This is a genomic window from Pusillimonas sp. T2 (assembly GCF_002236805.1).
Taxonomy (GTDB): domain Bacteria; phylum Pseudomonadota; class Gammaproteobacteria; order Burkholderiales; family Burkholderiaceae_B; genus Neopusillimonas.
On record NZ_NIQA01000001.1, the window covers coordinates 345,778 to 403,448 of the forward strand.

The window sequence follows — 57,671 nt, forward strand, 5'->3', positions numbered from 1 at the left end:
CCAGCCAGCTACGTCGGCGCATTCGACGCCATCCGCAAACTCTTTGCCCAAGCCGATCTGTCCAAAGAGCGCGGCTACACACCGGGTACATTTAGCTTCAACAGCGGCGATGGTCGATGCCCGACATGCGGCGGCACTGGCTTCGAACATGTCGAAATGCAGTTCTTGTCCGATGTATACCTGCGCTGTCCCGACTGTGACGGCAAACGCTTCAGGCCCGAGATTCTTGAAGTGCGTGTGGAGCATCTCGGCCGGACAGCATCCATCGACGACGTGCTGAACATGACGGTGCGCGAAGCGCTTGATTTCTTTGCGGGCCTGCGTGACGTGCAATGGGGCCTGAGCCCGCTGGCCGATGTGGGTCTGGAATATGTCAAGCTGGGGCAGCCGGTGCCCACCCTCTCGGGCGGCGAGGCCCAACGCTTGAAACTTGCCGGGCACCTGGCCTCCGCGTCGCGCAGCGGTATATCGTCTGCCAAGGTCGCCAAGAAAGGCAGCCTGTTTTTATTCGACGAGCCGACCAGCGGCCTGCATTTCGACGATGTCGCCCGCCTGATGCGAGCATTTCGTAAACTGCTGGCGGCCGGGCATTCGTTGCTGATTATCGAGCACAACCTTGATGTGATTCGGGCGGCTGACTGGGTCATCGACCTGGGACCAGAAGGCGGTGATGCGGGTGGGCATATTGTGGCGGCCGGTACTCCGGCCGACCTAATGGCGCACCCCGTGTCACACACCGGAAAGGCGTTAACAGAATACGAGCAGTCTATCGTTGGCGCGGGCGCAACAACCGCCGCTGCGCCGCTGGCCGAGCCCGCCCCAGTCTACCGCGACGCACCCCGAACAATTGATATCCTGAACGCCCGGGAGCACAACCTGAAAGGCGTCAACGTTCAGATCCCGCGCGACACCTTTACCGTCATTACCGGGGTGTCGGGGTCCGGCAAGTCGACACTGGCCTTCGACATTCTGTTCAACGAGGGACAACGTCGCTATCTCGAGTCACTGAACGCCTACGCACGAGCCATTGTCCAGCCTGCCGGCAAGCCCGATGTCGACGCCATTTACGGTATCCCACCGACAGTTGCCATCGAACAGCGCACCAGCCGTGGCGGCCGCAAGTCAACCGTCGCCACCATGACCGAAATACATCACTTTTTACGCTTGCTTTACGTCAAGCTGGGTACGCAAATGTGCCCCGAGTGCAATGTGCCGGTGCAATCCCAAACAGCCGACCAGATCGCCGCGCAAATTTTGCGCGACAAAAAGGGGGAACACATCGGCATACTGGCACCCCTGGTGACCGCGCGCAAAGGCTACTACACCGACATGGCCAAATGGGCTGCTGGCAAAGGCTATACGCATCTGCGTGTCGATGGCGAGTTCACCCCCGTCAGCCCTTGGCCGCGCCTTGATCGGTACAAAGAGCACACCATCGAACTGCCCGTCGCCGACCTGGTCGTTGACCCGGCCAACGAAACAGAACTGCGCCAGGCCTTGCGCACCGGCCTGGAGTTCGGGCATGGCAGCCTGAGCGTGTTGTCGCCTTTAACTCGCCAGACGGGTTCGCTCGAACGCAGCATGCACCTGCTGTCCGAACACCCCGAACAGATCCATTTCTCGGTCAAGCGCGCCTGCCCTTGCTGCGGCACCAGCTTCCCCGAACCTGACCCCCGCATGTTTTCGTACAACTCAAAACACGGCTGGTGCACCAGTTGTTTTGGTACTGGCCTTCAGTTGCAAGGGTTTGACGACACCCAAACCGGTGAGGAAACTGCCTGGAACGCATGGTTCGAAGGCGAGGCGCAACCCTGCAAAGCCTGTCATGGCGAACGGCTCAACCCACAAGCGCGGGCGTTCCGGTGGCGTGACAAATCTATTACCCAGCTCACCGCACAATCTGTCGCCGAGGCGCAAACGTTTTTCAGCGGCCTCGTCAGTCGAGGGCGCGAAGCCGAGATTGCGCGCGACATCCTGACCGAAATCAAGGGACGCCTGAACTTCATGGAAACGGTCGGCCTGGGCTATCTGGCGCTCGACCGTTCCGCGCCAACATTGTCCGGCGGCGAAGCCCAGCGTATTCGTCTTGCTGCGCAGTTGGGGTCCAACCTGCAGGGCGTGTGCTACGTACTCGACGAACCCACTATCGGCCTGCATCCACGCGACAACGAAATTTTGCTCAATGCCTTGAGCAAACTCGAAGGCAATGGCAACACCTTGGTCGTTGTCGAGCACGATGAGGACACCATCCGTCGCGCCGCCCACGTCATTGACATGGGCCCTGGCGCCGGCGTGCGCGGCGGCCGGGTCGTAGCGCAAGGCACTGTTGAAGACCTGATGAACGACCCGCAGTCGCTGACGGGCCGTTATCTGAAGCACCCAGTACAGCACCCCGCACAACCCCGGCGCAACGTAAATAAGCACGACCGATGGATACGCCTGAAAGGCGCTCATTTGCATAATCTGCAAAACGTTGACGTCGATATCCCGATAGGCCGTCTGAGCATCATCACCGGCGTGTCAGGCTCCGGAAAATCGACCCTGGCGCGCGAGGTGTTACTCGACAATCTGGCTCGCGTCGTTGGCAAAAAAACCGCGCCCGAATGGCAGGGCTGCACGCAAATCTCCGGTTACGACGTCATTGACCGTGTGCTCGAGGTAGACCAGACACCTATTGGCAAGACACCGCGTTCGTGCCCAGCTACCTATGTGGGCTTTTGGGATGACATCCGCAAACTGTTTGCCAACACCCGCGATGCGCGACTGCGCGGCTGGGGTGCCGCTCGATTCTCCTTCAATACAGGCGAAGGTCGCTGCCCCATATGCGAAGGGCAAGGGCTGCGCACGATCGAAATGAGCTTCCTGCCCGACGTCAAAGTGCCCTGTGACGCCTGCAACGGTGAACGTTTTAACCGCGACACGCTGGACGTCAAATGGCAAGACAAAAGTGCAGGCGATCTGCTGAAAATGGACGTAGATGACGCCATTGAGCACTTCTCGGCGCACCCGAAAATCTTGCGGGCGCTCAAGCTTATGCAAGACGTGGGTCTGGGCTACCTGACACTGGGCCAGCCCTCGCCGACGCTTTCGGGCGGCGAAGCCCAGCGCATCAAGCTGGTAACCGAGCTGACCAAAGCCCGCCTGACTGACGGCGTCATCACCACTGGACGGGCTTCAAGCGCACCCCACACACTTTATGTGCTCGATGAACCGACTGTCGGACTTTCAATGGCCGACGTTGAAAAGCTGACGCACGTTCTTCATCGACTGGTCGATGCGGGCAACACCGTTGTCGTCATCGAGCACAACCTTGATGTGATTGCCGAGGCCGACTGGATCGTGGATATGGGGCCCGAAGGCGGTACCCATGGGGGCCGCCTGGTCATGGCAGGCGCACCCGAAGCACTGATGGCCGGCGCAGATAAATCGCACACCGGGCGTGTACTGAAGACGTTTATGGAAAGCGGCGCGTCAGCAACCACTGAATAGCTTCGCCAGCGGCGGCCATCCCCATGGTCGCCGTCACCATCACTGAGGAGCCATAGCCCGCGCATGACAGGCCCTGCGGGCCTGACGCCGCATCGTCGGTTTGCCACAAGGCGGGCAGTACGGCGGGCTGGTCGAACCAAACCGCACGCACACCCATTTTTGGAATGCGGCGCGGGGCTTTGCCGGCCGCAGCAGCCGCCCGAGGGTAGCCGTGCTGACGCCGCAACGTATTACGCAGCTTTGACAACAAGGCGTCGTTTTGCGTGACCGATAAATCTGAGGCGCGCAGAGACGTCGTGGCGGTTTTGCCGCCGGCGCCGCCGCATACCACCACAGCGATGTTGCGACGACGCGCTTCGAGGATCATGGCCAGCTTGGCCGAGACCTGATCGGTGCAATCGATGATGACATCGACATCGTCGGAAAAAACGGTCTGAATGTTGTCGGGGGACACGAAATCGTCGACCAGCACCTGCCGACAACCCGGGTTAATGCCTGTGACCCGGTCGGACATGGCTTGTACTTTGGACTGTCCCAAGGTGTCTGACAGCGCATGCAACTGACGATTGATATTCGACTCGGCAATGTGGTCGAGGTCGATCAGCGTTAACGCGCCTACGCCGCAGCGCGCCAGCGCCTCGGCACACCACGAGCCTACGCCCCCTAAACCCGCCACGGCCACGTGCGCTCGTTGAAAGACCGCCGGGGCATCGTCGCCATACAGGCGCGCCAAGCCGCCGAAGCGTCGTTCTGTATCAACAGGTTCTGGAATTTGCATCATGACATCATGGAACTGTGGGTCGGGTCGTATTACTATTAGACCATGCCCGATCCGCGGCACCCGAAGTTTCCGGCAAGTATCGTGACACAATCGCAGCCCTTTTCACCCCCCGGCCATATCCCCAACCCCCACGCTTTTCGGCGACTAACCGACGACGAACGACGCGCCTCGCTTGAAGACTACCTGAAGCACTGGCAAAAAGGCCACGATCTGTGGATTTTTGGCTATGGCTCTTTGGTCTGGCGCCCCGAGTTCGACTTCATCGAGCAACGGCTAGCGCTGGTTCGCGGCTATCATCGCTCGCTCTGCCTATGGTCACGCATTAACCGCGGCACGCCCGAACAACCGGGCCTGGTGTTTGGCCTTGAAAACGGGGGCTCGTGTCGCGGCATGGTGTATCGGGTAGCGGCAAAACACGTTCCCGACGTGCTCGACGAGCTCTGGAAACGTGAAATGCCCAGCGGTGCCTACGTCCCACGGCACTTAAGCTGCCATACGCAGCACGGCGCCGTAGGTGCCCTGGTATTTACCATGGACAAGACCAAAGACAGCTACGTCCGCGACCTGCAAACGCATCAGCTGGTCGACATTGTGCGACGAGCACACGGGACGTATGGGCCATGCATCGAATACGTCATTGAAACCAACCGTGCACTCAAAGACGCTGGTATTCACGATCGCAAGCTCGACGACCTGGTGCGCCACCTGAACGGTGCAGCGCCGTCCTGAGCCTAACCCCGCCTTTAAACGCTCCTTCATTTCTCTACGCCCACATGTCCATCGCCGATATCCGACAACAGTACCGTAAAGGCGTCTTGCTTGAAAACGCCATCGCCAGCAACCCGTTCGATCAGTTCAGCACCTGGTTTAACGACGCCCTGAAGGCCGAAGTCATCGAGCCCAACGCCATGACATTGGCTACCGTCCAGAATGGCCAACCCTCGGCACGCATTGTCCTGCTGAAAGGGTTTGACACCCGCGGCCCAGTCTTTTTCACTAACTACGAGTCTGACAAAGGACAACAGCTGCACGCATCGCCACGCGCTGCGTTGCTGTTTTTCTGGCCCGAGCTTGAACGCCAGGTGCGTTTCGAAGGCATCGTCGAAAAAGTACCGGCTGCAGAGTCCGACGAGTACTTTCATAGCCGCCCACTCGAATCGCGCATTGGCGCTTGGGCGTCACCGCAAAGTCGCCCGATCAGCCGCGATGCCCTCGAACAGCGCGTTGCAGACCTCACCGCCAAACTAGGCAGCGAGCCCGCGCGGCCCGAACACTGGGGCGGCTACCGGCTAACGCCGCATCGCGTCGAATTCTGGCAGGGCCGCCCTTCACGCCTTCACGACAGACTTTGCTTTACGCAGCAGCCCGACGGCCAATGGGCCTTACAGCGCCTGGCGCCTTAAGACGTGGCTGATACCGACTGTATTGTTCTGGGCGCCGGTGTCATTGGATTGGCGATTGCACGGTCTTTGGCGCGACAAGGACGCGACGTCCTGATCGTCGAATCAGAGGATCAGTTCGGCAGCGGCGTCAGCGCCCGAAACTCTGAAGTCATACATGCCGGCATTTATTACCCGACCAACAGCCTGAAGGCCAGGCTGTGCGTCGAGGGCAAAGCGCTGCTGTATGCGCACTGCCGCGAATACGGGGTAGCGCATCAGCAAACCGGGAAGCTCATTGTGGCCACGTCGGCCAACCAATTAGACAAGCTCAAAGCATTGGCGCGCCAAGCCGGGCAAAACGGGGTCCACGACCTGCAATGGCTATCGAGCGAACAGGCCACGGCGCTTGAACCCGAACTGCAGTGCCTGGCAGCGTTGTGGTCGCCGTCAACCGGCATTATCGACAGCCACGGCCTGATGCTGAGTTTGCTGGGCGATGCCCAGCGCCACGGTGCGCAAGCCGTATTCCGCACGCCTTTGCTGCACGGTGAGCGACTCGATTCAGGCCTATTGAAGTTGTCTTTTGGCGGCGAATCGCCAACCACCCTGACGGCACGCACTGTGATCAACGCGACAGGACTTCAAGCGCCTGACGTTGCATCTCGACTGCCCTGGCTGACCAATCTCGCCATACCCAAAGCGTGGTACTGCAAAGGCACCTACTTTGGATTACAGGGCCGCACGCCTTTTACCCATCTGATTTACCCTATGCCCGACACCGCCGGGTTAGGCATCCATTTAACACTTGATCTGGCCGGCCAGGCCCGCTTCGGCCCCGATACCGAATGGGTCGACACCATAGACTACAGCCTTGACCCGGATCGGAGCACCAGCTTTTATGCCGCCGTGCGACAATACTGGCCGGATTTGCCCGACGGTGCCCTGGTGCCGGCGTATACCGGAATACGGCCTAAAATAGGGCCCCCAAATGCGCCCGCCGCCGATTTTTTAATTGCCGGCCCAGAAATGCATGGCGTTGAAGGCTTGCTTCATTTGCTGGGCATAGAGTCGCCGGGCCTGACGGCAAGCTTGGCCATTGCGCACCACGCAAGCCAACAAATCGATCGAACACTTACCTGAAACACACACAATGAACGACTACATTCTGACTTTGTCTTGCCCAGACCGTATTGGTATCGTGCACAGCGTCACCGGCTGGTTGCTGTCCCTTCACGGCAATATTATCGATGCCCAGCAATTCGGCGACACCGAAGTCGAACGCTTCTTTTTGCGTGTGCATTTCAAACTACCCGAGCATCACGACGCCGGAGCCCTTGAGGCCCGTTTTGCGCCGATTGCAGAAAAATTCGAAATGCAGGCCCGTATTTACGATGCCAAACGCAAGGCCCGATTGCTTATTCTGGCCAGCAAGCAAGGCCATTGCCTTAACGACCTGCTGTTCCGCACCCATAGCGGTCAATTGAATGTCGACGTAGTGGGCGTCGTATCGAACCATAACGACCACGCCGGTATGGCCGCAGCCCACAACGTACCCTTCCATCACTTCCCGGTCACACCCGAAACCAAGGCCGCGCAGGAAGCAAAAATTCTGGATCTGGTCGAATCAGAAAAAATCGACTTGGTCGTACTGGCCCGCTACATGCAGATTTTGTCGCCCGAAATGTGCAGGGCCTTGTCTGGCCGGGCCATTAACATTCACCACAGTTTCTTGCCCAGCTTCAAGGGTGCACGCCCCTACCATCAGGCACATGCCCGTGGCGTGAAAATTATCGGCGCCACCGCCCACTACGTCACGTCCGACCTGGATGAAGGCCCAATCATCGAGCAAGACATCGAACGTGTCGACCACGCCATGAGCGCACAGCAATTAACCCAGGTCGGCAGCGATGTCGAATCCCTGGTGCTTGCCCGCGCGGTTCGCAGCCATGTCGAGCATCGCATTTTGCTCAATGGCAACCGCACGGTGGTGTTCCGCTAACCCAAAGCGATACAAAAAACCCCTAAGTCTTAAATAGATTTAGGGGTTTTTTGTTTAGATCGCCGACGGCCAAACCCGCCGGCTCAGGGTCACAAACGTATTAGAAGAACGCCTGCAAACCGGTTTGTGCACGGCCCAGAATCAGAGCGTGAACGTCGTGGGTACCTTCGTAGGTGTTGACGACCTCGAGGTTGACCAAGTGACGAGCAACGCCGAATTCGTCGGAGATACCGTTACCGCCCAGCATATCGCGCGCCAAACGGGCGATGTCGAGCGACTTGCCGCAAGAGTTACGCTTCATGATGGACGTGATTTCGACGGCAGCGGTGCCTTCGTCTTTCATGCGGCCCAAACGCAGGCAACCTTGCAATGCCAGCGTGATTTCGGTTTGCATGTCGGCCAGTTTCTTTTGAATCAGCTGGTTTTGTGCCAAGGGGCGGCCAAACTGCTTGCGGTCGAGTGTGTACTGGCGAGCGGTATGCCAGCAGAACTCGGCGGCGCCCAAAGCACCCCAGGCAATACCGTAACGAGCCGAGTTCAGGCAAGTGAACGGGCCGCGCAAACCGCTGACACCGGGCATCATTTGCTCGTCGCTGACTTCGACTTCGTCCATGACGATTTCGCCCGTAATAGAGGCACGCAAGCCGACCTTGCCGTGGATGGCAGGGGCTGACAGGCCTTTCATGCCTTTTTCAAGGATGAAGCCGCGGATCTTGCCGTCAAAATCGCCGCCAACGCACTTGGCCCATACAACGAAAACATCGGCGATAGGCGAGTTGGTGATCCACATTTTGGCGCCCGACAGCTTGTAGCCGCTGGCGGTTTTTACAGCACGCGTTTCCATGCCGCCAGGGTCGGAGCCGTGGTTGGGTTCGGTCAGGCCGAAGCAGCCGATCCATTCGCCGCTGGCCAGCTTGGGCAGGTACTTCTGTTTTTGCTCTTCGCTACCGAATTCGTTAATAGGCACCATAACCAGTGACGACTGCACGCTCATCATGGAGCGGTAGCCGGAGTCGACGCGTTCGACTTCGCGGGCGATAAGGCCGTAGCACACGTAGTTCAGGCCCGAACCGCCGTATTCGGTGGGAATAGTAGCGCCGAGCAGACCGAGCTCACCCATTTCGCGGAAGATGGCTGCATCGGTTTTTTCGTGACGGAAAGCCTCGAGAACGCGAGGGGCCAGTTTGTCTTGGGCGTACGCATAAGCGGCGTCGCGCACCATGCGCTCTTCTTCTGTAAGTTGCGAATCGAGCAACAGGGGGTCTTCCCAGTTGAATGAGGGGGCCGATGACATAATGAGGTGCTCCGTAGGGATATGTTTAGGTTTAAAGTATTTTTGCCGAAAAAACGGCCGCTGACAAGCGGACTGCGGCGAGTAGCAACAGGTTATGTGAGTTATAAGCACAATGCAATTGATAAAATTGCACAATGTCGTGACAAATGCGCACGTTGAATCTATTGCGGGGAAACAATGAGAAACGGTGTACCCAATCTTGGCGCGTTGCAAGCCTTCGAGGCCACAGCACGCCTCGGGTCGTTCTCGCGGGCGGCCGAAGAACTTGCATTAACCCATAGTGCCGTATTCCGCCAAGTAACGGGCCTTGAAGAACGCCTGGGCGTGGCACTGTTCAACCGCGTCCGGCGCCGCATCGCCCTGACCGACGCCGGTGCCGAGTACGCCGCGCGCGTGCGACACCACCTGGAGCAGCTAGAAAAAGACACCGTAGGTCTGATGTCACGCGCAGGCGTCGGGCACAGCCTGCATATTGCCGTACTACCGACCCTCGCCACCACATGGCTAATCCCGCGTTTGCCGCAGTTACGTGCGCGGCACCCCGATATTGCCGTCAGCCTGTCGGTACGGACACTGCCGTTTCAGTTTGCCGACCACCCCTTCGACGCGGCCATTTACCATGCAGAACAGCCCTGGCCAGGCACGCGGGGCATCAAACTGTTCGACGAAGAAGCCATGTTGCCTGTTTGTGTGCCACGGCTGTATGAAGCCGCCCGAAATAGCCCCGAAGGCCTGTCGTCTTTACCCCACCTGCATGTGATGTCACGCCCGGATGCCTGGCGTGACTGGTATCGCACGCAAGGCCTGGCCTACAGCCCCTCTATTGCGGCCGGGCCGCGTTACGAACTCTTTACCATGGTGCTCGCGGCAGTGAATGCGGGCCTGGGCGTAGGGCTGATTCCTCGATTTTTAGCGCGCGAGGCGCTGGCCAGCGGAGCACTGGCTGTTCCCTTTGAAGGGGCTTTGCCCATGCGACAGTCTTATTACTTCAGTTACCCTGCATATGTTGAACAAGGTGATGCCCTAAAAGCATTTGAACAATGGCTGACTGAACTCGTCACCGATAGGCCACCACAAACGAAGGACACCTGATGCGACTTGGGTCGGCACTCAAACACGGCTTTGCAGGTATGGCGCTGATTCTGGGCGCAGGCTGCACTGCTATTCATTCTGATGCACCGCCCCCAGACCCTGAAGCAGCAACCGGGCGCGGCAACCACGCCCTGGCAACGGCCTCGTCGTTCATGGCCTCTACCGCCAACCCATTGGCAACGCAGGCCGCCTTCGAGATTCTCAGTGCGGGCGGAAGCGCGGCCGACGCAGCCATCGCCGCACAGTGGGTGCTTACGCTGGTCGAGCCTCAGTCCTCGGGCATCGGCGGCGGTGGCTTCATACTTGCGTACGATAAACCGGGCCAACAACTCATCGTCTATGACGCGCGCGAAACTGCACCGTCACGCGCCGGAACATCACGTTTTCATGATGATGACGGCGTACTTGACTATGGTGAGGCCGTCAACAGCGGCTTGTCGGTCGGCGTACCGGGCTTGCTGCGCGGCCTTGCCTTAATGCATGAAGAACAAGGACGCCTGCCGTGGGCCCGTTTATTTGAACCCGCCATTCGACTGGCCGAATCTGGCTTTGCGGTATCACCGCGCCTGCATGCCCTGATAGCAAGCAGCCGAAGCCTGCATCAAAGCCATAGCGCCCGCACGTATTTTTACGCTCCAGACGGCAAACCCTGGCCTGTCGGGCATACCCTTAAAAACCCGGCGCTCGCCGCCCTGTACCGTCGGATTGCCGCCGAGGGGGTGGACGCGTTCTACCGTGGCGCTGTGGCCCAAGACATCGTCCAGGCCGTCCAGTCGCACGATCGGCCCGGCGATTTGTCTTTGACTGATTTGGCAACCTACCAGCCTATCAAGCGCCAGGCGCTATGCGCGCCCTATCTTGCCTACAGGCTTTGCGGCCCGCCACCGCCCAGCTCAGGCCCGCTTGCCGTGATGCAAATTTTGTCGATGCTTGAGCACACGCCTGTGTTAAGCCATCCGCCCGATAGCGCGCAGGCCGTCCATTATTTTGCCGAGGCGGGCAAGCTGGCTTATGCCGACCGCGATATCTACATTGCCGACCCAGCCTTCGTGCCGGTGCCTGTACAAGGCTTGCTGGACCCCAGCTATCTAGGTCAGCGCGCGGGGCTGATCAGCACAAACCAGGCCATGCCTAAAGCCATGCCGGGGCAACCGCCGGGCGCTGACCTGGCACGCTTTGGTACCGACAACAGCCCCGACACGCCCTCAACAACACATGTCTCGATTGTCGACGCCGAGGGTAACGCCGTATCAATGACGACCTCTGTCGAGTCGGCCTTTGGCAGCAAACTATTTGTTCGCGGGTTCTTGCTCAATAATCAGTTAACCGACTTTTCGTTGGCAGGCACCGACGATCTGGGCCGCCCTTTAGCCAACCGGGTCGAACCGGGGAAACGTCCCAAAAGCGCCATGTCGCCGATGATGGTGTTTAAAGATGATACGTTACACATGGCTATAGGAGCACCCGGGGGCACGGCCATCATCAATTATGTGGCCAAGACGTTGCTGGGTGTACTGGGGTATGGACTGGATATACAACAGGCGATTAACCTGCCTAACCGCGGCAGCCGCAACTATGGCACCGAAATTGAAGCAGACACGTCGTTGACTGGGGTTGTGGCCACGTTAAAAGCCATGGGGCACCGTGTTACCGAACGGGCCATGCCCAGCGGCCTGCAAGGCATTGTCATTACACCCGAAGGCCGCCTGCATGGCGGCGCAGACCCTCGTCGTGAGGGTCTGGCACTGGGGCAATAAGAACGTCAGGACTTGGGCGTCGCACCCAAGTCAAACAGGCTGGTCGCCTCGAGCTCGAGCACTTGTTCATCGCGCTGATTGAACATACTCCAGGTCCAGCGCAAAATGCCCAGGTCATCGCGCGACGAAGACACACGCACCGAGTCGACACGCATTTCGAGGCGCAACGCATCACCGGGACGCGTCGGGAGAATCCAGCGGACTTTCTCAACGCCTGGCGACGCAAAGCTTTCGGAATCGTGCAAAACGGCATCGACAGCCATGCGCATGGCCAAGCTACAGGTGAGCCAGCCGCTGCCAATAACACCGCCCCAGCGGCCGTCTTTAGACGCAGCCGGGTCGGTATGAAACCACTGTGGATCGTACTTTTTAGCAAAGTCGATCATTTCAGCTTCAGAAAGAACGACGGGCGGGTGGTGCAGCACCTGCCCCACTTGAAACTCACTGAATTTCATTTCACACAACCTGTATCTAGGAAGTTAGGAATTAGTAAGTTTCGAAGTGTAGCCGACCTTTGGCTTTAAGTTCAGCGTGGACCGATTCCCATTTCTGGCCGCTGGCCGTAACAATATCTTTAAAGGCGGCCAGCACCCCCTCTTCCATGCCTTTCAAGCCGCAAACATAAATGCAAGTTTTGCTGTCGTTCAACAGATCGAGCACATCGTCAGCACGTTCGCGGATGAGGTCTTGAACATACTGCTTGGGCTTATCGGCATCACGCGACAAGGCGAGATTGATATCGATGAAATCTTTGGGCAGGTTCATGAGCGGGCCAAAGTACGGCAGTTCGCGCTCGGTACGAGCACCAAAGAACAGCATGAGCGTACCGTCGTATTTGTTGTCTTTGGCCAGACGGCGGCAGCGTTCGGTCATGGCACGCATAGGCGCTGCACCTGTGCCCGTGCATATCATGATGAGATTGGCGTCGGGCAAATCGGGCATCAAGAAGCTGTTGCCGAAGGGGCCAATGACCTTGACGACGTCGTTTTTCTGCAGGTCGCACAAGTAGTTTGAACACACCCCGTTAACGGCATTGCCATCGTGGTCTGCTGTTACACGCTTAACGGTAATGGATAGATTGTTGTAACCCGGGCGCTCGCCATCGCGCGGACTGGCGATAGAGTACTGGCGCGCGTGGTAGGCACGCCCCTTAGCGTCTGTGCCGGGCGGGAAAATAGCGATAGACTGGCCTTCGAGCACCGGCATGGGGTGGTCGCCGAAATCGAGCACAATGTGGTGGATATCGCTTTCGGTATCACTGCCGGTAACACGGTAGTTGCCCACAACGGTCGCCGACACCGGGTTCTTGTGGGTGTACAAGTTGACGTACGGGTGTGCAGCCGACCAGGGCGGAATCGTGGCGCCGGCGGCGGTAAAAGGCACGTTCTCCAGATCGGTGGCATCGTTGGCCACGGTGGTCGAACGCGCATCAGCCACGGGCGCATCTACGGGCTCTGACAAATCTTGGGCAACGCCCTCGGGCACCTCTTGGGGCTCGGGCAGTTCGTCCCAGGTGTACTGCTCTTCAATCGAGTAGGTATTGCTGCTGACGACCTGAATCCAGTTGTCGATGGCGCCTGTGGGGCACGGCGGCACGCAAGCCATACAGTCATTACAAATGGCGGCATCAACCACGTAGTTATTGCTGTCGTGGGTGATCGCGTCGATCGGACAGGTTTCTTCGCACGTATTGCAGCGAATACAAATTTCAGGGTCGATCAGGTGCTGTTTTTTTACGGTAACGGCCGACGCTGCTGTCATCAGGAGTCTCCTAGCTGGACGCACAGCGGCGAGATTGCCGGCCCATGCGACTTTTTATATAAAACAAATGCTAAATCGATAATCGGGCGGATGCCAAGCGCATACGCCCGATTACGAGGTTACCACCGGTACATCAATTAGTTGAAGCGGATGTATTCGAAGTCGATGGGTTGACGGTTAATGCCCATGACCGGTGGTGCGATCCAGTTGGCGAATTTGCCGGGTTCGACTACGCGACCCATCAGCGAAGCCACGAAAGCGCGATCTTCGGGGGTGGGCAGCCATTTGTCGACGTTGGCATTCCATTGCTCTTCGGTCAGTACGTGGCCATCGGGCGAAACACGAATACCCGACAAGGTACCGATTTTGCGGTTGAAGGCCTTGTGCGGCACAGTCAGACGGAAATCGACACCTGCTTTTTCGAGCACCTTGTTCCAACGAGCAACACCAGCCATCGAGTCTTTGATGTAGTCGTCGCGCAGCACTTCGTTCAGTGCGTTGAGCATAGGCACTTCGACTTCGTTCAATTGACCGTTTTTGACTTCCAGCACACGGTAGGTGTCGTTCTTCAGAACGTGATCATCGGTACGCTTGCCTTCTTCGTAACGACCTTTCAGGCCGGTGGTGTAGAACGTAGCAGCGTTAGACGACTGGTCGGCACCGAAAAGGTCGACGGTTACGCTGAAGTGGAAATTCAGATAACGCTGGATGGTCGGCAGGTCGATAACACCAGCACGACGGATCGCACCGGGGTCGTCAGTCTTGAGCTCGTTCATGACCTGCGCGGTACGCTGAAGAACACGCGACACGCCCGATTCGCCCACAAACATGTGGTGCGCTTCTTCGGTCAGCATGAACTTGGTGGTGCGAGCCAGCGGATCGAAGGCCGATTCTGCCAGAGCACACAACTGGAACTTGCCGTCGCGGTCGGTAAAGTACGTGAACATGTAGAACGCGAGCCAATCGGGGGTCTTCTCGTTGAACGCGCCCAGAATACGGGGGCTGTCTTCGCTGCCCGAGTTACGCTGCAAAAGTGCATCGGCTTCTTCGCGGCCATCGCGGCCAAAGTAGCGGTGCAGCAGGTAAACCATGGCCCACAGGTGACGGCCCTCTTCAACGTTCACCTGGAACAGGTTACGCAGGTCGTATTGCGACGGCGCGGTCAGGCCCAGATGCCGTTGTTGCTCGACGGACGCAGGCTCGGTGTCGCCCTGCGTAACGATGATACGACGCAGATTTGCGCGGTATTCACCGGGCGCATCTTGCCAGGCTGCTTCGCCCATGTGCTCACCGAAGTGGATCTTGCGATCTTGCTCGGGCGGCGTCAAAAAGATACCCCAACGGTAATCAGGCATTTTGACGTGTTCAAAGTGAGCCCAGCCGCTTGGGTCGACGCTGACTGCTGTGCGCAAGTAAACGTCCATGTTCTGCGACGATTCGGGGCCCATGTCTGCCCACCACTTGAGGTAGTTAGGCTGCCAATGTTCGAGCGCACGTTGCAACGTACGGTCGCTGGACAAGTTGACGTTGTTGGGGATTTTCTCTGAGTAGTTGATACCGGACATCTTGTTGACTCCTGTTAGTTTCAATCGTCGCAGATTTACACACGATTCCAGTCGAAGCTGGGTTTCTCACCTTTGCCGTACAGCTTGAGGGCGCCTTTGTCACCCGAAGCGTTGGGCCGATAGAAAATCCAGTTCTGCCAGGCCGACAGGCGACCAAACACACGGGTTTCCATCGTTTCTTTCACACCAAAGCGCAAATTGGCCTCAAGACCCGTCAGCGAGTCAGGCGACAAGGCACGGCGCTCTTCGAGTGCGATACGCACTTCGTCGGCCCAATCGATATCGTCAAGTGCGAAGGTGATAAGGCCAAGTTTCTCGGCTTCTTGTGCCGACAATTTCTGACCCATGACGGCACGTACTGCGTCAAGAGCCGGCGCTTCTTCGTAGAAGCGGCGTTCGAGGCGCGACTGCGCGCTGACCATGGGGTAGGTACCAAAATTGAGGTCGTTAACCACGATCTGTGCAGGGGTGTCGGTCTCGGGGTCGTCGAGCATGTAGGTACGGTCGGCTGACAGCGCCAGCTCGAGCAGCGTGCCGGCAAAGCATGAACCTGGCTCGATAAGAGCAAACAGCGAACGCGAGGTGACATCGAGACGTGCCAGCGTGCGACGCAACATGCCGGTGGTTTCGCGGACGAACCAGTGATCGGCAAATTTTTTGAGGGTTTCGTCGGCTGCCAGCACGCGTGCGCTGTCGCCTTCGGTTTTGAGGATCCAGGTACCGACATCAAGTTCGTTGGTACGCAATTGCAGGATGGCATCGTCGAGTTCGCGTGCCATTTGCAGTGGCCACCAGGCGGCGCCCTGGGCTTCGATACCGGCGATATCGGTGGGCACATCGGCCGACGGCGACTTGACGGTCAGTGTGGCAGTGCGCAGTTCGCGGTCGATGACAACCTGAACGTACTGATAAGTGATTGAATCGGCGGCATCTTCGCGCTTGAGCGGCGTGAGCGCAACGCCCTTGCCATCGGCGGGACGATCGCTGGTTGCGGCCAGTTCGGCGGCACGCTTTTTGACGCCTTCTTCGAACTGAGCAGGCTTGATAATGTCGTCGACCAGACGCCATTCTTTGGCACGTTCGCCACGTACACCTTCGACCAGTGTGCAGAAAATGTCGGCACGATCGTGACGCACCTTGCGCTTGTCAGTCACGCGAGTCAGACCGCCGGTACCGGGCAATACGCCAAGCAGCGGGACTTCGGGCAAAGATACGGCCGAAGAACGATCGTCGACGAGCAGGATTTCGTCGCAAGCCAGGGCGACTTCGTAACCACCACCCGCGCACGCACCGTTTACCGCGGCAATGAACTTGATACCGCTGTTGCGACTGGTATCTTCAATGCCGTTGCGAGTTTCGTTGGTGAATTTGCAGAAGTTGACCTTCCAGGCATGCGAAGACAGACCCAACATGAAAATATTGGCACCAGAACAGAAAATGCGGTCTTTCTTGCTGGTCAACACCACGGTACGCACTTCGGGATGCTCGAAGCGGATGCGTTGCAGGGCGTCGTGCAGCTCGATATCGACCCCCAGGTCGTACGAGTTGAGCTTCAGCTTGTAACCAGGACGCAAACCAGCGTCTTCATTAACGTCCATTGCCAGCGTGGCAACCTGACCGTCAAAGCTGAGGTCCCAGTGTTTGTACTGGCTGGGGTCGGTGCGAAACTCTACGCGGGATGCGGCTTCAGTCATGGAAGGGTCTCCTCTTTGGTAACCTGAATAATAATGCATCTAATGAATTTGTGTGCATAATAATGCAACATTAGCGGGTCGTCAACACGGTTCATGCAAAAAAATGCATGTTTGCACTAAAATGCAGCTAGACCAGAGATAGCCCCGCCAATTCGCGGATGTGGTTGCGCAGCCCTTCAAAAGCCTCTGAGAGACTGAGCTGACTGGTCATGCACACGTAATCGGCCTTGGAATAAAACGCCTCGCGCCCGGCCAAAATGCGCTTGAGGTCGGCCATGGCTTCGTTGTTGCCGGCCATGGGTCGGAAATCGCCCTGAGCCATCACCCGCGCCATGTGATCTTCGGGCGTGGCCTTGAGCCATACGGTGTAGCAATGCGAAAGCATTACATTCATGGTGGCCGGTTCGGACACAATACCACCCGGCGTCGCCAGAACCATTTCAGGATATAACTGCAGGGCTTCTTCGAGGGCACGCTTTTCGTAGCGGCGATAGGCCGTGGGCCCATAAAGACTGTGAATTTCAAGAATGCCGCAACCCGCGACACGCTCGATTTCGTCGCTGAGTTCGATAAACGGATAACCGATGTCGGCCGCCAGCATGCGGCCAATGGTTGACTTGCCTGCGCCGCGCAGGCCCACCAGCGCAATTTGCTTGCTACGGTTTTTACCGACCTGCCCCACCTGACCGGCGAACAACTGGGCAAGCGTTTCGCGGGCACGCTGCAGATCGTGCTCAGACCGACCCTGCAGCAACTCGCGAATGAGCAGCCATTCGGGGCTGGATGTCGTGACGTCACCGACGATTTCGGCCAACACGCAATTAAACGCCTTGGCAATTTGCAAAAGCACCAGAATAGAAACGTTGCCCAACCCACGCTCGAGATTGGCCAGGTGGCGCTCGGACACCTGCGCCGCCCGGGCCAATTCTTTGCGCGTCATGCCACGAATCGAGCGCAAACTGCGAACACGCTCACCCAAGGCAATAAGGTAAGGGTCTCGGTCCTGCCCGCCAGCGTCCTCGCGGGCCTCGAGCGGTTGCCTTAGTGCTTTATTGTTCACTCTGATTAACCCTAATGAATGGTATGACATGCATTATAATGCTTGACAATATTGAAGAAAAGCCCTAATTTTTAACCTTGTCGCGATAACTTGGCCGACGCAGCAAGCAGTTTAATGCCAAGTCCGCATTGCAGTATTTTGCTTGTCGCGCCGGCAGAACAGGAAACCATAACAATGACCCCCGAGACATTTCAGCAGCTGATCAAACAGGTCACCGACCACATTGGGTCGCGTCCCCTGGATAACGCTTTGCAAAACGACCTGAATACCGCCTTCCCGGCCGGCGGGTCGATGTACAACGACATTGTCGCGGCCTGTAAAACCGGCGTTGCCGAAGGCTGGATGTGCCAATACGAGGGAGGCGGCATTCGTTACGGCCGCGTCATCAAACCTTCAGAGTCTCTCAACGGGTACTCGGTTGATGTCGTCGACATGAACGACCTTGCCGGTCCGCACCATCGTCACCCAAACGGTGAAATCGACCTCATCATGCCCCTCGACAACGGTGCCGAATTCGACGGCCATCCGGCTGGGTGGCTGGTTTACGGCCCCGACACCGCTCATAGCCCCACCGTGCGCAAAGGCCGCGCGCTGGTGCTGTACCTGCTGCCGCAAGGCGCTATCGAATTTACCCGGCGCTAACCCCCAAAAGGCTTGACCAAACTGCCCCGGCGCACCGCCGGAAAAGCGTCAGGCCAGACGGTTCGCCCCTGTCGTGTACGTGTATTGCGCCGACACGACGTTAACCCCGGTGGCTATGCCCGCCCCACTGTAAAGAATATTGTCATGAACAAACTCGCAAACTACCTTGAAGGTCGCTGGCAAGAAGGCGCCGGCGCTGGCAGCCCGGTGCTTGATCCGGTAACGGGCGACACCCTGGCCAGCGTCACCGCCGATGGTCTCGACATGGCCGCCGCCTACGCGTTTGCCCGCAACCAGGGCGGTGCCGCTCTGCGTGCCTTGTCTTATGCACAACGGGCCGAGCTTCTCGGGGCTATCGTCAAGGTCTTGCAAGCCAACCGCGACAAATACTTCGATATTTCGTTAAAAAACTCGGGCACCGTACAAAACGACAGTGCCGTCGATGTAGACGGCGGTATCTACACCCTGTCGTACTACGCCAAGTTGGGTAGCAAGTTGACTGCCGGCCAGCTAATGGCCGACGGCACTGCCGACGCACTGGCGCGCGACAACGCCTTTGCCACACAGCACATTCTGGTACCGGTGCGCGGTCTTGCCTTATTCATCAACGCTTTTAATTTTCCGTCGTGGGGGCTCTGGGAAAAGGCCGCTGCCGCATTACTTTCGGGTGTGCCGGTAGTCATCAAGCCCGCCTCGGCCACCGCCTGGCTTACCCACGAAATGGTTAAAGACGTCATCGACGCCGGCATTTTACCGGCCGGCGCCCTCAGTATCGTATGCGGCCGCCCCGCCAATATGCTCGAAGCGCTTGATTCGCTCGACGTTGTCTCGTTCACCGGTTCTGCCGACACTGCCGCTTCGTTACGCAACCATCCTAAAATCAAACTCGAAGGCGTACGCTTCAATGCCGAAACCGACAGCGTCAACAGTGCGCTGCTGGGCCCCGACACCGACGACGACGCCATGGGGCTACTCGTGCGCGAAGTGGTGCGCGAACTCACCATCAAGTCGGGCCAAAAATGTACCGCGATCCGTCGTATTCTGGTACCCCAAGCCCGCTACGCTGCTGTCGCCGCTGCGTTGGCCGACAAACTCAAAGGCATTACCGTCGGCGACCCGCGCATCGAGGGTGTTCGCATGGGTAGCCTGGTCAGTACGGCGCAACGCGATGCCATTGTGGCCGGCATTCAAAAGTTCGAAACCTGCAGCGACATTATTTTCGACGGTCGCAAAGACATCAACATCCAGGCCGAAGGCAACCAACACGCCATTGTTCCCCCGGTCGTGTTCGGCACGCAAACCCCAGACACCCATCCTTTGGTCCACGAAATGGAAGTCTTCGGCCCCGTTGCCACGCTCATGCCTTATCGCGATACCGACCACGCCTTGACGCTAGCCCGGCGCGGCATGGGCTCGCTGGTTGCCTCGGTGTACAGCAACGACCCCGATTTCCTGGCCCAAGCCGCCATCGGCCTGGCCGAAAGCCACGGACGCGTTCACCTGATCAACAACGATGTCGCCAAAGTCCACACCGGTCACGGTAACGTCATGCCGCAGTCAAACCACGGCGGCCCCGGGCGTGCAGGTGGCGGCGAAGAGTTAGGCGGGTTGCGCGCTTTGCGTTTCTACCATCGGCTTTCAGCCATTCAGGGCGCCCCCGGCGTACTCGAAAAAATCGTGAACTAAACACCTGCCCCCGGCGTCACATAAAAACATACACAAGACGCCGGGTACTGATTCATCCTGGAGACAAAACAATGCAAGCCTGCCCTGCAGAACTGAATTACGCCCGCTACCTGACCGAGCTCAACCAGACTCGCGCCGATAAAACGGCTTATATCGACGACAACCGCCGCATGACGTACGGCGAGCTCGCGACTCGCGTCTCGACCTTCGCCGGGTTGCTTAAAAATCTGGGCATACGCCGGGAAGAGCGCATTCTGCTGGTTATGCACGACACCATCGACTGGCCCGTGGTGTTTTTAGGCGCAATGCACGGCGGTGTCGTTCCTGTCGCCGTTAATACGCTGCTTACGGCCGAAGACTACGCTTACATGCTCGAACACAGCCGGGCACAAGCCATCTTCACATCGCCTGCCCTGCTCGACACCGTCCAAAAAGCGGTCAGCCAATCTAACAACGAAGTGCGCCACATTGTGGTGGCGGAAGGCGGCAATACATTGCCGGCAGGTATCGACAGCTTCGAGTCGCTCATGGATCGCGCCCCCCAGGCGCCTGCAGTCAACACCAAAGCCGACGAAATTGCGTTCTGGCTTTATTCGTCGGGCTCAACCGGCCAACCCAAAGGGGTCGTCCACTGCCACGCCAACTTATGGCACACGGCCGAGCTTTATGGCAAACCCGTACTGGGCCTGAAAGAAGACGACATCGTTTTTTCGGCGGCCAAGCTGTTTTTTGCCTATGGGCTCGGCAACGGTTTGACATTCCCGTTGTCGGTCGGCGCCACAGTCGTACTAATGGGCGAACGCCCCACCCCCGACGCTGTTTTCAAACGCCTGACTCAACACAAACCTACTGTTTTTTACGGTGTACCCACGCTTTACGCCAGCATGCTCGCATCGCCCAACCTGCCCGCCCGTGCCGACGTCAACCTGCGCGTCTGTGCGTCGGCCGGCGAAGCGCTACCCAAAGACCTGGGCGACCGTTTTACCCGGCACTTTGGATGCCATATCCTCGACGGGATTGGTTCCACCGAAATGCTGCACATTTTCATTTCGAACCAGACAGGCGACGTACGCTACGGTACGACAGGCAAACCCGTGCCGGGCTACGAAATTGAATTGCGCGACGACCACGGCAAGGCAGTCCCGGCCGGCACCATAGGCGACCTTTACATCAAGGGTCCCAGCGCCGCCATTATGTACTGGAACAATCGGGCCAAAACCCGCGAAACCATGCTGGGCGACTGGCTGAAAAGCGGCGACAAGTACATTTGCGACGCCGAAGGCTATTACACCTATGCAGGTCGCAGCGACGACATGATCAAAGTCAGCGGGCAGTATGTTTCACCCGTCGAAGTTGAAAACGTGCTGATCGAACATGAGTCGGTACTCGAGGCTGCCGTCATTGGGGTTACCGACGACCAAGGCCTGGTTAAAACAACGGCTTACGTCGTACTGCGCGAAGGGAAAACGGCTGATGGCGGTATCGAAACCGAGCTGCAGGCCTATGTTAAATCGCAACTGGCCCCGTTCAAATATCCGCGTACCATTCATTTTGTCAACGAGCTGCCCAAAACGGCCACCGGCAAAATCCAGCGTTTCCGTCTGCGTCAGCGCCAGGAGCAATAAGATATGCAGGGCTCGCTGAATGCGGTTGACCGTATGGTGAACATTACGGCGCAAGGCCGCGACTACGCTATCGAATGCAGGCTGTTGTCGCCCGAAAAAACCGACAAAGACCTCATCGTTTTCTTGCACGAAGGGTTGGGCTCGGTAGCCCTGTGGCGCGACTGGCCCGAACAGCTTTGCGCGCTGGCCAACTGCCGAGGTCTGGTGTTTTCGCGTTATGGCTATGGTCAAAGCACACCTCGGCCAGCCGACGAAAAATGGCCGGTCAGCTACATGCACACCCAAGCCGAACATTTCCTGCCTGCCGTACTTGCCGCGCTCGGGCTTGATAACGAAAAACCCGTTTTTTATGGTCATAGCGACGGGGGCTCGATTGCGCTGTTGTATGCGGCCATGTACCCCGAACGCACTAAAGCCATTGCAGTGGCAGCGCCGCATATTTTTGTCGAAGACATAACCATCGCCAGCATCGAAAAGGCGCGCGAAGCCTACTTACACACCGATTTGCCACAAAAGTTTGCGCGCTATCACCAAAACCCCGACCTGACATTCTGGGCCTGGAACGATATCTGGCTCAACCCCGAGTTCAAATTCTGGAATATTGAAAAGTATTTGCCCGATATCCGTTGCCCGGTTTTGGCCATTCAGGGCAAGGACGACGAATACGGCACACTCGATCAAATCCAAGGGATTCACCGGGTAGTCAGTAATACCAAACTCTGTATCATTGACGACTGCCGTCATTCGCCGCACAAAGACCAGCCAGAACAACTCAATGCGGCACTGATCAATTTCATAACAAACCTGAACCCGATTCAGGCCGATAACAAATAACAATTAACCCGCAGGGTTCTTTCTACGCGTTAACGCGTTTCCAGCAGTACCTTTATTGACAACACCAAGGAGTAGACAAATGAAGAAAGTATTGACAGGTACCGCCCTCGCCGTCGCGATGGCTTTTGGCGCAGGTGCTGCATCCGCCGAAGTCAAGGTCGGCTTCATGCTGCCCTACAGCGGCACCTATGCGCAATTAGGCGAGGCCATCGAAAACGGCTTCAAACTTTATGTTCAAGAACAAGGCGGCAAACTTGCCGGCCAGGAAATCACCTACTTCCGTGTTGATGACGAGTCCAACCCGTCCAAGGGCCCCGATAACGCCAACCGCCTGATCAAGCGCGACCAGGTCGACATTCTGGTCGGCACAGTGCACTCGGGCGTGGCCATGGCGCTGGCTAAGGCCGCCACCGATTCCGACACCACCCTGATCATCCCCAACGCGGGTGCAGGCGCCATCACCGGCCCCCTGTGCAGCAAAAACGTATTCCGTTCGTCGTTCTCCAACTGGCAACCGGGCTACGCCATGGGCGCCGCTGCAGCCGAAAAAGGCCACAAAAATGCGGTCACTATTTCCTGGAACTACGCTGCAGGTAAAGAGTCCACCGATGGCTTCAAAGAATCTTTTGAAAAAGCCGGTGGCAAAGTCGTCAAACACCTGACACTGCCTTTCCCTCAGGTTGAATTCCAGCCCCTGCTGACTGAAATCGCGGCCACCAAGCCCGATGTCGTCTACACCTTCTTTGCGGGTGGTGGTGCCGTCAAATTCGTACAAGACTACGCCGCAGCTGGCTTGGGCAAAGATATCGAACTGGTCGGCGCCGGCTTCCTGACCGACGGCACCCTAAAAGCTCAGGGAGAATCGGCACAAGGTCTGCTGACGGCGTTGCACTACGCCGACGGCCTGAACACAGAACGCGACAACGCCTTCCGCGAAAGCTACAAAAAGAACTTCCCCAAGCTGCCGCCTGACGTTTATGCCGTTCAGGGCTACGACGCCGCGCAAATGCTCGACGCCGGCCTGAAAGCCGTCGGTGGCGACGTTGCCAAAAAAGACCAGATGCGCGATGCCATCCGCAACGCTACCATCGACAGCCCTCGCGGCAAATTCACGCTGTCCAAGTCGGGTAACCCTGTGCAAGACATGTACTTGCGCGAAGTTAAAGGCGAAGACAACGTACCTGTGAAGGTTGCAGTAAAAGCGCTGGCCGATCCGTCGGTTGGCTGCAAAATGAACTAATAACAATAAATCAGTAGGAGGCCACGTGGACCCGGTCATATTTTTAATTCAGTGTCTTAACGCCATACAGTACGGGTTGTTGCTGTTCCTGGTTGCCAGCGGGCTTACGCTCATTTTCGGCATCATGGGCATCATCAACCTGGCGCATGGCAGTTTCTATATGATCGGGGCCTACATGGCCTTCGCCCTCGAGCCCCTTGTGGCTCAGTATTTGGGCGGGGGCTTTGTAACCACCCTTGTGGCTTGCATTTTTCTGGCCGCCATACTGGGCTACTTTCTAGAATGGGCGTTTTACAGTTACCTGTACACCCGCGAGCACCTGCAACAGGTCCTCATGACATACGGCCTGATTCTCGTTTTCGAAGAACTGCGCAGCATCATCATCGACAACGACGTTCACGGTGTATCACCGCCCGACTGGCTCAGCGGCACTATTGCGCTTAGCGACGTCATGACCTATCCCACTTACCGCCTTTTCATCTCGGCCGTATGTATTGTGGTTGCCCTGCTTATGTACTGGCTGCTGGCCCGCACCCGCCTGGGCATGATGATCCGCGCCGGCGCCAGCAACCGTGAAATGATCAATTCGCTGGGTATCGACATCAACCGTTTGTTCCGTATTGTTTTCGCTCTAGGGGTTGCCCTGGCCGCGCTGGCCGGCGCCATTGCCGCACCCGTTTCATCGGTATATCCGGGCATGGGTAATGCCATTCTTATTATTTGCTTCGTCGTGGTCGTTATCGGCGGCATCGGGTCAATCAAGGGGGCTTTTGTTGCCGCCATGCTAATTGGCTTTGTCGACACCTTCGGTCAAGTTCTGTTCCCGCAAGCCGCTGGGGTTCTGGTCTATCTCATGATGGCCGCCATTCTGTTATTCAAGCCCGAGGGGCTGTTCAAGCAAGGCTAACGACGTATGCAATCCTCATTTCGTACCCTTCTGGTGCCAGTTCTGGTCATCATCACGGCCTTGTTGCCCATGGTCACCGCCGACTACTACACCGCTCTGATCATCAAGATCATGATTTATTCCCTGTTTGCGCTAAGCCTTCAACTACTGGTGGGCTGCACGGGGCTGGTCAGCTTGGGGCATTCGGCATTTTTCGGCATCTCGGCGTATGCGGTCACCCTGCTGTCGCCCGAGTACGCGTCGGGCAACATGCTGTGGGTTATCCCCGCCGCCATTCTGTGTGCCATGGCTTATGCCGTTATTACCGGCGCACTCGCCCTGCGCACCAAAGGCATTTACTTCATCATGGTGACGCTGGCCTTCGCGCAAATGGCTTACTACGTCTTCCACGACACCAAACTAGGTGGCGGCAGCGACGGCATCTACCTGTACGTACGCCCCGAGCTTCGCATTGGCGACTGGGTCATTCTTAATATCGACAACAGCTATACCTTCTATCTGTTCACCCTGGCTTGCCTGCTGTTTACCTGGGGCTTTCTGACCATGCTGATGCGCTCGCGCTTTGGCGCTGCGCTCACCGGCATTCACGTCAACGAACAGCGCATGCGCGCCGCCGGCTTCTCTACGTTTGGCTACAAACTTACCGCCTATGTCATAGCCGCCGCATTCGGAGGGCTAGCCGGCCTGCTGTATGCCGTCAAAGATGGCTACGTTAATCCCGAACTACTCGCCTGGGAGCAGTCCGGCCTGGTGCTGCTTATGGTTATCTTGGGGGGCATGGGTCGCCTTTGGGGCGCCGTTATTGGGGCTATCGGCCTTATTTTGTTGCAAGAGGTCTTTCAGTCCGAGGCTATCTTCGGGTCGTTTGCCATCCACTGGCACTTAACGTTTGGTCTGGCCATTATCGCGCTCGTTGCCTTCATGCCTAAAGGTCTTATTGGGCTGCCCGAGCAACTTCGCGCCCGCCGCAATCGTTCCACCGCACCGGCAACGGCCAAGTAAAGGTATTACGCATGTCTAAAACACTCTTATCGGCCAAGAACATCACACGCCGCTTCGGTGGGCTGGTGGCCATCGACCGCGTTTCAGTCGACCTTAACCAGGGGTCTGTACACGCCGTCATTGGCACTAATGGCGCAGGCAAATCAACACTGGTCAGCGTCCTGTCTGGCGAAATCCCGCCCAACGAGGGCAACATTACTATGCTCGACAAAGACATCACCCGCTGGCCGCAGCCCGACCGCGCCCGGGCAGGCCTGGGTCGCAGCTATCAACGCACCACTATTTTTCCATCGCTCAGCGTGCACGAAAACTGCCGTATTTCGGCCCAGTCGAACCATCAAAAATTTTGGAGCTGGGCCTTCCCGGCCAGCAAGTGCACTTACAGTAACGAAGCCGCCGACCGCGCTCTAGAGCTGGCCGGGCTGGCCAAGTTCGCCGACCGGCCAGCCGGGTTGCTCTCGCACGGCGGCAAGCGCCAGCTCGAAATCGCCATGTGCCTGGCCACTCACCCCAAAGTCCTGTTGCTCGACGAGCCGCTGGCGGGCATGGGCGCCGAAGAAACCGACCGCATGCTGAACTTGCTCGACTCCCTTAAGAAAGAGCACGCCATTTTGCTGGTCGAACACGACATGGACGCCGTTTTCCGTATTTCCGACGAGATCACGGTCATGGTTAACGGCTGTGTCATTGCGCATGGCGACCCCGAATCCATCCGGCACAACCCCGACGTACAAACCGCATACCTGGGAGAAGAAGAATGACCGTCCTGATCGACGCCCAGGGCATCAATACCCACTACGGTGAAAGCCACATCCTGTTCGACGTGAACTTGCAAATCAATGCAGGCGAGTCTATCGGATTGCTGGGCCGTAACGGCATGGGCAAGACCACACTAATCCGCACCCTCATGGGTCATATCCGGCCCACAGCGGGCAGCATTAAAATTCGAGGTGCCGACCACACCCGATCAGAACCGCACCAAGTGGCCCGTCAGGGTATTGCCTACGTACCCGAAGGGCGCGGTATTTTCCCCAACCTAGACGTGCGCGAAAACCTGCTGGTAGCCGCCCGCCCCGGGTTTAATGGCCGCAACGACTGGACATACGAACGGGTGCTGGAGACCTTCCCTCGTCTGACCGAGCGCCTGCAACATGGTGGTCAACAGTTGTCCGGGGGTGAGCAGCAAATGCTGGCTATCGGTCGCGCCCTGATGACCAACCCCGACATCCTGATTCTTGATGAAGCCACCGAAGGTCTGGCGCCGCTGATCATCGCCGAAATCTGGCGCATTATCGGCACCATTCGAGACACCGGCGTAGCCACGCTAATTGTCGACCGCAACTATCGCAAGGTACTGGCCAACACTGACCGTTGCGTCGTACTTGAAAAAGGCGTGGTAGTCGAAGAAAAAGAAAGCGCCACGTTGATTAACCAACCCGACCTGCTGACGCGGTATCTGGGCGTTTAAACGTCTGGGTCAACACGGCGGGGGTACATCTCACCGCCATCTAAATGATATCGGGCGTCAGCCGCCAAACGCGGCGGCGGCGCGCCCGATACGGTCATTCACAGCGCGCCACGCCTCGGTTTCCGGCGGGCGCTCCAGCATGATCTGGTCTGCACCCAGCGCGTCAATGGCGCGCAACTGTGCGTAAAGCGCATGCGCATAAGCGTGCGGGTCTTCTGGTGCCTGCACCCACAGCAAGCGGGCGTTACCTAAAAAATCGATGCCTGGGTCACGGGCGCCTTCGTTTTTCTCTGCGTGGCGCAGCGCCGTATCGGCAGGGACAAACCCGACGGGTGGGTTACCAAAGCCCACGGCCACGACCGATGAACCTTTAGCAACCAGGCGCTGAGCTGCTGTCTGGATCTCATCGCGCCCCAGCAACACCAAAGGCGTATGAGGCGCGTAGTGCGCTTTCAATGAACCCGACACGCGCGGCGCATCGGTGCCTGCCTGCAATGACGGCATGACGCCGATGACATCGGCAATTTGGGCCGCACTGATATGCCCCGGCCGCAGCAGCGCCGGCGGCACACCCTTACCTAACCGCGATACATCCAGAATGGTCGACTCGATACCCACCTGGGCGGCGCCGCCATCAAGTACGAGCAGACGGGAATCATCCAGCTCGGGGAATTCGGTGCGGACGTGATCGGCCGTTGTGGGCGACACCTGTCCAAACTTATTGGCCGATGGTGCAGCGACCCCGCCCTGCCCGCCTTTAAGCCGGGCAAATTGCGCCAGTAACTGCTGCGCTACCGGGTGCGACGGACACCGCAAACCAACCGTATCTTGCCCGCCACTGACGGCATCGGGGATGCGATCGGCGCGCGGCAAAATAAGCGTCAGCGGACCTGGCCAGAACGCCTCAACCAACGCATAGGCGACGTCAGGAATGTCTTTTGCCCAATAGGCCAGGTCGGCCCCCGGTGCAAGATGGACAATGACAGGGTGATCGGAGGGCCGGCCTTTAGCCGCATAAATACCCGCAATGGCAGCGGGATTTTCAGCATCGGCGCCTAAACCATAAACCGTTTCAGTCGGAAAGGCGACCAGCCCGCCAGCGACCAGCCGACGCGCCGCGGCATCGATATCGGTAGGGCCGGCAGCTCGCGTCATGAATAGGCTAAACCCAACACGCGAGCGACGCCCGCGGCTTGTTCCCGGGCCTGATCGAGCGTTGCGCCAGTTACAGTGATATGGCCCATCTTCCGGCCTTTGCGGGCCTCGGCCTTGCCATATAAATGCAAGTGAGCATGATCGAACCCCAAAACACCGGCCCAATCGGGCTCGCGCATATTACCAGCCGCATCGAACCATAAATCACCCAAAATATTGAGCATGACCGACGCACTATGACTATGCGCCGAACCCAAGGGCAAGCCTGCCATGACCCTGACTTGTTGTTCGAACTGGCTGGATACGCAGGCGTTAATGGTATGGTGACCGCTGTTATGCGGACGTGGGGCAATTTCGTTGGCCACCAGGCTGCCGTCTTCAAGAATGAAGAACTCGACACACAAAACGCCACGGTAATCGAGTTGCCCCGCGATGCGCTGAGCGGCCTGGGCCGCTTGTGCATACAGCGCCTGGCGCGACTGGACGGCTACTGGGTCGACGGTGGAAACGGCCAAAATGCCATCACGGTGTTCGTTGTGCGCTGGGGTATAGACCACACAGGCATCATCGTAACCCCGTGCCATGACCACAGAAATTTCATCGGCCAGCGGCAACATGGCTTCGAGTACGCAAGGCACGCCGCCAAAGGCATCAAACGCTTCAAGCGCTGCATCGCGCGAGGTTACCCGGGCCTGGCCCTTGCCGTCGTACCCCAACCGGGCTGCCTTCAATATACCCGGGAACAAATTGTCAGGCGCCTGGGCAATATGTGCGCGATCGGTAACGGCGCAATACGGTGCAACAGGCACACCGGCTTGCTTAATAAACGCTTTTTCAAGAATGCGGTCTTGCACCACAGCGACGGCATCACCCGAGGGGCTGACGGCACAATGTCTGGCCAAGCGACGAAGACTGTCGGCCGGAACATTTTCGAATTCAGTACTAACCGCGGCGCACAAACTACCCAGCAACTCGAGCGCAGCAGGATCGTCGTAAGCGGCCTGAATATGGCGGTCGGCAACGACCCCGGCGGGGCAGCCGGCTGCGGGGTCGAGCACGGCCACCTTGTAACCCAGGCTTTGTGCAGCGTGGCAAAACATGCGACCCAGCTGGCCGCCGCCTACCATACCCAGCCAGCTACCGGGCGGCACAGGCATGGAATGCTGAAGTGCAGTCATAAAATTATTAAACGGGTGGAACGACCATATCGCGCGCCGCCTGGGTTTGGCGGGCACGGAAGGCATCGAGTTGATCGGCCAGAGCCTTGTCGGTTGTGGCCAGACAGGCAATGGCGTGCAATGCCGCATTGGCTGCGCCGGCCTCGCCAATGGCAAAGGTCGCCACGGGTACACCTTTCGGCATTTGCACAATAGACAGAAGCGAGTCTTCACCGCGCAAATAACGCGAGGGCACGGGCACGCCAAACACCGGGACCGGCGTAAGGGCCGCCATCATGCCGGGCAAGTGGGCTGCGCCGCCTGCACCGGCAATAATGGCGCGCAAACCACGCGCCCGGGCTGCTGCGCCGTACTCGGCCATGTCGGTCGGCATACGATGCGCCGAAATCACTTGGGCTTCGTAAGCCACACCAAACGCATCAAGCATATCGGTTGCGTGCTTCATGACATCCCAGTCGCTGGATGAACCCATGATGACGCCCACAACGGGCTGACTAGAGGCAGTGTTGGCTGTGGTCATGATCAGGTCGTCAGGCGTGTCAGGGCTTCGCGATACTTGGCCGCCGTCTTCTCGACGACATCGACCGGCAAACGCGGCGCGGGCGGCGTTTTGTCCCACACCTGGGTCTCGAGCCAGTCGCGCACAAACTGCTTGTCGAACGATGGCGGGCTGGTGCCCTCGGCGTAATCGGCGGCAGGCCAAAAACGAGACGAGTCGGGCGTCAGGACTTCGTCCATCAGATGCAGCACACCCTGGTCATCCAGGCCGAACTCGAATTTGGTGTCGGCAATGATAATGCCTTTGGTCGCCGCGTACTCGGAGGCTTCGCTGTACAAGCGCAGTGTGATGTCGCGGATTTTCTCGGCCATCTCCTGACCAACTTCGCGCACGACGTGTGCAAAGTCGACGTTCTCGTCGTGTGCGCCGACTTCGGCTTTGGCTGCAGGCGTAAAAATAGGCTGGGGCAAACGACCGGCCTGTTTAAGCCCTGCCGGCAATGCGATGCCGCATACGGCACCGGTAGCCTGGTAGTCTTTCCAGCCCGAACCGATCAGATAACCACGAGCGACAGCTTCGACCATCACGGGTTTGAGCCGCTTGACCACCATAGCGCGTCCGACTACCTGATCGCGCTCTTCGGGAAGAACGACATCTTCGGGCCGGACACCGGTGCTGTGGTTAGGCACAATGTGCGCGAGCTTTTTCAACCAGAACTCGGTCAGGTCGGTGAGCACCTGACCTTTGCCGGGCACAGGATCGTCGAGAATGACGTCGAACGCCGAGATGCGGTCGGTAGCAACAATAAGCAGCTTGTCGTCACCGACCGCATACATGTCGCGCACCTTGCCGCGCGCAAGCAGCGGCAAGGACTGAATAGACGACTGAAGCAAGGCTGACATTTACTGAACTACCTGGGCAAGTTCACCGGCCGCATACTTGCGTGCCATTTCGTCGAGCGCAACCGGCTTGATTTTGCTGGCGTTGCCGGCACAACCAAATTGTTCGTAGCGCTGCAAGCAAATTTGCTTGGCGGCAATACGGGCAGGCTTGAGGTATTCGCGCGGGTCGAACTTGCCGGGGTTCTCGGCCATGAAACGACGGATGGCGCCGGTCATGGCCAGACGGATATCGGTGTCGATGTTGATTTTGCGAACGCCAAACTTGATGGCTTCCTGAATTTCTTCGACAGGCACGCCATAAGTTTCTTTCATGTCGCCGCCAAACTGACGGATTTCGGCGAGGAGTTCTTGGGGAACGCTGGACGAACCGTGCATGACCAGGTGCGTATTGGGCAAACGCTGGTGGATTTCTTTGATGCGGGCGATAGACAGGATGTCGCCAGTGGGCTTGCGCGAGAACTTGTAGGCACCGTGGCTGGTGCCAATAGCGATAGCCAAGGCGTCGAGCTGAGTTTGGCGTACGAAATCTGCTGCTTGCTCAGGGTCGGTCAGGAGCTGGTCCATGGTCAGTTTGCCTTCGGCGCCGTGACCGTCTTCTTTGTCGCCTTGCATGGTTTCAAGCGAGCCAAGACAGCCAAGTTCGCCTTCAACGGTGATACCCAGCTTGTGCGCCATGTCGACCACTTTACGGGTGACATCGACGTTGTAGTCGTAGTCGGCAATTGTTTTGCCGTCTTCTTTGAGCGAGCCGTCCATCATGACGCTGGTGAAGCCCAGGTTGATAGCACCCTGGCAAATGGCGGGCGACTGGCCGTGGTCTTGGTGCATGACAACGGGCAGATGGGGGTAGCTTTCGACAGCCGCCTGAATAAGATACTTCAGGAAGCCTTCGCCGGCGTATTTACGCGCACCCGCCGAAGCCTGCATGATGACCGGGCTGTTGGTTTCGTCGGCGGCCTCCATAATGGCCTGAACCTGCTCAAGGTTGTTGACGTTGAATGCGGGGATACCGTAACCGTTTTCGGCAGCGTGGTCGAGCAGCTGACGCATGGAAACGAGGGCCATGGAAAGACTCCTGTCAGATTGAATAAAGAATGGTTGTCATTTTACCCGAACAGCCGACTTCGGACGGAAGGCTTTCACGACGTGTTCATGGGTTTCGATGTAGGGGCCGCCGATCAAGTCGATACAGTAGGGCACGGCGGCAAATATGCCTGCAACCTGCGTGTTGCCCTGATCGTCTTTCAGGCCTTCGAGGGTTTCGCGAATAGCTTTGGGCTGACCGGGCAAATTAATGATAAGTGCCGCATGATCGGCCGTTTCGCGAATGACGGCAACTTGCCGCGACAAAATGGCCGTGGGCACGAACTTCAGGCTGATCTGGCGCATTTGTTCGCCGAAACCCGGCATGGTTTTTGTCGCGACAGCCAGCGTGGCTTCAGGCGTGACATCGCGACGCGCCGGACCAGTACCCCCGGTGGTCAACACCAGGTCGCAACCGACCTCGTCGACCAGTTCGGCCAGCGTACGCGAAATAAGCGCTTGCTCATCTGGGATCAGACGGGCCTCGAATTGCGCCCCGTTGACCAGCGCCCCTTCAAGCCAACCCTGGAGCGCCGGGATACCCTGATCTTCGTAGGTGCCCGACGACGCGCGATCGGAAATGGACACAAGGCCCACTAACAATTGATCAGAATGGGTACGAACCAGTCGTTTCGCCGTCGTCATAGCAGAGCTCCTTATCGACTTTAGCCGGCGGCGCGCTGTTGCAGAACGTCCACAGCGGGCAGTACCTTGCCTTCGAGGAACTCGAGGAAAGCACCGCCACCGGTCGAGATATAGCCAACTTTGTCGGCAATGTTGTACTTGGCGATAGCCGCCAGGGTGTCGCCACCGCCCGCAATTGAAAACGCGGCGGAATCGGCAATGGCTTGCGCCACCACTTTGGTGCCGTTTTCGAAAGCATCAAACTCAAACACGCCCACGGGGCCGTTCCAGACGATGGTACCGGCCTGTTTGAGAATGTTGGCCAATGTTTGCGCCGTATCGGGACCAATATCCAGAATCATGTCATCTTCGGCGACATCGGCAGACGCCTTGACCGTCGCCTGGGCATCGGCGCTGAAAGACTTTGCGCAGACAACGTCGGTAGGAATCGGTACACCCGCCCCGCGCTTCTGCATGATGTCAATGACCGCGCGGGCCTCTTCGACTTGGTCAGGTTCGGCGAGCGACTTGCCGATAGGCAAGCCCTGGGCCAGCATGAAGGTGTTGGCAATACCGCCACCCACCACCAACTGATCAACCTTGTCGGCCAGTGCACGCAAAATGGACAACTTTGTCGATACTTTTGAGCCGGCCACAATCGCCACCATAGGACGCTTGGGTTGCTCAAGGGCCTGGCCAAGCGCGTCGAGCTCGGCTTCGAGCAAGGGACCTGCGCAAGCCACCGGCGCAAAACGCGCAATACCGTGCGTGGTAGCTTCGGCGCGGTGAGCCGTACCAAAGGCGTCGTTTACGTAAACGTCGCACAGAGCGGCCATTTTGCGCGACAAGGTCTCGTCGTTTTTCTTTTCACCCACGTTGCAACGCGCATTCTCGAGCATGACCACCTGCCCCGGTGCAACGTCAACGCCTTCGACCCAATTGGCGACCAGCTTGACTTCTGTACCCAGCAATTCGGACATACGGCGCGCCACAGGCGCCAAAGAGTCGTCGGCTGTGACAGTGCCTTCGGTGGGGCGACCCAAATGCGAGGTCACCATGACGGCGGCGCCGGCGTCGAGGGCCATGCGCACGGCGGGAATAGACGCACGAATGCGCGTATCTTCGGTGATTTCGCGGTTGTCGTTGAAGGGAACGTTCAGGTCGGAGCGGATAAACACACGTTTACCGGACAGCTGATTGGCTTTAACCAGGGCGGAAAGAGTTTGGACGTTGGACATGGGCGGCGGGGAAAACGAAATTGACAGATAGCGCAAGGGCGGGGATTCCCCGCCCTTTGCAAAAGAACCAACAGCTTACTTGGCAGACATCAAGGCTACTGTGGTGTCGAGCATGCGGTTCGAGAAACCCCACTCGTTGTCGTACCACGAGCAAACCTTGACCAGGTTGCCCGACACTTTGGTAAGACCTGCGTCGACAGTAGACGATGCGGCAGTGTGGTTGTAGTCGACCGACACCAGAGGCTCTTCGCTGTAGTCGAGGATGCCTTTGAGCGGGCCGGAAGCTGCAGCTTCTTTGAGGATGGCGTTGACTTCTTCAACCGTGGTTTCGCGTGCTGCAACAAACGACAGATCGACGATGGACACGTTGATAGTGGGCACGCGCATGGCGTAGCCGTCGAGCTTGCCGTTCAGTTCGGGCAACACCAGACCGACCGCAGACGCCGCACCGGTTTTGGTGGGGATCATGCTGGACGTAGCCGAACGAGCGCGACGCAGGTCGGAGTGATAGACGTCAGTCAGAACCTGGTCGTTGGTGTAAGCGTGAATCGTGGTCATCAGGCCGTTCACAACACCCAGTTTTTGGTGCAGTGGCAATACCAGCGGGGCCAGGCAGTTGGTGGTGCACGAAGCGTTCGAAATAACGGTGTCGGAAGCCTTCAGCACATCGTGGTTGACGCCGTAGACAACAGTCGCGTCGACGTCTTTACCGCCGGGGGCCGAAATAATGACTTTTTTAGCGCCGCCTTTGATGTGCGCGCCAGCCGCTTCTTTGGTGGTGAAAAAGCCGGTGCACTCGAGCACGACGTCGACACCCAGTTCGCCCCAGGGCAATTCGGCCGGGTTACGGTTAGCCAACACACGGATTTTGTCGCCATTAACGACGAGGTGATCGCCGTCGACTTCGACCGTACCGGGGAACTTGCCGTGCGCGGTGTCGTAGCGCGTTAAGTGAGCGTTGGTTTTAGGGTCGCCCAAATCGTTGATGGCCACGATTTCGATGTCGTGTTTTTTGCCGCCTTCGTAGTGAGCACGCAAAATGTTGCGGCCAATACGCCCGTATCCGTTAATCGCTACGCGAATTGCCATGGTAAATCTCCTGTTTATAAAACCTGTTCGACGGCCGCAACAACACGCTCGGCAGTCAGACCGAAATGCTTGAACAACACCCCTGCCGGCGCCGATTCGCCGTACGTGTCGATACCGACAACGACGCCTTCAAGGCCAACATATTTGTACCAGCCTGCCGTGACGCCGGCTTCGACCGCCACACGCGGAATACCTGCAGGCAGAACACTACCCTTCCAGGTCGCGTCTTGTGCATCGAAAAGCTCGGTACACGGCATGGACACAACGCGCACCGCCACGCCTTTTTCGGCCAGTTGCTGTTGTGCCGCCAATGCCAGTTCGACTTCAGAGCCTGTGGCGATAATGACCGCCTTGAAGCCATCGGCATCGGACAACACATAACCGCCACGCGCAATCGCGGCGATCGTGTCGTCGTTACGCTGGACAAAAGGCAGATTTTGACGCGACAGCAACAACGCTGATGGCCCACCTGCACGAACATTCATGCCAATACTGGCCGGACGCGATACTGATTGCGCCCACGCCACGGCTGTTTCGGTGGTGTCGCAAGGACGCCAGACATGCAAATTTGGAATGAGACGCAGGCTGGCGGCGTGCTCGACCGATTGGTGAGTGGGGCCGTCTTCGCCCAAACCGATAGAATCGTGCGTAAACACATGAACCACGCGCTGTTTCATGAGCGCGGCCATGCGAAGCGCATTGCGAGAGTAGTCGGAGAATGTCAGGAACGTGCCGCCGAAAGGCAGGTAGCCACCGTGCAGGGCAACGCCGTTCATGATGGCAGCCATACCGAACTCGCGCACGCCATAATTGATGTGACGGCCGAACTGCAGACCGTTTTCAGTGGCACGGACAGGTTGGGCACCCTTCCAGTCGGTAAAGTTTGAACCGGTCAGATCGGCTGAGCCGCCCAGCAATTCGGGCAGCACGTCGACCAAGGCAGTAATGGCCAGCTGCGAAGCCTTGCGCGTTGCCACGGTTTCGGCGCGCTCGGCGGTAGCGCGAATGAATGCCTGAACCTGACCTTCGAACCCGTCGGGCAAATCGCCTTTCATGCGACGTTGGTATTCGGCCGCCAGTTGCGGATAGGCCTGGGCGTATGCATCAAAGGCTGTGTCCCACTCGCCCTGCCAAAGCTGACCCTTGACCCGGGCATCCCAACGTTGATAGATATGAGCCGGAATTTCGAACGGCGCGTGCGGCCAATTCAGGGCGGCACGAGTGGCAGCAATTTCGTCGGCCCCCAATGGCGCTCCGTGTACTTTTTCGGAACCTTCCATGTTGGGCGCGCCTTTGCCAATCACCGTACGGCAGCAAATAAGCGTGGGGCCCTTGTTTTGGGCTGCATTCTGTTTGGCCTGTTCGGTGGCCTGGTCGACCGCCATCACGTTGTGCCCGTCTACATTACGGATCACATTCCAGCCATAACTTTCAAAGCGCGCGGGGGTGTCGTCGCCAAACCAGTGCTCGACGTTACCGTCGATGGAGATACCGTTGTCGTCGTAGTAAACGATCAGCTTGGACAACTTAAGCGTACCCGCAAGCGAGCACGCTTCGTGGGAGATACCTTCCATGAGGCAGCCGTCGCCCACAAAGGCATACGTGAAGTGGTCGACAATATTATGACCGTCACGGTTGAACTCTTTGGCCAGCAGGGCCTCGGCAAGCGCCATGCCCACTGCATTGCTCACACCCTGGCCTAACGGGCCGGTTGTGGTTTCAACGCCAGCGGTAATACCCACTTCGGGGTGGCCCGGCGTACGAGAATGCAGCTGCCGGAAGTTCTTGAGTTCTTCGATGGGAAGATCGTAGCCACTTAAATGCAGCAGCGCGTAAATAAGCATGGAGCCGTGACCGTTGGACAATACGAAACGGTCGCGGTTGGCCCATGCCGGATCGGCCGGGTTATGACGCAAATGGCGCGTCCAGAGGGCTTCGGCAATATCGGCCATACCCATAGGGGCGCCGGGGTGGCCCGACTTGGCTTGCTGGACTGCATCCATGGCCAGAGCTCGGACGGCATTGGCCAGAGATGAATCTTGAGTGGGCGATTGGCTCATTTAGTACTCGCAAAACGTGGGCATGCCCGCAAAACACTAGGGCAAACCCCAATAAATTAGCGTTGTAAAGCCCGGCATTTTAACACCGTGGTAAGAATTAACTTGTTACGGCCAAACCCGATACACTTGTCGACACCGACGTAAAGCCTGCGATTTCTGCATCCGCATCGCTTTTGATCACCTGACAACGCCCACATTCATGCCACGTTTCTATTGCCCCACCCCGTTAACCGCGCAGCACACCATGGCGCTGCCCGACGCCTTGGCGCATCACGCCGTACGCGTATTGCGGCTAAAAAACAACAGCCCTATCACTCTGTTCGATGGGACGGGGGGAGAATACCAGGCCATATTGCACATCGACGGCAAGCACGCCTTCGCCCAATTGGATGACAAAGACCCGATAGAGCGTGAGTTGCCGGGCCACATCACCTTGGCGCAAGGCCTGGCTTCCGGCGACAAAATGGACTGGATCATCGAAAAAGCCGTCGAACTTGGCGCCACCCGGGTTGTGCCTATCGCGGCCCGCCGCAGCGTACTGCAACTATCGGGGTCACGTGCCGAAAAACGCCTGCAACACTGGGAAAAAACCATACAGTCGGCTTGCGAGCAATGTGGTCGAAATCGTCTGCCTACGGTAACCGCTCCGGTTTCACTGGCCGATTTTCTGGCCAGTGGCACAGCGGGCCTGACCCTACTGTGTCACCCGCAGTCATCTACAACGCTGGCTCAGGCCGTTGCTGGCCTGACCACAGCCCACATTACCTTGCTTGTCGGACCAGAAGGCGGTTGGTCCGACGAAGAAACAGCCACAGCCCTGAAGCACGGCGCGACGCAGATCAGTTTTGGCGCCCGCGTACTGCGTACCGAGACCGCAGGACTGGCGATGATTTCGGCCATTAGCGCCCTGCTGGGCTGGCACTAACCGCCCAGACACCCACCGATATGCGCCAACAAGCCAGGCGCACGCAAAAAAGCCGGGACGAGCCCGGCTTAAAAAGACTAACTGCCTGAATACGGCATGGGCGAAACGCCCGGTTCAGGGTCGGGGTGCTTACCCGCATGCTCGATGGCAAAAGCAAAAATACGCCCATTGTTGGCGGCATACTCGACCACGTCTTCACAGACCGAGGCAATAGCTTTGGCATCGTCAGCCAAGGCCGGATCACCCGAGTGCAGATTGTGGAACCACAACACCATACCCGCCTTCTGGTCGATAACGGTGTCGCATAAACAATCGTAAAGGGCGTCGAGATTGCTACCAAAAAACTCGGGGAAATCGACCGCCTTGACCACGGCACGCAATACGGCGGAGCGACTGCGTGCGCGGTCACATTCGACTACGCACCAGTTCAGCCCCAAGGCTTGCGCCTGATCGGCAAGCGCTTCCTGGGTGACTGTAGCAGCGTCAAACTGGCCGCCCTTTTTCAGCTTTTTTTCCAACGCGGTCTGAGTCATGAGTGCGCCTCTGACAAATAGTTAAAACGCATTACTTAGTCAAACCCCGGGTGTTGGCATCGACAACGGCCATTGCCGTCATGTTGACGATACGGCGAACAGTTGAGCTTGATGTCAGGATGTGAACCGGTGCATTTGCACCCAACAAGAACGGGCCTACTGCCACATTGCCACCCGCCGCTGTTTTCAGCAAGTTGTAAGCAATATTTCCTGAGTCGACGTTGGGACAAATCAACAAATTGGCTGCCCCTTTCAGGGTTGTGGACGGCAGAATACGCTCGCGCAGAGACTCGTCAAGCGCGCAATCGCCATGCATTTCGCCATCGACCTCAAGATCGGGCGCGTGTTCGTGGACCAGTTCGAGCGCACGACGCATTTTGCCGCCTGACGACGAACTGCCCGTACCGAAATTAGACCGCGACAACAGCGCGATTTTAGGTTCGATATTGACACGACGCATCTGCTGGGCCGCCGCGATCGTGATTTCGGCAATCTGCTCGGCTGTTGGATCGTCGTTGACGTGCGTATCAGCTAAAGCGACCGTACGTTCGGACAACAGCAGAATATTCATGGCCGCGTAGGTATTTGCCCCCGGCGCCTTCCCGATGACTTCATCGATAAAACGCAGGTGATCGGCATACGAGCCCACTGTGCCGCAAATCATGCCGTCGGCGTCGCCCATACGAACCATCATGGCGCCAATCAGGGTCAGGCGGCGACGCATTTCGACGCGCGCCATTTCTTTGCTGACACCGCGACGACACATCATTTCCCAGTAAGCTGTCCAGTATGTGTGGAAGCGCTCGTCCCAGTCGGGGTTAGTGACTTCGACATTCTCGCCAAGTTTGAGCCGCAAGTTAAACCGCTTGATGCGGGCCTCGAGCACGTCGGGACGCCCCACCAAAATTGGCTTGGCCAGTTTCTCGTCGACAATAATCTGAACCGCACGCAACACGCGTTCGTCTTCGCCTTCGGTAAAGACAATGCGCGCCTTGCCACCGTCGCGCACCATGGCTTTTGCCGCCGAGAACATCGGCTTCATGAAGGAACCTGAGCGGTACATGAACTGTTGCAACTGCTCGGCATAAGCTTCGAAGTCTTCGATGGGGCGCGTAGCCACACCGTCATCCATCGCTGCTTTGGCAACCGCAGGGGCAATACGCAAAATCAGGCGTGGGTCGAAAGGTTTGGGAATGAGGTATTCGCGGCCAAACGACACGCCATAGGTGCCATAAGCGGCTGCCACGACGTCGTTTTGCTCTTCTTGGGCCAAGGCCGCAATGGCATACACCGCGGCTTTTTCCATGCCGCGGGTAATGGTTGTGGCACCGACATCGAGCGCCCCCCGGAAAATATACGGGAAGCACAATACGTTGTTGACCTGGTTGGGATAGTCGGAACGGCCGGTAGCCATCACGACATCGTCACGCACTGCGTGCGCGTCATCAGGAAGAATTTCGGGATTGGGGTTGGCCAATGCCAGGATAATGGGGTCGGCGGCCATGCGTTTGACCATGTCGGGCTTAAGTACGCCCCCGGCCGACAAACCTAGAAATACATCGGCATCACCAATGACATCGCCCAATTTACGAGCATCGGTATCTTGCGCGTACCGCGCTTTTTCGGGGTCCATTAACGTGGTACGGCCCTTGTACACAACGCCTTCGATATCGGACACCCAGATATTGGACACGGGCAGCCCCAGGTCGACCATCAGATCGAGACAGGCCAGCGCGGCCGCACCAGCGCCGGACACCACGACCTTGACCTGATCAATCTTTTTGTTTACCACGCTGAGCGCGCCAATAAAGGCTGCAGCAACGCAAATGGCTGTACCGTGCTGGTCGTCGTGAAACACCGGAATGCTCATGCGCTCGCGTAACTTGCGTTCGACCTCGAAGCATTCGGGCGCCTTGATGTCTTCAAGGTTGATGCCACCAAATGTAGGCTCGAGACCAGCGATGATGTTGACGAGTTTGTCTGGGTCGGATTCGTTGATTTCGATGTCGAAGACATCGATGCCGGCAAATTTCTTGAACAGTACGGCTTTACCTTCCATGACCGGCTTGGACGCCAGTGCACCGATATTGCCCAAACCTAACACCGCAGTACCGTTGGTGATGACCCCGACCAAATTGCCACGCGCCGTATAGCGATGCGCATTTTGCGGGTCGGCTACGATTTCTTCGCAGGCGGCAGCCACCCCCGGCGAGTAAGCCAGCATCAGGTCGCGCTGGTTTGAGAGCTGTTTTGTGGGTGTGACAGCGATTTTGCCGGGGCGACCTTTCTCGTGGTACTCGAGGGCCGCTTTGCGCAGATTTTCTTCCATGATAGATCTTTACCAGAATGAACGAAGAATGACGGGTTCCCATTCTAGCCCCGCTTTCGCGACGCCGGGGCGTTGGCGAGGATTATTACGCAGAACCCGTAATAAAAATATCAGAGGTCCTGACCCGGATGGGGAAAAATACCACAGGGGTCGAACATGCCTTTGATCTGAAGATCAAGCCCCTGCGCGGTATACCAATGATCGCCTGGTTCGCCAGCTTGTTTGCCCCAGTCTTTAAGTACCGGCGGAGAAACCGGGTCGCTCAACGCCTCGAAGACCATCCAGTCGACCCACGCCAGGTCGCCGCCATGCCCCAACAACAAGTGCGACAAATTCAATACCCGCCCCGGCTCAGGCATGAGCGCATCAAGACGATACCGACCCGGCCAGTATTGGCTTTCGGCGCATTCGCGGGCAGGCGCGTCGGCGGCCAGACGAAACAACTGCGGCACCAGACTTTGCAGCGTCAGGCTGCCCAGCGGCTGTTTGTTGTCGGCACCAAAAGGCCCGAGCACCCCGGTGGTGCCATCGGCAAGCACCACTGATGCCAACGACAGGCCCGATCGCCAGGTTTGGCCTGTCGGCCAGTTCATCAGGGTGCGGTCGGCGATACACGCCGCGACCGACAAATAACTGGGAAACGAATCGAACTGTCGCAAGCCCGCTTGCTGTAACTCGCCCACCAAGCAACCCGGCTGAACAAACCACAGGTGCTGCGCGTCGGGCATGGGCTGACATTGGGTCATTTCGCGGCCGGGGTCGATGCGCAATACGGACTGGCCAACCGGCAACGTCGGGTAATCAATACCATCAAGCACCATGATGATGCCGTACTCGGCGCAAAGCTCGCGCGCATGACGCGCATCGGCCACACCCTGAACCACCAGGCGCCCCCGACCATAACCGTCGTATTCGCCATCGTCGTAAAACGTACCGCCCACCACCCGGCGCAAACGCTGACTGAACTGGCCCCAGGCCGTTTTTGCAACACGACGCCCCGTAAAAAATGCCCGACGGGATGAAGACTCCATTGCTGATTTCCTTTGTACCGCTTTATGAGATTTAATAATGCCTTGACCCGATTCAGCGCCTACTACAGAGACCCAAAATGCCTCATCTGGCCCAGCGATGCAACGCAGTTTTGCCATTCTACGCCGTCGAATTATTCAAGCAAGCCAACGCCCTTAATGCCCAAGGGCACGACGTTATCAGTCTGGGCATTGGCGAGCCCGACTTCACCGCACCCGGCCCAGTACTCGACACGCTGAACCGCGCTTCAGCGGCCGGGCTTTCGGGGTACACACCGCCGCTGGGCCTGAGCGCGCTACGCGAAGCCATTGCGCAATATTACGGTGCCGCTTTCGGGGCGCCTGTCGACGCATCGCGCGTGGTCATTACCGCCGGCGCATCGGGCGCACTAATGCTGGCCGCCATGGCGCTGATCAACCCGGGCGACGAGGTGTTGCTGCCCGACCCGTCCTACCCGGCCAACCAGAATTTCATCATCAGCGCTGGCGGTATTCCGCGCTTGATACCCTCAACCCCCGAACAACGTTTTCAGCTGTCGGCTGACGATGTCCGCCGTCATTGGGGGCCGGCCACACGTGGTGTACTGATCGCATCACCCAGCAACCCCACCGGCACGCGCATCGCACCCGACGAACTGAAAGCACTGGTCGCCGAAGTGCGCCGCCACGGCGGATTCATCATCATGGATGAAATCTACTTGGGGTTGTATTACGGCGATCGTCCGCAAAGTGCATTAGTGCTTGATGACGACATCATCATTATCAACAGTTTTTCGAAGTATTTTCACATGACCGGCTGGCGACTGGGCTGGATGATTATCCCGCCCGACATGATCGAAGCCGTCGACCGCCTGGCAGCCAGCCTGACCATCTGCGCCCCCAGTCTGGCGCAACATGCAGCCCTGACCTGCTTCGAGCCCGACGTCATGCACATCTACGAAAACCGCCGCCTGTCTTTTCAGCAGCGACGCGATTACCTGTTGCCACAGCTCGAACAACTGGGGCTACATGTGCCGGTAACGCCTGATGGCGCGTTTTATATCTATGCCGATATCAGCCAGCACAGCACCGACAGCGAAGACTTTTCTCAGCGCCTGTTAAAACAGGCGCACGTCGCCGCCGTACCCGGGCGCGACTTCGGACCGTTTCATGCCGATCGTATGCTGCGGTTTTCGTATACGTTGGGGCTCGATCGCCTTGAGGAAGCCGTCGACCGGATGCGGAAGTTTTTGGGTTAACCCAGGCGCGGCACCGGCCGTATCGGTCGGCATTCACGCCGGGCCGGTGCGGTGGCACTACTGTTCGACGGGTATACCCGAAGCCAGAGCGATTCGACGTCGTTCGGCCAGTACTTTGGCGCCGTAGCCACCATCGTTGGGGCCGGTAGCGCCCACATAACACGCCAACCCGCCTTGCACCGAACCACGACGCTTGATGCAGTCGTACAAGATTTTGGTACCGACCTGGATGTTGGCCAACGGATTCAAGGCGGCATCAACCCCCTCGGCAAACTCTTCAAATTTGTCTTTGTGCACCCTTGGCATGACCTGCATCAGGCCTTGCGCCCCGACGTGGCTTTCGGCAAACGGGTTGTAGCGCGACTCGATGGCAATGACTGCAAGCACCAACTGAGGGTCGAGGTCGAGTTCGCGAGCCACACTGAAAACATTTTGAATGAGTACCCCTGCCGCCTTATGGGCAATACGATACTTACGCGCTATGTAGCTGCGCAGTGCCTGACTTTGAGCGCGGCTGACGCCAGGAATGGCATAAGAGTCGACATCGGCCAACACCTGGGAAAACGGCTGATCGATCGAGGGTTGGCCCGGCCCCTGCGCCGCAACCTCGCCGTCGACAACTGGCGGCTTAGCTTCGCCAGATTGATACTGCCCTAACAAACGATCAACGGAAAACACGCGGCCGGGCTCGGCCAACAGGTCGTCTTGCAAGGCGGCCGGACGTAAACTGGACAACAGCGCGGTGTGTACCTGCCGGGTTTGCTCGCGCAACGCGGGCACCGTCATGCTAAGCGCAAACGTAACCAGTGCAGCAAGACCCAGATAAACCGCGCACACGTGCACCAGCTCGCTGAGCTGATGTCGTAAACTTCGAAACGCACGGCCAAGCGCCGCACCCGAATTGATTTGCACCATGGGCCTTGCCTGGAGAGTCTTTTGAAATATCGTGACTTACGCGACTTTATAACGCAACTGGAAGCCAATGGCGAACTCAAGCGCATCAAGGCTGCTGTTTCCACCAAACTCGAAATGACGGAAATCAGCGACCGGGTTTTACGCGACCAAGGGCCAGCCTTGCTGTTCGAAAACGCAACGCACAACAATGCACCTGCCAAAATGCCGGTGCTGGCCAACTTGTTCGGCACACCCCGTCGGGTAGCCTTGGGCATGGGTGCTGAAGACGTCGGCGCACTGCGGGATATTGGCGAACTGCTGGCATCGCTACGCGAGCCCGAGGCCCCTAAAGGACTGCGAGACGCCTTGGCTAAGGTATCGATGCTCAAGTCGGCGCTTTGGGACATGAGCCCCAAAAATGTCAAAGGCGCTCCGTGCCACGACATTGTTCTGGAAGGCAAAGACGTCAACCTGAACGACATCCCCCTGCAGCACTGCTGGCCAGGCGACGTTGCCCCATTGTTAACCTGGGGGCTGGTCATTACCCGGGGCCCTAACGCCAAGCGGCAAAACCTGGGTATATACCGCCAACAGCTCGTCGGACGCAACAAGCTCATTATGCGGTGGCTATCGCACCGGGGCGGTGCCCTCGATTTCCGTGATCACGCCCTGGCCAACCCAGGCAAACCGTTTCCGATTGCCGTAGCGCTGGGCACAGACCCCGCCACCATCCTGGGGGCCGTGACGCCGGTACCTGACAGCCTGTCAGAGTATCAATTTGCGGGTCTGTTGCGCGGGTCGCGCACCGAGCTGACCAAAGCCATTGGCAGTGATCTGTCGGTACCGGCTTACGCCGAAATTGTGCTCGAAGGTCACATCTTGCCGGCCGACCACCCTGATGCCATGCCGTTGTCTGTTCCAGACGGCGTCACCCCACCCAAAGGCGCCGCCTACGAAATGGCACTCGAGGGGCCTTACGGCGACCACACCGGCTACTACAACGAACAAGACTGGTTTCCGGTATTTACCGTCGAGCGCATCACCATGCGGCGCAACCCGACTTACCACAGCACCTACACCGGCAAACCCCCAGACGAGCCAGCTGTATTGGGCGTCGCCCTGAACGAAGTGTTCGTACCGCTCCTCAAACGCCAACTTCCCGAGATTGTCGATTTTTATTTGCCGCCTGAAGGCTGCAGTTATCGTCTGGCGGTGGTGTCGATACGTAAACAGTACCCTGGCCACGCCAAACGGGTCATGTTTGGCCTGTGGAGCGTGTTACGTCAGTTCATGTACACCAAATTCATTGTGGTGGTCGATGAGGACATCGACACCCGCAATTGGCAAGAGGTAGTGTGGGCCATGACCACGCGTATGGACCCGGTACGTGACACGGTCCTGGTCGAAAACACACCGATTGATTACCTGGACTTTGCCTCGCCCGTATCGGGCTTGGGCGGCAAAATGGGCCTGGACGCCACCAACAAATGGCCTGGTGAAACCCAGCGCGAATGGGGCGTACCTATTGCCATGGATGACGATGTAAAAAAACGGGTCGACGCCATGTGGGGGCAGTTGGGTCTGTAATTAGTCAGCGCCCGACGTTTTGTTGCGCCGGGCCATGCGCAAGGCTTGCCAACCCAGCAAGCCGCCCAACAGCGCCCGGAATAGCCGCTTGCCAGCTTTGCCACGCCCGCGGCCCGACAACAGACCTGTAACGCTAGACACCAGAAACGGATAACGCGTCAACAGCCCCACTCCCTGCATCAGCAGGTTACTGGCCCCGCCCTCACCCAGGCCGCGCGGCAAAACACCGCGCACCAAATTGCCCGGCGACAGATCGTTGACCAAGCCCGCCGAATACTTGCGTAAATTTTGACGCTCGATAGCGGCACGCGCACGCAAGAGCTCGATACGTAATTCACGGGCCTCAGCGCGAGACATACTCTTGCTCATAGCCCCCCCTGCAAACGGTCGGAGGTGTCGCTGTCGGTCGAAGTACGGGCGGGTTCACGCACCCGAACCAGCAAATCGGCATCGCGGCGAAGTTCGTCGAGGGTGGCGGAGAAAGGCGGCGGACCATTAACCAGCGCATGACGTACCGCCCACAAAAGACCGCCCCCGGCGATAGCGTAAAGCAGTGCCAGCACACCAAGGGCCATGTAGCGGTATTCGGTAGGCCAAAAATACAGCGCTACGAGCAACGTAAAAACAAATAAGGCCAGCGTAAGACATACCAGCGCGCCAAACGCCATGGCCAGCATGCTGACCAGACGGGCGCGCTGCTCGGCCGCCTCGAGGGAAAAAAGTTCGAGGCGGGTGCGAACTGCCGAAAGAAACGTTACGGACAGATCGCTGACGGACTGACGTAATGCCATAAGGCGCGACGTCCGGCTTAGCGGCGGCTGATGAGCATGCCGATAAGCAAGCCAGTCAGGCCGGCAATACCGATAGCCTGCCAGGGGTTGTCGTGAACGTATTCGTCGGTAACGCGGGCAGCACGGCGGCCGCGTTCGAGCATGGCGTCTTGAGTGTCGTAAAGGGCTTCGCGGGTGCGACGCAACGAGAGCATGGCACGCTCACGCAATTCGGTGGCCTTGTCACCGGTTGCCTGCGCAGCTTCGCGCAGCAATTTTTCAGCGTCGTCGAGACTGTCTTTGACGCTGTCGATGAACTCTTCTTCTTGCGCTTTCAAATCATTCTTAGCCATGAAACTCTCCTTGGAAAGGTTGTGTATCAGTCTTCATACTAACGCAATCGGGCCGCAAAAAATTGACAATTGTTAAAGGCCGGCAAAAAAGCTTAATTGTCATGCCCGTGTTTTGGCGTCAGTCTTCTTTCTGGCGAGTGCCAAAAATGCGGTCACCGGCGTCGCCCAAGCCCGGAATAATATAGCCATCTTCGTTAAGATGACTATCGATGGACGCGGTGTAAATATGCACGTCGGGGTGGGAGGTTTCGACGGCCTTGATGCCTTCGGGGGCCGCCACCAGCACCAGAGCACGGATATTGACCGCACCCGCCTTTTTAAGCATATCGATGGTGGCCACCATCGAACCGCCCGTGGCCAGCATGGGGTCGACAATCAGAGCCAGGCGCTGCTCAAGAGAGCCGGCCAGACGCTCAAGGTAAGTTTGCGCCTGAAGGGTTTCCTCGTTGCGGGCAATGCCCACAGCGCTGACCTTCGCACCCGGCACCAGCGTTAACACGCCATCGAGCATACCGATGCCCGCGCGCAAAATAGGGACCACGGTCACTTTTTTTCCGGCAAGTTTCTCGACTTCGATTTCGCCGCACCACCCCTGAACCTGGTTAGGCTCCAGGGGCAGATCTTTGGTCGCCTCGTAGGTAAGCAGCGCCGCAATTTCTTGCGACATTTCACGGAAATTTTTAGTGCTTAAATCGGCACGACGCATCAAGCCCAGTTTGTGACGAATCAGGGGGTGGCGAATTTCATGGATGGGCATAACAGCTTCCTGCAATAAATATCGGTAATCGTTTTATGAAAGTTTAATGCGTTTACCAGCGACCGTTGGCAACCACCCCAGCCCATCACTAATATCGAAGGGCAAATCGATCGGACGATGCCCTGATCACCGTTCGCTGAGCCAACTGATTAACGCATCGTCGAACGGCCGGATAGCCGTAGCGCGCTCGCCATTGGCCATGCTGATTATTAAGTATCGCTTACCGCTGGCCCCCAGAACATAACCCGCCACCGCTCGCACGTCGCGCAAAGTGCCGGTTTTCAGATGGGCACGCCCCCGGGCTTCGTCGGACCGCAAACGGCGTCGCACCGTACCGTCAACACCGACAATAGCCAGCGACGACATGAACTCCGGCATCATGGGCGAATTCCAGGCAGCCGTCAGCATTTGCGCCAGACCATTGGCCGTCAGCCGGGCCTCGCGCGACAGGCCCGCGCCGTTGTCGATCAGCCAGCCGCGCGTATCGACACCCTGTTCGCGCAAGACGGCCTCAGCGGCCTGGGCCCCGCGTTGGGGTGTCGCCCCGTTGCCCAACTGTTCGGCTCCGAGAGTCAGTAGCAGCGTCCGCGCCATCACATTATTGCTGTACTTGTTCACATGCCGGATAGTGTCCGACAAGGTTTCGGAGTCATGCCATGCCACCAATGCCGCGCGGGATGGCGTAACGCCATCTCGAAACCCTTTACCCAAAGTGCCGCCAAGCTCGGACCACAATGACCGGAATAAGGTTTCGAAGTGCGCTGGCTGCGTGAGCGCAACGCGGTACACACTGAACTCGCCACACGAGCCGGCTGCAGCGCCCGAGACCTGAATTGTGGCCCCGTTACCGGCAGGCACGACAACCGCCCCCACGCGAGGCGAGCCTGGACACACTTGATCTGTCCAGGCAACCTCGCCCACAACCCGGATGTCGCGAGAAGGCGGATCGATTACCGTCACCCATTTCCGAGCGACTGGATCGGGCTGGAACGACAAGCGGACCGCGCCCAGCCCCACCATCAACGCATCTGGACTGGCGTTGTAAGGGCGATCGGGTGCATTGTCGAAGGCACCGGTATCGATGGCAACACGGCCAAACAGGGATCGGTCAACAACGACTTCCGACAAATTTTTAATGCCGCGCAGCCGAAGTTCGCGCAACAATGACCAAAGCTCTTGGACAGTTAAGAAAGGATCCCCGCCCGCTTTGAGATATAGCGGCCCTTTGAGGGTACCCTGGGCGTCGGGCCGGCCGTCGCCATCGGCAAAAAACGCCGTGCGCCAGCGATATTCGGGCCCCAATCCTGAAAGCGCTGTCCAGGTCGTGACCATTTTCATGACCGACGCAGGGTTGCGAGCCTGATCAGCATTAATAGATACCAACCGCGGACCATTGAGTTCCTGCACCACAATGGACACTTCGGCTTCGGCAAGCCGCGTTGCACGCCACGCCTGCTGGAGCTCGGGCGGCAGCCCCTGCCCGAAGGCCGCGCCAGCCATAAGCGCCAAGGCCAGCGCCCCTGCCCATGAAGACACCGATCGAAAACCACGCCATTTGGCTGAACTCGCCATGACTACCCCTGAAACCATGCCTGATACCCCACCGTCATAAAACCGAGCCGGTTTTACCCTTATGCGAACCGACGGAACTAACCGCCCAGTTGGCCCAACTGCAATTTTGACACAAGCGCTTAAAATAGTGGGTTACCCTTGCCCCGGCACACACCCCACCCCGTGGTTTGCCCCGGTATTAAAAACAACGCTTTTCTTTGCGCCATTACGTGACACACGACCTTGACCTGGCGGCGTTCGATTACGAGCTCCCCCCCGAACTGATTGCCCAAAAGCCGGCGGCCGAACGCACCGCTAGCCGCTTGCTGCACCTCGACAAAGCCAGCCAGCTGCACGACCGGCAATTTACCGACCTGCCCGACTTGCTGCGCCCCAATGACCTGCTGGTATTCAACAATACCAAAGTCATCAAGGCCCGGCTGCGCGGCCACAAAGAAAGCGGCGGCAAGGTCGAACTGCTGATTGAACGCATCACAGACATCAACCGGGGACTGGCTCACATCAAAGCCAGCAAGTCGCCAAAGCCGGGCACCCGGCTGCGCATCGCCGACGCGTTCACCATGACAGTAACGGGTCGCCAAGGCGAGCTTTTCGAAGTCGAGTTTCCCGAAGACGCACTAACGCTGCTTGAGCATTACGGCGCGACACCGCTCCCCCCCTATATCGAGCACGCAGCAGACAACGAAGACGACGAGCGCTATCAAACGGTGTACGCCCAACAACCTGGCGCCGTCGCGGCACCAACCGCCGGGCTGCACTTCGACCAACCCATGCTCGACCAGCTGGCCAGCGCCGGTATCGGGCAGTGCTACGTCACACTTCATGTCGGCGCGGGTACGTTCCAGCCCGTACGGGTAGACAAAATCAGCGAACACGTCATGCACTACGAACGCTTCAGTGTCGACGCAGACGTCATTGCACGCATACGCCAGGCACGAGCCAAGGGGGGACGCGTCATTGCGGTAGGCACTACCAGTGTCCGCGCGCTCGAGTCCGCCGCTGCACTGCTGGCGTCAGACCGCCACAACAACAGCCTGACCGGCGACACCAATCTTTTCATCACGCCGGGCTACACCTTTCAACTGGTCGACGCCCTGATCACCAACTTCCATCTGCCGCGCTCGACGCTCATGATGCTGGTGTCGGCACTGGCGGGTATCGAACCTATCCGTCAGGCGTATGCGCACGCCGTCACCCAGCGTTACCGTTTCTTCAGCTACGGCGATGCCATGCTCATCGAAAGCCCACACTCATGACCGGCCTAAATTTCAAACTGCTCCACACCGACGGCCAGGCACGCCGCGGCCAAATCACGCTTAACCACGGGGTTGTTCAGACCCCAATTTTCATGCCCGTGGGCACCTATGGCAGCGTTAAAGCCATGCTGCCGCACGAGCTCGACGACATCGGCGCGCAGATTGTGCTGGGCAACACCTTTCATTTGTGGTTGCGCCCGGGCACCGAAATCATGGAAAAGCACGGTGGCCTGCATGGATTCATGCAATGGCCCAAGCCCATCCTGACCGATTCGGGTGGGTTTCAGGTATTCAGCCTGAACGGCTTGCGCAAAATTACCGAAGAAGGGGTGAAGTTCGCCTCGCCCATTGATGGCGCGCGCCTATTCCTTACCCCCGAAGAGTCCATGCGCATCCAGCGCTCGCTCAACTCCGACATAGCCATGGTGTTTGACGAGTGCACCCCCTACACCATTGACGGACGCCCCGCCACGGCAGAAGAAGCTGCGCGGTCGATGCGCATGTCTTTACGGTGGGCCAAACGCTCACGCGATGCGTTCAATCAGCTCGAAAACCCCAATGCGCTGTTCGGCATTGTGCAAGGCGGCATGTTCGAGTCGTTACGCGACGAGTCTTTAGCCGGGCTGGTCGACATCGGTTTTCATGGTTATGCCATTGGTGGCTTGTCTGTCGGCGAACCCAAAGAAGACATGATGCGCATTCTGGCGCACGTCGCCCCGCGGCTGCCCGAAAACGCGCCGCGCTACCTGATGGGCGTAGGCACACCCGAAGACCTGGTCGAAGGCGTGAGCCAGGGCGTTGACATGTTCGATTGCGTCATGCCCACCCGTAACGCTCGCAACGGCTGGCTGTTCACACGCTACGGCGACATTAAGATCCGTAATGCCCGCTATCGGGACGACACCCGCCCGCTCGACCCCAGCTGCGACTGCCACACCTGCACACACTTTTCACGCGCCTACCTGCACCACCTGCAAAAAGCAAATGAAATCACCGGTTCCCGCTTGAACACCTTGCACAATCTGCACTTTTACTTAAAGATAATGGCCGAAATGCGAGCAGCCATAGAAGCCGGTACATTTGCCCAATGGAAAGCGAAATTTCACGAAGATCGTGCCCGGGGCATCAGCTAGCCAGATATCGCTACAATAGAAAATTAACTTTATTCCCAGGAGTCATTGAATGTCCGCCACAGACACACTTGTACAGATCATCGCCCAGGCCCCCGCCGAAGGTAACGCCCTGATGGGTATGCTGCCCATCATCCTGATGTTCGTGATCCTGTACTTCCTGATGATTCGCCCCCAAATGAAGCGTCAGAAAGAGCACCGCAACCTGGTGGCCAATCTGGCCAAAGGCGACGAGGTCATCACGTCCGGCGGCCTGCTGGGTAAAGTCACCAAAGTCACCGACAGCTATATCACCATCGAAGTCTCCTCGTTGGCCGAGAAGCCCGTCGAAGTACTGTTGCAGCGCGCCTCCGTCACTTCGGTGCTGCCCAAGGGCACCATCAAATCGCTTTAAGCGCATTGCGCCTATCGTCGCCCCGGCCATTCTTTAATGCGCCGGGGCTCGTTCATGTCTTAATCACCGACTCACCATGAATCGCTATCCTCTCTGGAAGTACCTGATCGTCCTGGCCGCCGTCATCATCGGGTTTATCTACACGCTGCCCAATTTTTTCGGTGAATCTCCGGCCGTCCAGATTGCAGGTGCGAAAACATCGGTGAAAGTCGATATGGGTACGCTTCAGCGGGCCCAAGACGTCTTGCGCGCCGAGGGCATCAACGCCACGGGCGCCTATTTCGAACAAAATGGCCCGGTGGGGGCCGTTCGTATCCGCTTCGATTCGACCGACACCCAGCTCAAGGCACGCGACGTCCTGGAAAAAGCCTTTAACCCCAACCCAGCCGACCCCAGCTACACCGTCGCCCTTAACTTGCTGTCTGCATCGCCCGATTGGCTGACTGCCCTGGGCGCCAACCCTATGTACCTGGGCCTCGACCTGCGCGGTGGCGTGCACTTCTTGTTGCAAGTCGACATGCAAGGCGCCCTGACCGGCCGCTACGATGCCCTGTCAAACGACGTACGTACAATTTTGCGCGAAAATCGCGTCGAAAACTCCGGCATAGAGCGCGAAGGCCTGTCGGTTGTTGCACGTTTTGCCAACGCCCAGGCGCGCGACAGCGCCCTGACGACCTTGCGCAGCCGTCTGCCAGAAATGGCCTTCACGGCTTCTACTGCCGGTAGCACCGAAGTGCTGACCGGCCGCCTGACCGAAACCGCTATTACCGAAGTTCAGAACAACGCCCTAAAGCAAAACATCACCACGCTACATAACCGTATTAACGAACTGGGTGTGGCCGAACCGGTCATTCAGCAACAAGGCGCCGATCGTATCGTTGTTCAGTTGCCCGGCGTTCAAGATGTTGCCAAGGCCAAAGAAATCCTGGGTCGCACAGCAACACTCGAAATTCGTATGGTTGAAGACTCGCAGTCGGCCCAAAACGCACTTGCTGCGGGCACTGTACCGTTCGGGCTCGAACGCTTCGAAGACACCAACGGGCGCCCTCTGCTGCTGCGCCGCCAGGTTATTCTTACCGGCGAAAATCTTCAAGACGCCCAGCCTGGCCGAGACCAGCAAACGCAACAGCCTTCAGTCAACCTGACGCTCGACGCCAAGGGCGCGCGTATTTTCCGCGATGTCACCCGCGACAACATCAATAAACGCATGGCCATTCTGCTGTTCGAGAAAGGCAAAGGCCAGGTCGTCACCGCCCCCGTCATTCGCAGCGAAATCCCCGGGGGTCAGGTACAAATTACCGGCAGCATGAATGCCCAGGAAGCGGCCGACATTGCCCTGCTGCTGCGCGCCGGCTCGCTGGCAGCGCCCATGAACATCATCGAAGAACGCACTATTGGCCCTAGCCTCGGTGCCGAAAACATCAAGATGGGCTTTTACTCGACCCTGTACGGGTTTATTGCCCTGGCCCTGTTCATCATGGTCTATTACCACCTGTTCGGCATTTTCTCTACGCTAGGCCTGACCTTCAACGTATTGCTCTTGCTGGCAGCGCTGTCGATGCTGCAAGCTACGCTAACCCTACCCGGTATTGCGGCTATTGCCCTTACGCTAGGCATGGCTATCGACTCCAACGTACTTATCAACGAACGTATCCGCGAAGAGCTTCGGGCCGGGCTACCGCCGCAACAGGCCATTCATCAAGGTTTCGAACGCGCCTGGGCAACAATTCTCGACTCCAACCTGACCACCCTTATCGTGGGTCTGGCCCTGCTGGCCTTCGGCTCGGGTCCGGTACGCGGGTTCGCCGTCGTTCACTGCATCGGTATTCTGACGTCAATGTTCTCTTCGGTGGTGGGCGTACGTGCGCTGGCCAACCTGTGGTACGGGCGCAAACGCAAGCTGCAAAGCATTTCCATCGGCCAAATCTGGAAGCCGAAACAAGACTAAGCGCCCCCAGCAACTTAAGTATCAGGCAACGACACCATGGAATTTTTCCGCATTCACCGTACCATCCCGTTCATGCGCCACGCGTTGGTGCTGAACGCCATCAGTTTGATCACATTCTTGCTGGCCGTGTTCTTTATCGCCACGCGTGGCTTTCATCTGTCCATCGAATTTACCGGCGGCACAGTCATGGAAACACACTACCAGCAGGCCGCCCAGCTTGACCAGATCCGCGGTAGCCTGAACGACCTGGGCTACACCGACTACCAAGTCCAGAACTTCGGTACGTCGCAAGACGTCCTGATACGCTTGCCCCTGCGCGAAGGCGAGAACACCGCCCAACAAAGCGAACGCGTCTTCGAGGCACTTAAGGCGCAAAGCCCCGACGTCGAATTGCGTCGCGTCGAGTTCGTGGGGCCGCAAATCGGCCAGGAACTGGTCAACAATGGTCTTATGGCGCTGCTGTGCGTGGTCATCGGCATCATGATTTACCTGGCCATGCGGTTCGAATGGAAGTTCGCATTGGCGGGCGTTGTCGCCAACTTGCACGACGTCGTTATTATTCTCGGGGTCTTCGCCTTCTTCCAATGGGAATTTTCACTGGCTGTTCTGGCTGGTGTCCTTGCCGTACTGGGTTACTCGGTCAACGAATCAGTCGTCATCATGGACCGCATCCGCGAAAACTTCCGCAAACAACGCAAGGCCAGCGTCAGCGAAGTCATCGACGGCGCCATCACCCAGACGATTTCCCGAACCGTCATCACCCACGGTTCGACGCAAATCATGGTGATTTCCATGCTGATTTTTGGTGGCCCCACCCTTCACTATTTTGCGATGGCGCTTACCATCGGCATCTGGTTCGGTATTTATTCGTCGGTTTTTGTGGCAGCCGCTATTGCCATGTGGCTGGGCGTCAAGCGCGAAGACCTGGTCAAGCCTGTCAAAAAAGACGACCCTGCAGCAGAAATCGAAGAAGGCTAATTCTTATGGTCGTGTGCCGCTCAGTTTAATGTGCGGCCACACACGCTTACGCATGTTCTGACGCCGCGCGTACCACTACACAAAAAAATGCCCCGGTTAACAAAAACCGGGGCATTTTTTTTATTGGCGTTTCAGGCCAAACTTACTTAGACGTAGCGTGCACTACGTAGGCCGTAACGGCTTCCATGTCAGCGGCGTTAAGCGTTGCTGCAAACGACGGCATGGTGCCCAGGCCCTCTTTAAGCGCCTTCATAACGCGAGCCGCGTCAGGTTTGAGCTCGTCGAGGTTAGGACCAATGGCGCCACTGGCACCGGCATCGGCCAATGTATGACAAACCGCACAGGCCGGTACAGCCTTGCTCATGAAGAGTTCTTTACCACGAGCCAACTGCGCATCGTCGGCCATGGCAGGCGCGCCTGCCATGGATAACGCAGCAGCGGCAACTAATGCTGCAAATTTCATTGTGTTTCCTTATTAAACGACCTTGATGGCGACCATATGGTCACGCCAGCTGTTGTTGTTGTAGCCACGATTGTTCTCAACACGGTCGGCTGGTTGCGTTTCGCCCTTGGCGTTGGTGGTGCGGCTGGCAATATTGTAGCTGCCGGGTTTTAAGTCTGCTGTCAGGGCAAACTGCCGCCAAGCATACTTACCCAGGTCGGGGCCGACAAACCGTGCCTCTTGCCAGTCTTTACCGCCGTTAACCGAAACCTCGATTTTGGTGGCTGCATCGATACCACCCATGGCCAAACCCGTAATGACAACTTTACCGGCCTTAATGGGCTTGGCAGGGTCGGAAGGCAATGTAACCCAGGACTTGGGCGGCATTTCCCAGACGGCGGGGAACTGTGGGCCGCCTTTGACGCCAATATCGGTCATGCGATAGCTGTTTTGCTGAATGCTGGCAGGGGACTGCTCTTTGGTAAAAGCCAGTTGCTTCAGGTACTTGACGTTATTTACGCCGGTGTAGCCGGGCACAATCAACCGCAATGGGCCGCCATGCGCCAAAGGCAGCGGCTCGCCGTTGATTTCCCAGGCCAGGATGGCGTCTTTCATGGCGTCTAGCGGCACCGAGCGTTCTACTTGCACCGTCTTGGGGTCAAGCCCGGCGGGGATCTCTTCACCGCCTGTACCCGTCATGTAGACCATGCCATCGGTTACACCACCCAAGGCCTCGACAACGGCGGCCACAGGTACACCCGTAAAGATAACGCAACCCGCTGCCCCAACCTGCCACTGCGTGCCGCTGGGCTTGTGTTGGAAGTACGCGCGACCATTACCCGAACACTGCAACACCATGGGCAACGCCTGAAGCCCCAGCGTTTTAAGCTGGGCCACGGTTAATTTAGCCGGCTTACCCACGCCGTTAACCTCAAGTGTCCAGCCGTCGGGGTCGGCCATGATGGACTCGGGCGGCGGACTGACGTTATTACGAATGAACAGACGGTCGAGCGGGGTAACCACACTGCTACCAAACGCATCGCGGCGCGTTTCAATAGTGTTGGCGCTATGTACGATCAGGCTATCGGCATTTTTCCATTTGGCGTAGTCGGGCAGCGGCTTAGCCGCCGACACTGGGCCGGGATTCGATTGCGAGGCCGGTTCGGTAGAGTCAGCGCGGGCCACACCGCCTACCCCCACCCAAGCAGCCGCAGCACCTGCTGCGGCCATAACGCGACGACGCGGCACATTGATTTGTTCAGACATGACAACCTCCTTGTGTAAATCGGGAAAACCTTCACACCAGCTCAATATATCTTGGTGTTATTAGCTTATTTCCATGATGGATCCGGAACATTATAGGCACAATGGGTGACATCAACGACCCTGCGAAACCAATGACAGGGCCGCTGACATAGGTTTGGTCAACCAAATCGCCTGAAAAAATCCTGTACACGTTAAAATAAAGGGTTTTCCACTATTAATGCCCCCGGGATAAACACCCGTCACGGCTAAAATCATGCAAGAAACTCCCCTCAAGCGCATTAACCCGCCCAAAGCCGACGGCGCCACTGGCCCGCGCAAGCTGTTCATCAAAACCTTCGGTTGCCAGATGAACGAATACGATTCCGACAAAATGGCCGACGTTCTGCGCGGCGATCGCGGTCTGGAGATTACCCAAAACCCCGAAGAAGCCGACGTCATTCTGTTCAACACCTGTTCGGTGCGCGAAAAGGCACAAGAAAAAGTTTTTTCAGACCTGGGCCGCGTACAGCATCTGAAACAGCAAAACCCCAACTTGGTCATCGGTGTAGGCGGCTGTGTCGCCAGTCAAGAAGGCGAAGCTATCGTGCATCGCGCGCCCTATGTCGATGTTGTGTTCGGGCCGCAAACCCTGCACCGCCTGCCACAGCTCATCGAACAACGTCGCCGTACCGGGCGCTCACAGGTAGACATCAGCTTTCCCGAAATCGAAAAATTCGATGCCCTGCCGCCCGCCCGCATCGAGGGCCCGACGGCATTTGTGTCCATCATGGAAGGCTGCAGCAAATACTGCACTTTCTGCGTCGTGCCCTATACCCGCGGCGAAGAAATCTCCCGTCCGTTCGATGATGTGCTGACCGAAGTCGCCGACCTGGCCGACCAGGGCGTTAAAGAAATTACGTTGCTGGGGCAGAACGTCAATGCGTACCGAGGCCCTATGGGCGACACAAGCGACATCGCCGATTTCGCCATGCTGCTTGAATACATCCACGATATTCCCGGGATCGAGCGCATCCGCTACACGACCTCGCACCCCAAAGAGATGACCACCCGCCTTATCGAGGCGCACGGCAAGCTGCCCAAGCTGGTGCCCTTTTTGCACCTGCCCGTTCAGGCAGGCAGCGATCGCGTCCTGGCCGCCATGAAGCGGGGCTACACGGGTCTCGAA

The 57,671-nt window shown here is 57.9% G+C and carries 52 protein-coding genes (2 of these 52 only partly in view); 25 read left to right on the top strand and 27 right to left on the bottom strand.

Annotated elements, in window-relative coordinates; genetic code table 11:
- Positions 1 to 3,489: the 3' portion of an excinuclease ABC subunit UvrA gene (gene uvrA / locus PuT2_RS01560; protein WP_093969265.1), read on the top strand. 2,208 nt of this gene lie to the left of the window's left edge; the window shows 3,489 of its 5,697 coding nt (coding positions 2,209-5,697); the start codon falls outside the window, past its left edge; the stop codon is at positions 3,487 to 3,489.
- Here the strand turns inward: uvrA and PuT2_RS01565 are convergent.
- Entirely contained in the window at positions 3,455 to 4,267 is an 813-nt protein-coding gene (locus tag PuT2_RS01565) for a ThiF family adenylyltransferase (protein ID WP_093969266.1), read from the bottom strand. The genes uvrA and PuT2_RS01565 overlap by 35 nt on opposite strands.
- Positions 4,268 to 4,348: 81 nt before the next feature.
- Here PuT2_RS01565 and PuT2_RS01570 point away from each other — a divergent pair, with 81 nt between their 5' ends.
- Genes PuT2_RS01570 through purU form a run of 4 tightly spaced genes read left to right on the top strand, consistent with a single transcriptional unit; the run spans position 4,349 to position 7,651 of the window.
- On the top strand, positions 4,349 to 4,999 hold the full coding sequence (locus PuT2_RS01570; protein ID WP_371596212.1) for a gamma-glutamylcyclotransferase: 651 nt from the start codon (positions 4,349 to 4,351) through the stop codon (positions 4,997 to 4,999).
- 44 nt (positions 5,000 to 5,043) lie between these two features.
- The gene (gene pdxH / locus PuT2_RS01575; protein WP_093969268.1) at positions 5,044 to 5,673 is read left to right on the top strand and encodes a pyridoxamine 5'-phosphate oxidase; all 630 of its coding nucleotides are present in this window, start codon (positions 5,044 to 5,046) and stop codon (positions 5,671 to 5,673) included.
- A 3-nt stretch (positions 5,674 to 5,676) separates the two neighbouring features.
- The gene (locus PuT2_RS01580) at positions 5,677 to 6,792 is read left to right on the top strand and encodes an NAD(P)/FAD-dependent oxidoreductase (protein ID WP_093969269.1); all 1,116 of its coding nucleotides are present in this window, start codon (positions 5,677 to 5,679) and stop codon (positions 6,790 to 6,792) included.
- 10 nt (positions 6,793 to 6,802) lie between these two features.
- Entirely contained in the window at positions 6,803 to 7,651 is an 849-nt protein-coding gene (gene purU, locus PuT2_RS01585; RefSeq protein WP_093969270.1) for a formyltetrahydrofolate deformylase, read from the top strand.
- Between the two features lie 100 nt (positions 7,652 to 7,751).
- On the opposite strand, the gene PuT2_RS01590 is transcribed toward purU, so the two are convergent.
- Positions 7,752 to 8,945 carry an acyl-CoA dehydrogenase gene (locus PuT2_RS01590; protein ID WP_093969271.1) on the bottom strand — a complete coding sequence of 398 codons (1,194 nt, stop codon included), beginning with the start codon at positions 8,943 to 8,945 and terminating at the stop codon, positions 7,752 to 7,754.
- A 177-nt stretch (positions 8,946 to 9,122) separates the two neighbouring features.
- On the opposite strand from PuT2_RS01590, the gene PuT2_RS01595 reads away from it, so the two are divergent.
- Positions 9,123 to 10,037, top strand: coding sequence for a LysR substrate-binding domain-containing protein (locus PuT2_RS01595; protein WP_093969272.1), 915 nt, complete (start codon positions 9,123 to 9,125; stop codon positions 10,035 to 10,037).
- The gene (gene ggt / locus PuT2_RS01600) at positions 10,037 to 11,794 is read left to right on the top strand and encodes a gamma-glutamyltransferase (RefSeq protein ID WP_093969273.1); all 1,758 of its coding nucleotides are present in this window, start codon (positions 10,037 to 10,039) and stop codon (positions 11,792 to 11,794) included. The genes PuT2_RS01595 and ggt overlap by 1 nt, the downstream gene beginning before the upstream one ends.
- 5 nt (positions 11,795 to 11,799) lie before the next feature.
- Here the strand turns inward: ggt and PuT2_RS01605 are convergent, their stop codons facing one another.
- The 5 genes from PuT2_RS01605 to PuT2_RS01625 form a co-directional block, all read right to left on the bottom strand.
- Positions 11,800 to 12,249: a MaoC family dehydratase gene (locus PuT2_RS01605; RefSeq protein WP_093969274.1), complete on the bottom strand. Its 450-nt coding sequence runs from the start codon at positions 12,247 to 12,249 to the stop codon at positions 11,800 to 11,802.
- Positions 12,250 to 12,280: 31 nt separating this feature from the next.
- Positions 12,281 to 13,555 carry a benzoyl-CoA 2,3-epoxidase subunit BoxA gene (gene boxA, locus PuT2_RS01610; protein WP_093969275.1) on the bottom strand — a complete coding sequence of 425 codons (1,275 nt, stop codon included), beginning with the start codon at positions 13,553 to 13,555 and terminating at the stop codon, positions 12,281 to 12,283.
- Positions 13,556 to 13,692: 137 nt separating this feature from the next.
- Positions 13,693 to 15,120 carry a benzoyl-CoA 2,3-epoxidase subunit BoxB gene (boxB, locus tag PuT2_RS01615; RefSeq protein WP_093969276.1) on the bottom strand — a complete coding sequence of 476 codons (1,428 nt, stop codon included), beginning with the start codon at positions 15,118 to 15,120 and terminating at the stop codon, positions 13,693 to 13,695.
- 35 nt (positions 15,121 to 15,155) lie between these two features.
- Positions 15,156 to 16,814 carry a 2,3-epoxybenzoyl-CoA dihydrolase gene (boxC, locus tag PuT2_RS01620; protein ID WP_093969277.1) on the bottom strand — a complete coding sequence of 553 codons (1,659 nt, stop codon included), beginning with the start codon at positions 16,812 to 16,814 and terminating at the stop codon, positions 15,156 to 15,158.
- A 127-nt stretch (positions 16,815 to 16,941) separates the two neighbouring features.
- Positions 16,942 to 17,874 carry a helix-turn-helix transcriptional regulator gene (locus PuT2_RS01625; protein ID WP_233574901.1) on the bottom strand — a complete coding sequence of 311 codons (933 nt, stop codon included), beginning with the start codon at positions 17,872 to 17,874 and terminating at the stop codon, positions 16,942 to 16,944.
- 174 nt (positions 17,875 to 18,048) lie between these two features.
- Here PuT2_RS01625 and PuT2_RS01630 point away from each other — a divergent pair, with 174 nt between their 5' ends.
- The 9 genes from PuT2_RS01630 to PuT2_RS01670 all read left to right on the top strand — a co-directional run bounded on the left by PuT2_RS01630 (position 18,049) and on the right by PuT2_RS01670 (position 27,278).
- The gene (locus tag PuT2_RS01630) at positions 18,049 to 18,516 is read left to right on the top strand and encodes a DUF4863 family protein (protein WP_093969279.1); all 468 of its coding nucleotides are present in this window, start codon (positions 18,049 to 18,051) and stop codon (positions 18,514 to 18,516) included.
- Between the two features lie 144 nt (positions 18,517 to 18,660).
- A complete protein-coding gene (locus PuT2_RS01635; RefSeq protein WP_093969280.1) occupies positions 18,661 to 20,202 on the top strand; it encodes a 3,4-dehydroadipyl-CoA semialdehyde dehydrogenase in 1,542 nt (513 codons plus the stop codon).
- A gap of 71 nt (positions 20,203 to 20,273) precedes the next feature.
- On the top strand, positions 20,274 to 21,827 hold the full coding sequence (locus PuT2_RS01640) for a benzoate-CoA ligase family protein (RefSeq protein WP_093969281.1): 1,554 nt from the start codon (positions 20,274 to 20,276) through the stop codon (positions 21,825 to 21,827).
- 3 nt (positions 21,828 to 21,830) lie between these two features.
- A complete protein-coding gene (locus PuT2_RS01645; protein WP_093969282.1) occupies positions 21,831 to 22,661 on the top strand; it encodes an alpha/beta fold hydrolase in 831 nt (276 codons plus the stop codon).
- 79 nt (positions 22,662 to 22,740) lie between these two features.
- Positions 22,741 to 23,901 (top strand): ABC transporter substrate-binding protein, encoded by a 1,161-nt coding sequence (locus tag PuT2_RS01650; protein ID WP_093969283.1) that lies wholly within the window; start codon positions 22,741 to 22,743, stop codon positions 23,899 to 23,901.
- A gap of 25 nt (positions 23,902 to 23,926) precedes the next feature.
- A complete protein-coding gene (locus PuT2_RS01655; RefSeq protein WP_093969284.1) occupies positions 23,927 to 24,808 on the top strand; it encodes a branched-chain amino acid ABC transporter permease in 882 nt (293 codons plus the stop codon).
- 69 nt (positions 24,809 to 24,877) lie between these two features.
- Positions 24,878 to 25,810 (top strand): branched-chain amino acid ABC transporter permease, encoded by a 933-nt coding sequence (locus tag PuT2_RS01660; protein WP_370318044.1) that lies wholly within the window; start codon positions 24,878 to 24,880, stop codon positions 25,808 to 25,810.
- 11 nt (positions 25,811 to 25,821) lie between these two features.
- Positions 25,822 to 26,571, top strand: a complete 750-nt coding sequence (locus PuT2_RS01665; protein WP_093969286.1) for an ABC transporter ATP-binding protein — start codon at positions 25,822 to 25,824, stop codon at positions 26,569 to 26,571.
- Positions 26,568 to 27,278, top strand: coding sequence for an ABC transporter ATP-binding protein (locus PuT2_RS01670; RefSeq protein WP_093969287.1), 711 nt, complete (start codon positions 26,568 to 26,570; stop codon positions 27,276 to 27,278). The genes PuT2_RS01665 and PuT2_RS01670 overlap by 4 nt, the downstream gene beginning before the upstream one ends.
- 57 nt (positions 27,279 to 27,335) lie before the next feature.
- On the opposite strand, the gene PuT2_RS01675 is transcribed toward PuT2_RS01670, so the two are convergent.
- From PuT2_RS01675 to tkt, 9 genes are all read right to left on the bottom strand, one after another.
- Positions 27,336 to 28,433, bottom strand: a complete 1,098-nt coding sequence (locus tag PuT2_RS01675) for an L-threonylcarbamoyladenylate synthase (protein ID WP_093969288.1) — start codon at positions 28,431 to 28,433, stop codon at positions 27,336 to 27,338.
- On the bottom strand, positions 28,430 to 29,611 hold the full coding sequence (locus PuT2_RS01680) for a 5-(carboxyamino)imidazole ribonucleotide synthase (protein WP_093969289.1): 1,182 nt from the start codon (positions 29,609 to 29,611) through the stop codon (positions 28,430 to 28,432). Before PuT2_RS01680 ends, PuT2_RS01675 begins: the two co-directional genes overlap by 4 nt.
- 7 nt (positions 29,612 to 29,618) lie before the next feature.
- Positions 29,619 to 30,131 carry a 5-(carboxyamino)imidazole ribonucleotide mutase gene (gene purE, locus PuT2_RS01685; protein WP_173862496.1) on the bottom strand — a complete coding sequence of 171 codons (513 nt, stop codon included), beginning with the start codon at positions 30,129 to 30,131 and terminating at the stop codon, positions 29,619 to 29,621.
- Between the two features lie 2 nt (positions 30,132 to 30,133).
- The gene (locus tag PuT2_RS01690; RefSeq protein WP_093969290.1) at positions 30,134 to 31,012 is read right to left on the bottom strand and encodes a phosphoribosylaminoimidazolesuccinocarboxamide synthase; all 879 of its coding nucleotides are present in this window, start codon (positions 31,010 to 31,012) and stop codon (positions 30,134 to 30,136) included.
- Entirely contained in the window at positions 31,013 to 32,077 is a 1,065-nt protein-coding gene (gene fba, locus PuT2_RS01695) for a class II fructose-bisphosphate aldolase (RefSeq protein ID WP_093969291.1), read from the bottom strand.
- Between the two features lie 36 nt (positions 32,078 to 32,113).
- Positions 32,114 to 32,740 carry a molybdopterin adenylyltransferase gene (gene mog / locus PuT2_RS01700; RefSeq protein WP_093969292.1) on the bottom strand — a complete coding sequence of 209 codons (627 nt, stop codon included), beginning with the start codon at positions 32,738 to 32,740 and terminating at the stop codon, positions 32,114 to 32,116.
- 20 nt (positions 32,741 to 32,760) lie between these two features.
- Entirely contained in the window at positions 32,761 to 33,957 is a 1,197-nt protein-coding gene (locus PuT2_RS01705) for a phosphoglycerate kinase (RefSeq protein WP_093969572.1), read from the bottom strand.
- A 75-nt stretch (positions 33,958 to 34,032) separates the two neighbouring features.
- Positions 34,033 to 35,046: a type I glyceraldehyde-3-phosphate dehydrogenase gene (gene gap / locus PuT2_RS01710; protein ID WP_093969293.1), complete on the bottom strand. Its 1,014-nt coding sequence runs from the start codon at positions 35,044 to 35,046 to the stop codon at positions 34,033 to 34,035.
- Between the two features lie 14 nt (positions 35,047 to 35,060).
- On the bottom strand, positions 35,061 to 37,106 hold the full coding sequence (tkt, locus tag PuT2_RS01715; RefSeq protein WP_093969294.1) for a transketolase: 2,046 nt from the start codon (positions 37,104 to 37,106) through the stop codon (positions 35,061 to 35,063).
- A 199-nt stretch (positions 37,107 to 37,305) separates the two neighbouring features.
- Here tkt and PuT2_RS01720 point away from each other — a divergent pair, with 199 nt between their 5' ends.
- Positions 37,306 to 38,031: a 16S rRNA (uracil(1498)-N(3))-methyltransferase gene (locus PuT2_RS01720; protein WP_093969295.1), complete on the top strand. Its 726-nt coding sequence runs from the start codon at positions 37,306 to 37,308 to the stop codon at positions 38,029 to 38,031.
- Positions 38,032 to 38,108: 77 nt separating this feature from the next.
- On the opposite strand, the gene PuT2_RS01725 is transcribed toward PuT2_RS01720, so the two are convergent.
- The 3 genes from PuT2_RS01725 to PuT2_RS01735 form a co-directional block, all read right to left on the bottom strand.
- Complete coding sequence (locus PuT2_RS01725; RefSeq protein ID WP_093969296.1) at positions 38,109 to 38,564, bottom strand: barstar family protein; 456 nt, start codon at positions 38,562 to 38,564, stop codon at positions 38,109 to 38,111.
- 31 nt (positions 38,565 to 38,595) lie between these two features.
- Positions 38,596 to 40,893 (bottom strand): NADP-dependent malic enzyme, encoded by a 2,298-nt coding sequence (locus tag PuT2_RS01730; protein ID WP_093969297.1) that lies wholly within the window; start codon positions 40,891 to 40,893, stop codon positions 38,596 to 38,598.
- 110 nt (positions 40,894 to 41,003) lie between these two features.
- On the bottom strand, positions 41,004 to 41,924 hold the full coding sequence (locus PuT2_RS01735) for a hypothetical protein (protein WP_093969298.1): 921 nt from the start codon (positions 41,922 to 41,924) through the stop codon (positions 41,004 to 41,006).
- A gap of 77 nt (positions 41,925 to 42,001) precedes the next feature.
- Here PuT2_RS01735 and PuT2_RS01740 point away from each other — a divergent pair, with 77 nt between their 5' ends.
- Positions 42,002 to 43,159, top strand: coding sequence for a pyridoxal phosphate-dependent aminotransferase (locus tag PuT2_RS01740; RefSeq protein WP_093969299.1), 1,158 nt, complete (start codon positions 42,002 to 42,004; stop codon positions 43,157 to 43,159).
- A gap of 57 nt (positions 43,160 to 43,216) precedes the next feature.
- Here PuT2_RS01740 and PuT2_RS01745 read toward each other — a convergent pair whose 3' ends face one another.
- The gene (locus PuT2_RS01745) at positions 43,217 to 44,074 is read right to left on the bottom strand and encodes a lytic transglycosylase domain-containing protein (RefSeq protein WP_093969300.1); all 858 of its coding nucleotides are present in this window, start codon (positions 44,072 to 44,074) and stop codon (positions 43,217 to 43,219) included.
- A 21-nt stretch (positions 44,075 to 44,095) separates the two neighbouring features.
- Here PuT2_RS01745 and PuT2_RS01750 point away from each other — a divergent pair, with 21 nt between their 5' ends.
- Entirely contained in the window at positions 44,096 to 45,640 is a 1,545-nt protein-coding gene (locus PuT2_RS01750) for a UbiD family decarboxylase (RefSeq protein ID WP_093969301.1), read from the top strand.
- Here PuT2_RS01750 and PuT2_RS01755 read toward each other — a convergent pair whose 3' ends face one another.
- The 5 genes from PuT2_RS01755 to dacB all read right to left on the bottom strand — a co-directional run bounded on the left by PuT2_RS01755 (position 45,641) and on the right by dacB (position 49,092).
- The gene (locus tag PuT2_RS01755; RefSeq protein ID WP_093969302.1) at positions 45,641 to 46,009 is read right to left on the bottom strand and encodes a hypothetical protein; all 369 of its coding nucleotides are present in this window, start codon (positions 46,007 to 46,009) and stop codon (positions 45,641 to 45,643) included. It lies immediately after the preceding gene.
- Positions 46,006 to 46,431 carry a phage holin family protein gene (locus PuT2_RS01760; RefSeq protein ID WP_093969303.1) on the bottom strand — a complete coding sequence of 142 codons (426 nt, stop codon included), beginning with the start codon at positions 46,429 to 46,431 and terminating at the stop codon, positions 46,006 to 46,008. Before PuT2_RS01760 ends, PuT2_RS01755 begins: the two co-directional genes overlap by 4 nt.
- A 17-nt stretch (positions 46,432 to 46,448) precedes the next feature.
- Positions 46,449 to 46,763, bottom strand: a complete 315-nt coding sequence (locus PuT2_RS01765; protein ID WP_093969304.1) for a YqjD family protein — start codon at positions 46,761 to 46,763, stop codon at positions 46,449 to 46,451.
- Positions 46,764 to 46,881: 118 nt separating this feature from the next.
- Positions 46,882 to 47,520 carry a uracil phosphoribosyltransferase gene (gene upp, locus PuT2_RS01770; protein WP_093969305.1) on the bottom strand — a complete coding sequence of 213 codons (639 nt, stop codon included), beginning with the start codon at positions 47,518 to 47,520 and terminating at the stop codon, positions 46,882 to 46,884.
- Between the two features lie 126 nt (positions 47,521 to 47,646).
- Positions 47,647 to 49,092: a D-alanyl-D-alanine carboxypeptidase/D-alanyl-D-alanine-endopeptidase gene (dacB, locus tag PuT2_RS01775; RefSeq protein ID WP_093969306.1), complete on the bottom strand. Its 1,446-nt coding sequence runs from the start codon at positions 49,090 to 49,092 to the stop codon at positions 47,647 to 47,649.
- 209 nt (positions 49,093 to 49,301) lie between these two features.
- Here dacB and queA point away from each other — a divergent pair, with 209 nt between their 5' ends.
- From queA to secF, 5 genes are all read left to right on the top strand, one after another.
- Positions 49,302 to 50,348: a tRNA preQ1(34) S-adenosylmethionine ribosyltransferase-isomerase QueA gene (gene queA / locus PuT2_RS01780; protein ID WP_093969307.1), complete on the top strand. Its 1,047-nt coding sequence runs from the start codon at positions 49,302 to 49,304 to the stop codon at positions 50,346 to 50,348.
- Positions 50,345 to 51,481 carry a tRNA guanosine(34) transglycosylase Tgt gene (tgt, locus tag PuT2_RS01785; protein WP_093969308.1) on the top strand — a complete coding sequence of 379 codons (1,137 nt, stop codon included), beginning with the start codon at positions 50,345 to 50,347 and terminating at the stop codon, positions 51,479 to 51,481. Before queA ends, tgt begins: the two co-directional genes overlap by 4 nt.
- A 49-nt stretch (positions 51,482 to 51,530) precedes the next feature.
- Positions 51,531 to 51,872, top strand: coding sequence for a preprotein translocase subunit YajC (gene yajC / locus PuT2_RS01790; protein ID WP_093969309.1), 342 nt, complete (start codon positions 51,531 to 51,533; stop codon positions 51,870 to 51,872).
- A 76-nt stretch (positions 51,873 to 51,948) separates the two neighbouring features.
- Positions 51,949 to 53,820, top strand: coding sequence for a protein translocase subunit SecD (gene secD, locus PuT2_RS01795; protein ID WP_093969310.1), 1,872 nt, complete (start codon positions 51,949 to 51,951; stop codon positions 53,818 to 53,820).
- Between the two features lie 36 nt (positions 53,821 to 53,856).
- Positions 53,857 to 54,798 carry a protein translocase subunit SecF gene (gene secF, locus PuT2_RS01800; protein ID WP_093969311.1) on the top strand — a complete coding sequence of 314 codons (942 nt, stop codon included), beginning with the start codon at positions 53,857 to 53,859 and terminating at the stop codon, positions 54,796 to 54,798.
- A 142-nt stretch (positions 54,799 to 54,940) separates the two neighbouring features.
- Here secF and PuT2_RS01805 read toward each other — a convergent pair whose 3' ends face one another.
- The gene (locus tag PuT2_RS01805) at positions 54,941 to 55,261 is read right to left on the bottom strand and encodes a cytochrome c (RefSeq protein WP_093969312.1); all 321 of its coding nucleotides are present in this window, start codon (positions 55,259 to 55,261) and stop codon (positions 54,941 to 54,943) included.
- A 12-nt stretch (positions 55,262 to 55,273) separates the two neighbouring features.
- Positions 55,274 to 56,506: a sulfite oxidase gene (locus PuT2_RS01810; protein WP_093969313.1), complete on the bottom strand. Its 1,233-nt coding sequence runs from the start codon at positions 56,504 to 56,506 to the stop codon at positions 55,274 to 55,276.
- A gap of 253 nt (positions 56,507 to 56,759) precedes the next feature.
- Here PuT2_RS01810 and miaB point away from each other — a divergent pair, with 253 nt between their 5' ends.
- Positions 56,760 to 57,671: the 5' portion of a tRNA (N6-isopentenyl adenosine(37)-C2)-methylthiotransferase MiaB gene (gene miaB, locus PuT2_RS01815; RefSeq protein ID WP_093969314.1), read on the top strand. Its footprint extends 471 nt past the window's final position; the window shows 912 of its 1,383 coding nt (coding positions 1-912); it begins with the start codon at positions 56,760 to 56,762; its stop codon lies off the right edge, out of view.

Bases quoted from the DNA above. Each gene is read 5' to 3' on its own strand.
- PuT2_RS01755 (WP_093969302.1), bottom strand. From the start codon at position 46,009: ATGAGCAAGAGTATGTCTCGCGCTGAGGCCCGTGAATTACGTATCGAG.
- PuT2_RS01670 (WP_093969287.1), top strand. From the start codon at position 26,568: ATGACCGTCCTGATCGACGCCCAGGGCATCAATACCCACTACGGTGAA.
- PuT2_RS01635 (WP_093969280.1), top strand. From the start codon at position 18,661: ATGAACAAACTCGCAAACTACCTTGAAGGTCGCTGGCAAGAAGGCGCC.
- PuT2_RS01745 (WP_093969300.1), bottom strand. From the start codon at position 44,074: ATGGTGCAAATCAATTCGGGTGCGGCGCTTGGCCGTGCGTTTCGAAGT.
- ggt (WP_093969273.1), top strand. From the start codon at position 10,037: ATGCGACTTGGGTCGGCACTCAAACACGGCTTTGCAGGTATGGCGCTG.
- pdxH (WP_093969268.1), top strand. From the start codon at position 5,044: ATGTCCATCGCCGATATCCGACAACAGTACCGTAAAGGCGTCTTGCTT.
- PuT2_RS01720 (WP_093969295.1), top strand. From the start codon at position 37,306: ATGCCACGTTTCTATTGCCCCACCCCGTTAACCGCGCAGCACACCATG.
- PuT2_RS01690 (WP_093969290.1), bottom strand. From the start codon at position 31,012: ATGTCAGCCTTGCTTCAGTCGTCTATTCAGTCCTTGCCGCTGCTTGCG.
- PuT2_RS01740 (WP_093969299.1), top strand. From the start codon at position 42,002: ATGCCTCATCTGGCCCAGCGATGCAACGCAGTTTTGCCATTCTACGCC.
- PuT2_RS01640 (WP_093969281.1), top strand. From the start codon at position 20,274: ATGCAAGCCTGCCCTGCAGAACTGAATTACGCCCGCTACCTGACCGAG.
- PuT2_RS01590 (WP_093969271.1), bottom strand. From the start codon at position 8,945: ATGTCATCGGCCCCCTCATTCAACTGGGAAGACCCCCTGTTGCTCGAT.
- PuT2_RS01565 (WP_093969266.1), bottom strand. From the start codon at position 4,267: ATGCAAATTCCAGAACCTGTTGATACAGAACGACGCTTCGGCGGCTTG.
- PuT2_RS01675 (WP_093969288.1), bottom strand. From the start codon at position 28,433: ATGACGCGAGCTGCCGGCCCTACCGATATCGATGCCGCGGCGCGTCGG.
- PuT2_RS01810 (WP_093969313.1), bottom strand. From the start codon at position 56,506: ATGTCTGAACAAATCAATGTGCCGCGTCGTCGCGTTATGGCCGCAGCA.
- PuT2_RS01595 (WP_093969272.1), top strand. From the start codon at position 9,123: ATGAGAAACGGTGTACCCAATCTTGGCGCGTTGCAAGCCTTCGAGGCC.
- secF (WP_093969311.1), top strand. From the start codon at position 53,857: ATGGAATTTTTCCGCATTCACCGTACCATCCCGTTCATGCGCCACGCG.
- upp (WP_093969305.1), bottom strand. From the start codon at position 47,520: ATGCCCATCCATGAAATTCGCCACCCCCTGATTCGTCACAAACTGGGC.
- PuT2_RS01680 (WP_093969289.1), bottom strand. From the start codon at position 29,611: ATGACTGCACTTCAGCATTCCATGCCTGTGCCGCCCGGTAGCTGGCTG.
- yajC (WP_093969309.1), top strand. From the start codon at position 51,531: ATGTCCGCCACAGACACACTTGTACAGATCATCGCCCAGGCCCCCGCC.
- PuT2_RS01805 (WP_093969312.1), bottom strand. From the start codon at position 55,261: ATGAAATTTGCAGCATTAGTTGCCGCTGCTGCGTTATCCATGGCAGGC.
- tgt (WP_093969308.1), top strand. From the start codon at position 50,345: ATGACCGGCCTAAATTTCAAACTGCTCCACACCGACGGCCAGGCACGC.
- PuT2_RS01660 (WP_370318044.1), top strand. From the start codon at position 24,878: ATGGTCACCGCCGACTACTACACCGCTCTGATCATCAAGATCATGATT.
- boxB (WP_093969276.1), bottom strand. From the start codon at position 15,120: ATGTCCGGTATCAACTACTCAGAGAAAATCCCCAACAACGTCAACTTG.
- PuT2_RS01605 (WP_093969274.1), bottom strand. From the start codon at position 12,249: ATGAAATTCAGTGAGTTTCAAGTGGGGCAGGTGCTGCACCACCCGCCC.
- gap (WP_093969293.1), bottom strand. From the start codon at position 35,046: ATGGCAATTCGCGTAGCGATTAACGGATACGGGCGTATTGGCCGCAAC.
- purU (WP_093969270.1), top strand. From the start codon at position 6,803: ATGAACGACTACATTCTGACTTTGTCTTGCCCAGACCGTATTGGTATC.
- dacB (WP_093969306.1), bottom strand. From the start codon at position 49,092: ATGGCGAGTTCAGCCAAATGGCGTGGTTTTCGATCGGTGTCTTCATGG.
- PuT2_RS01765 (WP_093969304.1), bottom strand. From the start codon at position 46,763: ATGGCTAAGAATGATTTGAAAGCGCAAGAAGAAGAGTTCATCGACAGC.
- secD (WP_093969310.1), top strand. From the start codon at position 51,949: ATGAATCGCTATCCTCTCTGGAAGTACCTGATCGTCCTGGCCGCCGTC.
- PuT2_RS01735 (WP_093969298.1), bottom strand. From the start codon at position 41,924: ATGGAGTCTTCATCCCGTCGGGCATTTTTTACGGGGCGTCGTGTTGCA.
- purE (WP_173862496.1), bottom strand. From the start codon at position 30,131: ATGACCACAGCCAACACTGCCTCTAGTCAGCCCGTTGTGGGCGTCATC.
- boxC (WP_093969277.1), bottom strand. From the start codon at position 16,814: ATGACTGAAGCCGCATCCCGCGTAGAGTTTCGCACCGACCCCAGCCAG.
- fba (WP_093969291.1), bottom strand. From the start codon at position 32,077: ATGGCCCTCGTTTCCATGCGTCAGCTGCTCGACCACGCTGCCGAAAAC.
- PuT2_RS01730 (WP_093969297.1), bottom strand. From the start codon at position 40,893: ATGGAAGAAAATCTGCGCAAAGCGGCCCTCGAGTACCACGAGAAAGGT.
- mog (WP_093969292.1), bottom strand. From the start codon at position 32,740: ATGACGACGGCGAAACGACTGGTTCGTACCCATTCTGATCAATTGTTA.
- PuT2_RS01630 (WP_093969279.1), top strand. From the start codon at position 18,049: ATGACCCCCGAGACATTTCAGCAGCTGATCAAACAGGTCACCGACCAC.
- PuT2_RS01760 (WP_093969303.1), bottom strand. From the start codon at position 46,431: ATGGCATTACGTCAGTCCGTCAGCGATCTGTCCGTAACGTTTCTTTCG.
- PuT2_RS01665 (WP_093969286.1), top strand. From the start codon at position 25,822: ATGTCTAAAACACTCTTATCGGCCAAGAACATCACACGCCGCTTCGGT.
- PuT2_RS01645 (WP_093969282.1), top strand. From the start codon at position 21,831: ATGCAGGGCTCGCTGAATGCGGTTGACCGTATGGTGAACATTACGGCG.
- tkt (WP_093969294.1), bottom strand. From the start codon at position 37,106: ATGAGCCAATCGCCCACTCAAGATTCATCTCTGGCCAATGCCGTCCGA.
- boxA (WP_093969275.1), bottom strand. From the start codon at position 13,555: ATGACAGCAGCGTCGGCCGTTACCGTAAAAAAACAGCACCTGATCGAC.
- PuT2_RS01650 (WP_093969283.1), top strand. From the start codon at position 22,741: ATGAAGAAAGTATTGACAGGTACCGCCCTCGCCGTCGCGATGGCTTTT.
- PuT2_RS01725 (WP_093969296.1), bottom strand. From the start codon at position 38,564: ATGACTCAGACCGCGTTGGAAAAAAAGCTGAAAAAGGGCGGCCAGTTT.
- PuT2_RS01705 (WP_093969572.1), bottom strand. From the start codon at position 33,957: ATGTCCAACGTCCAAACTCTTTCCGCCCTGGTTAAAGCCAATCAGCTG.